Source organism: Streptomyces sp. PH9007, from assembly GCF_059813725.1.
Map to the genome: position 1 here is coordinate 568,055 of NZ_CM187440.1, position 56,345 is coordinate 624,399.

Here is a 56,345-nt window from a genome sequence, read left to right on the forward strand (position 1 = left end):
GGATGGACGGGGTGGAGGCCACCCGGCGAATCACCGGGCCGCAGCGGAACGGCCCGGCCAGGGTGCTGGTGCTGACCACCTTCGATCTGGACGAGTACGTGATCGAGGCGCTGCGGGCGGGGGCCGCCGGTTTTCTCCTCAAGGACGCGCCGGCCGCCGAGCTGGTGCAGGCGATCCGGGTGGTGGCGGCGGGCGAGGCGATGCTGGCGCCGAGCGTGACGCGGCGGCTGCTGGACAAGTACGCGGGCAAGCTGCCCTCGGGGGAGGACGCGGTGCCGCACGCGCTGGGCACGCTGACCGAGCGCGAGGTGGAGGTGCTGAAGCTGGTGGCGCGCGGGCTCTCCAACGCGGAGATCGCGGCGGATCTGTTCGTGAGCGAGACCACCGTGAAGACGCATGTGGGCCACGTGCTGACCAAGCTCCAGCTGCGCGACCGGGTACAGGCCGCGGTGTACGCGTACGAGAGCGGCCTGGTGCGGCCCGGCAGCTGACGCCCGCTCCGGGGAGACGACCAGCGCGGGACGGGGGTCGCCGCCGGGGCCGTTACACCGGGTCGGCCGTGCGGGCGGGGCCCCGGGCCGGGGCGCGGTGGTGCAGGGCGCGCAGGAAGGGGACGCTGATCTCCTCCAGTGAGGTGACCACGGTGCGCCCCGGGGCGGGCGGCACGGGGGCGACCGAGGGCACCGCGATGACCTGGCACCCGGCGGCCTCGGCGGAGGCGACGCCGGTGAGGGTGTCCTCCACGGCCACGCAGCGCACCGGGTCGGCGCCGAGCCCGGCGGCGGCGGTGAGGTACGGGTCCGGGTGCGGCTTGGTGCGGGTCAGCTCGTCGCCGGCGACGGTCAGCGCGAAGTGGTGGGCGCCGATGGAGCTCAGCATCCGGTCGATGACGGTGCGGTGCGAGGCGGAGACCAGGGCGGTGGGCACCCGGTGCGCGGCCAGCTGGGTCAGCAGCCGGTGGGCGCCGGGCATGAGCGCGACTCCCTGGTCCAGGCGGCGCAGAAAGGCGGCGTTCAGGGCGTCCCGTGCCTCGTCGAGGGTGATGTCGGCGCCGGTGGCCTCGATGAGGAAGCCGGCGCTGCGGGTCATCGGCCCGCCCACCACGACCGCCCGGTACTCCTCGGACAGGGTGTGACCCAGGCCGGCGAAGACCTCGACCTCGGCGTCCCACCAGAATCCCTCGGTGTCCACCAGGGTGCCGTCCATGTCCAGCAGCACGGCCTGCGGCAGCGGGCCCGCGACGGCGGCGGTGTCGATGACGGACGGGGAACTGGTCATCCGTGGTCCCTTCGGGGAGCAGGACGGCCGGTCGTCACCCCTCCGGATCGGGAGAGGAACGACCGGCCGCTTACCGGACAGATCATTCTACGGTGCTGTGGGGTGGTTCGCCCGGGCAGACACCTGTTCGGCCGGTTCCCGGGGATCAGCGGGCGTTGAAGTAGTTGGCCTCGGGGTGGTGCAGGATGATCGCGTCGGTGGACTGCTCGGGGTGCAGCTGGAACTCCTCGGACAGGGTGACCCCGATCCGCTCGGGCTGGAGCAGCTCGGCGATCTTGGCGCGGTCCTCCAGGTCGGGGCAGGCCGGGTAGCCCAGGGAGTACCGGCAGCCCTGGTACTCGGTGCGGAACATGCCGGACAGGGCGGCCGGGTCGGAGCCGCCGATGCCCAGTTCGGCGCGGACCCGGGCGTGCCAGAACTCGGCGAGCGCCTCGGCGAGCTGGACGGACAGGCCGTGCAGCTCCAGATAGTCGCGGTAGGCGTCGGCGGCGAACAGTTCGGCGGTGGCGCCGGAGACCCGGGAGCCGACGGTGACGGCCTGCAGGGCGACCACGTCCGTCTCGCCGCTCTCCGCCGGGCGGAAGAAGTCGGCCAGGCACAGCCGCCGGCCGCGGCGCTGGCGGGGGAAGGTGAAGCGGGTGCGTTCCTTGCCGTCCTCGTCGAGGATCACCAGGTCCTGGCCCTCGGCGTGGCAGGGGAAATAGCCGTAGACGACGGCCGCCTCCAAGAGGTTGTCGGTGTGCAGCCGGTCCAGCCAGCCGCGCAGCCGGGGGCGCCCCTCGGTCTCCAGCAGTTCCTCGTAGTCGGGGCCCTCGCCGCTGCGGCTGCCCTTGAGCCCCCACTGGCCCTTGAAGAGGGCGTCCTCGTCCAGCCAGGCGGCGTAGTCCTTGAGCGGGATGCCCTTGATGACGCGGGTGCCGAGGAAGGGAGCGGTGGGCAGGGGTACGTCGGTGGCGGTGGCCGAGCGGCCCACCGGCTCCTCGGTGTCCTCCTGCGGCAGGGCGGTGGCGGGGCGGGCGGCCACCCGGCGCTTCTTCAGCTCGGGGAGGGTGGCGCCGGGCACGCCGCGCTTGACGGCGATCAGGGCGTCCATCAGCCGCAGGCCCTCGAAGGCGTCGCGGGCGTAGCGGACCTCGCCCTGGTAGACCTCGTGCAGGTCCTGCTCGACGTAGGCGCGGGTGAGGGCGGCGCCGCCGAGGATGACCGGGTAGTCGGCGGCCATGCCGCGCTGGTTGAGCTCCTCCAGGTTCTCCTTCATGATCACCGTGGACTTCACCAGCAGCCCGGACATCCCGATGACATCGGCGCGGTGTTCCTCGGCGGCGTCCAGGATGGCGGTCACCGGCTGCTTGATGCCGAGGTTGACGACGTTGTAGCCGTTGTTGGACAGGATGATGTCGACGAGGTTCTTGCCGATGTCGTGGACGTCGCCGCGCACGGTGGCGAGCACGATGGTGCCCTTGCCCTCGTCGTCGGACTTCTCCATGTGCGGTTCGAGGTGGGCGACGGCGGTCTTCATGACCTCGGCGGACTGGAGCACGAAGGGCAGCTGCATCTGTCCCGAACCGAACAGCTCGCCGACCGTCTTCATGCCCTCCAGCAGGGTGTCGTTGACGATCTCCAGGGCGGGGCGGGTGGTGAGCGCCTCGTCCAGGTCGGCCTCCAGGCCCTTGCGTTCGCCGTCGACGATGCGCCGGCGCAGCCGCTCCTCCAGGGGCAGGGCGAGCAGTTCCTCGGTCTTGCCGGCCCGCATGGACTTGGCGTCCACGCCCTCGAAGAGTTCGAGGAAGCGCTGGAGCGGGTCGTAGCCCTCACGGCGCCGGTCGTGGATGAGGTCGAGGGCGACCTGGACCTGTTCGTCCTCGATCCGGGCGATGGGCAGGATCTTGGCGGCGTGCACGATGGCGGAGTCCAGGCCGGCCTTGACGCATTCGTCGAGGAAGACCGAGTTGAGGACGAGCCGGGCCGCCGGGTTGAGGCCGAAGGAGATGTTGGACAGGCCCAGGGTGGTCTGCACCTGGGGGTGGCGCCGCTTCAGCTCCCTGATGGCCTCGATCGTGTGCACCCCGTCGCGGCGGGACTCCTCCTGGCCGGTGCAGATGGTGAAGGTGAGGCAGTCGATGATGATGTCGCTCTCGGCCACGCCCCAGTTGCCGGTGAGGTCGGCGATGATGCGCTCGGCGATGGCGACCTTGTGCTCGGGGGTGCGGGCCTGGCCGCGTTCGTCGATGGTGAGCGCCATCAGGGCCGCGCCGTGCTCCACCGCCATCCGGGTGACCTTGGCGAACCGCGAGTCGGGGCCGTCGCCGTCCTCGTAGTTCACGGAGTTGATGACGGCCCGGCCGCCGAGCCGCTCCAGACCGGCCTCCAGGACGGCGGGCTCGGTGGAGTCCAGCACGATGGGCAGGGTGGAGGCGGTGGCGAGCCGGCCGGCCAGTTCCGACATGTCGGCAGCGCCGTCGCGGCCGACGTAGTCCACGCACAGGTCGAGCAGGTGGGCGCCCTCGCGGATCTGTTCGCGGGCCAGCTCGACGCAGTCCTCCCAGCGGCCCTCCAGCATGGCCTCGCGGAACTTCTTGGAGCCGTTCGCGTTGGTGCGCTCGCCGATGGCGAGGTAGGAGGCGTCCTGCCGGAAAGGCACGGTCTGGTAGAGGGAGGCGGCGCCGGGCTCGGGGCGCGGGTCGCGGGCGCCGGGGGTCAGCCCGCGCACCCGCTCCACGACCTGCCGCAGGTGTTCGGGGGTGGTGCCGCAGCAGCCGCCGATCAGGGAGAGGCCGAATTCGCCGATGAAGGTCTGGTGGGCGTCGGCCAGCTCGGCGGGGCCCAGCGGGTAGTGGGCGCCGTCCTTGCCGAGGACGGGCAGCCCGGCGTTGGGCATGCAGGAGATGGGGATGGTGGCGTGCTGGGAGAGATAGCGCAGGTGTTCGCTCATCTCGGCCGGCCCGGTGGCGCAGTTCAGGCCGATCATGTCGATGCCCAGCGGTTCCAGGGCGGTGAGGGCGGCGCCGATCTCGGAGCCGAGCAGCATGGTGCCCGTGGTCTCGACGGTGACCTGGACGACGAGCGGCAGGTCGACGCCGGTGGCGGCCACGGCGCGGCGGGCGCCGAGCACGGCGGCCTTGGTCTGGAGCAGGTCCTGGGCGGTCTCCACGAGCAGGGCGTCGGCGCCGCCGGCGATCAGGCCCTCGGCGTTCCGCTGGTACGCGTCGCGCAGGTCGGCGTAGCGGATGTGGCCGAGGGTGGGCAGCTTGGTGCCGGGGCCGATGGAGCCGAGCACCCAGCGCTGCCGTCCGTCGCGCGCGGCACAGTCGTCGGCGGTCTCGCGGGCGATGCGGGCACCGGCCTCGGAGAGCTCGGCGATGCGTTCGGGGATGTCGTACTCGCCGAGGGCGGCGAGGTTGGCGCCGAAGGTGTTGGTCTCCACACAGTCCACGCCGGCGTCGAAGTACTCCTGGTGCACGGAGCGCACGATGTCCGGGCGGGTGACGTTCAGGACCTCGTTGCACCCCTCCAGCTGCTGGAAGTCGTCCAGGGAGGGCTCGGCGGCCTGGAGCATGGTGCCCATGCCGCCGTCGGCGACGACGACGCGGGAGGCGAAGGCCCGGCGCAGTGCGGCGGCGCGGTCGGCCTGGGTGTGCGGGGACAGGATGGGCGAGGCCATGAAGGTGCTCCTGGTGTGCGACGGCTGTCGGCTATGCGCTCCCGCGGGGGAGGCACTCGCTCAGCGTATCCGCAGTGGTGGCGGATTCCCTGAGGCCTTCCGGGGAGTGGGACGGTCGTAGACTCATGACATCCCCGGTGCTATCGACATCACCGGATGATGTTCGGCATTGTCGAATGGTGCGAGCGGGTGGCAGGGCCCGCTGAGGGCGTGAACGGCAGGAGGCGTCTCATGGCGCGGACCATTCAGTCACTGGAACGGGCCGCCGCGGTACTGCGGCTGCTGGCCGGCGGCGAGCGGCGGCTGGGTCTGTCCGACATCGCCTCGTCCATCGGCCTGGCCAAGGCCACCGCGCACGGGCTGCTGCGCACCCTCCAGCAGGAGGGCTTCGTGGAGCAGGACGCCTCCTCGGGCAAGTACCAGCTGGGCGCCGAGCTGCTGCGGCTGGGCAACAGCTACCTGGATGTGCACGAGCTGCGGGCCAGGGCGCTGGTGTGGACGGACGACCTGGCGCGCTCCAGCGGGGAGAGCGCCTATGTGGGGGTGCTGCACCAGCGCGGGGTGCTGATCGTCCACCACGTCTTCCGGCCCGACGACTCCCGGCAGGTGCTGGAGGTCGGGGCGATGCAGCCGCTGCACAGCACCGCGCTGGGCAAGGTGCTGGCGGCCTACGACCCGGTGGCGCACAACGAGGCCCTGGATGCCGGCTTCGCGGCGATCACGGATCGCACCGTGGTGGATCCGGCGGCCTTCGACCGTGATCTCGACACCATCAGGGCCCGTGGCTGGGCCGGCGACGTCGGCGAGACGTGGGACGGGGTGGCCTCGGTGGCGGCCCCGATCCTGGACCGGCGGCGAATGCCGGTGGGCGCGGTGGGCATCACCGGCGCCGTGGAGCGGATGCAGGAGGACGGCGCGCTGCGCCCGCGGCTGATCGCGGCGGTGCGGGACTGCGCCCGGTCCGTGTCGCGCGACCTCGGATCCGGTCGGTTCTAGAACAATACGGACATTCGTCAGCTCCCTGCCGTTCCTTGCATCACATCCCTTGACGGCAGCCTCACTGAAGAGAAAACTCGCGTTCAGTGGTCGACAATGTCGAACGCTGGACGGAGCTCTACCTGGTCCACCGGACATAGGACAAAGGAGTCACGGGTGTCCAACTCCGAAATCTTCTACGGCGAGGTGCTCGGCACCGCCGTTCTGATCCTGCTCGGCGCCGGTGTCGTCGCCGGTGTCGTGCTGAAGAAATCCAAGGCGTTCGGCGCCGGCTGGGTCGCGATCACCTTCGGGTGGGGCATCGCCGTGCTCGCCGGCGTGTACGTCTCCACCGAGATCTCCGGGGCGCACCTCAACCCGGCGGTCACCCTCGGCATCATGATCGTGCACGGCGGCTGGAGCCAGTTCTGGGTCTACATCCTGGGGCAGTTCACCGGCGCGATGCTGGGCGCCATCGGCGTATGGATCGGCTACTACGGCCACTTCCACGCCCATCTGACCGACCGCGAGGAGGAGGGCGGCTCCCGCACCCCCGGCGTACGGGCGTACGACGAACCGCGTCCGACGCGTGAGCGACGCGCCGCGACGCGCGGCGAGCCCGGCCCGGTGCTCGGCATCTTCTCCACCGCCCCCGAGATCCGCGTCTACTGGCAGAACGTGGCCACCGAGATCCTGGGCACCTTCGTCCTGGTCTCCGTCGTGCTGGCCACCGGCGTCAACGACGCCCTCCAGGTCACCGCCATCGGCGGCCTGCTGGTGGCCCTCACCGTGCTCGGCATCGGCCTGTCCCTGGGCGGTCCGACCGGATACGCCATCAACCCGGCCCGTGACCTGGGCCCGCGCATCATCCACGCGCTGCTGCCGCTGCCCAACAAGGGCGGCTCCGACTGGTCCTACGCCTGGGTCCCGGTGGTCGGTCCGTTGCTCGGCGGAGCCGCCGCGGCCGGTATCCACCAGCTGGTGTTCTGACCCGCTGGCCGCCCCCGTCCGCCCCCGTACCGAAAGATCAGGAGCCGACCGCATGAGCGAGACGCACGACCCCGACTTCTCCTCCGAGCAGCGCCAGTACATCGCCGCCATCGACCAGGGCACCACCTCCTCCCGGTGCATCGTCTTCGACCACGACGGACGCATCGTCTCGGTCGACCAGAAAGAACACGAACAGATCTTCCCCAAGCCCGGCTGGGTGGAGCACAACGCCACGGAGATCTGGGCCAACGTCCAGGAAGTGGTCGCCGGGGCCCTGGACAAGGCCCAGATCACCAAGGACCACGTCAAGGCCATCGGCATCACCAACCAGCGCGAGACCACCCTGCTGTGGGACCGCCGCACCGGGGAGCCGGTGCACAACGCCATCGTCTGGCAGGACACCCGCACCGACGCGCTCTGCCGCGAGCTGGGCCGCAACGTGGGCCAGGACCGCTTCCGCCGCGAGACCGGGCTGCCGCTGTCCGCCTACTTCGCCGGGACCAAGATCCGCTGGCTGCTGGACAACGTCGAGGGGCTGCGCGAGCGTGCCGAACGCGGCGACCTGCTGTTCGGCACCATGGACTCCTGGGTGATCTGGAACCTCACCGGCGGCGTCGACGGCGGGCGGCACGTCACCGACGTCACTAACGCCTCACGCACCATGCTGATGAACCTGCGCACCATGGACTGGGACGAGCGCATCCTGTCCTCGATGCAGGTGCCCGCCGCCGTGCTGCCCGAGATCCGCTCCTCGGCCGAGGTCTACGGCCACGCCAAGGGCGGCCCGCTGGACGGGGTGCCGGTGGCCTCCGCGCTCGGCGACCAGCAGGCGGCGCTGTTCGGGCAGACCTGCTACGACGTCGGCGAGGCCAAGTCCACGTACGGCACCGGCACGTTCCTGCTGATGAACACCGGCACCGAGGCCGTCAACTCGTACGCCGGGCTGCTGACCACCGTCGGCTACCGCATCGGTGACCAGCCCACGGTGTACGCGCTGGAGGGCTCCATCGCGATCACCGGCGCCCTGGTGCAGTGGATGCGCGACCAGATGGGCATCATCCACTCGGCGGCCGAGATCGAGACCCTGGCCAGGACGGTGGAGGACAACGGTGGCGCGTACTTCGTACCAGCGTTCTCCGGTCTGTTCGCCCCCTACTGGCGTTCGGACGCGCGCGGCGTCATCGCCGGGCTGACCCGCTATGTCACCAAGGCGCACATCGCCCGCGCGGTGCTGGAGGCCACCGCCTGGCAGACCCGCGAGATCGTCGACGCCATGAAGAAGGACTCCGGCGTCGAGCTCACCTCGCTGCGGGTCGACGGAGGCATGACCTCCAACAACCTGCTGATGCAGAACATCTCGGACTTCCTGGACGCGCCGGTGGTGCGGCCCATGGTCTCCGAGACCACCTGTCTGGGGGCCGCCTACGCGGCCGGGCTCGCCGTCGGCTTCTGGTCGGACGTCAGCGAGCTGCGCGCCAACTGGCGCCGGGCGGCCGAGTGGACCCCCGAGATGGACGCGGCCGACCGCGACCGCGAGTACAAGCTCTGGCTCAAGGCCGTGCAGCGGACCATGGGCTGGCTCGAAGAGGAGGACTGAGAACTGATGAACACCCCGCAGCACACCACGGACGCCTCCGGGGCCGCGATATCCGCGACCCCGGCCGCCGGCCGCACCGAGACCCGGGAGCGGCTGGCCGGCTCCGCCTACGATCTGCTGGTGATCGGCGGCGGCATCCTGGGCACCTCGGTGGCCTGGCACGCCGCGCAGTCGGGGCTGCGGGTGGCGATGGTGGACGCCGGCGACTTCGCCGGCGCCACCTCCTCCGCCTCCTCCAAGCTGGTGCACGGCGGACTGCGCTACCTCCAGACCGGCGCGGTCAAGCTGGTGGCCGAGAACCACCACGAGCGCCGGGTGCTCGCCAAGGACGTGGCCCCGCACCTGGTCAACCCGCTCACCTTCCACCTCCCCGTCTACAAGGACGGCCCGCACGGCGCCGCCAAGCTCGGCGCCGGGGTGTTCGCCTACTCGGCGCTGTCCGCCTTCGGCGACGGGGTCGGCCGGATCATCTCCCCCGCCAAGGCCGCCGCCGCCAACCCGGCGCTGCGCACCGACAACCTCAAGGCCGTGGCGGTCTACGGCGACCACCAGATGAACGACGCCCGCGTCGCCGTCCTCACGGTGCGCGCCGCCGTCGCCGCCGGCGCCGCCGTCCTCAACCACGCCGAGGTCGCCGGGCTGCGCTTCACCCACGGCCGGGTCACCGGCGCCGAGGTCCGCGACCGCGTCGACGGCACCGGGTTCGGCATCAATGCCCGCCTGGTGCTCAACGCCACCGGCCCCTGGGTAGACCACCTGCGCCGCCTGGAACACCCCGGCGCCGCACCCAGCGTCCGGCTCTCCAAGGGCGCCCACATCGTGCTGCGCCGCACCGCCCCCTGGCGCGCCGCGCTCGCCACCCCGGTCGACAAGTACCGCATCACCTTCGCCCTGCCCTGGGAGGACCAGCTGCTGCTGGGCACCACCGACGAGCCGTACGAGGGCGACCCGGGCGAGGTGCGCGCCACCGAGGCCGACATCCAGCAGATCCTGGCCGAGGCGGCGCTGTCGGTGCGCGACACCCAGCTCGACCGGGACCTGCTCACGTACGCCTTCGCCGGACTGCGCGTGCTGCCCGGCGGTCCGGGCGGGGTGGAGTCCGCCAAGCGCGAGACCGTCGTCACCGAGGGGCGCGGCGGGATGCTGTCGGTGGCCGGCGGCAAGTGGACCACCTACCGGCACATCGGCCGTACGGTACTGGCCAAACTCGCCAAGCTGCCGGGGCTCGGCATCGCCGAGGACATGGAGCCGGTACGGGAGCTGGTGCGCCGCGCCCCGCTGCCCGGGGTCGCCAACCCCAACGCGGTCGCCCACCGGCTGCTGGTGGACAGCGAGCCGGGCGGCCGGATGGATCCGCTGACCGCGCGCCATCTGGCCACCCACTACGGCTCGCTCGCCCTGGAGATCGCGGACCTGGTGCGCCGGGACCCGGCGCTCGGCGAGCGCATCCACCCGGCGGGCCCGGAGATCTGGGCCCAGGTCGTCTACGCCCGCGACCAGGAGTGGGCCCAGACGGTGGACGACGTGCTGCGCCGCCGCACCACCGTCACGATCCGTGGCCTGGACACCGAGGAGGTGCGGGAGAAGGTGGCCGCCGTACTGGCCCGCCGGGAGGGCTGAGAGCGCGCCGCCGCGCTCCCGTGCCGTGTCCCGGCCCGCCGATCCGATGCGTACAAAGGCCGTGGCCTGGGAACGGTGACGCCGTAGGCTGGGCCGCACGGAAGACAAACGGCAGCCGGGCCGGGCATACCACCCCGACCCGGCCGGAAGGAGGCGCTGGGTGATCGAGCTCGAGGGAGTTCCCGAGCTGGTCGACCCGGTCATGGTGGCCGCGTTCGAAGGCTGGAATGATGCCGGCGACGCCGCCTCCGCCGCGGTCGCGCATCTGGAGCGGGAGTGGAAGGGCGAGGTGTTCGCGGCGCTGGACGCCGAGGACTACTACGACTTCCAGGTCAACCGCCCGCTCATCTGGCTGGACGACGGCGTGCGCCGGATCACCTGGCCGACCACGCGGCTTTCCGTGATCCGCGGCGGCGCGACCGGGGGTTCCGGCAGACGGCGTGACCTGGTGCTGGTGCGCGGCATCGAGCCGAGCATGCGCTGGCGGTCGTTCTGCAACGAGCTGCTGGGCTTCGCCCACGAGCTGGGCGTGGAGATGGTGGTGGTACTCGGCGCGCTGCTGGGCGACACCCCGCACACCCGGCCGGTACCGGTCACCAGTGTCACCTCGGACGAGGAGCTGGCCCGCTCGCTTGACCTGGAGGAGTCCCGGTACGAGGGGCCGACCGGCATCGTGGGGATCTTCCAGGAGGCGTGCGCCCACGCCGGGTTCCCCGCGGTCAGCCTGTGGGCCTCGGTACCGCACTACGTCTCGCAGCCGCCGAACCCGAAGGCCTCTCTCGCCCTGCTGAACGCGCTGGAGGATCTGCTGGGGGTGGGCATCCCGCTGGGCGATCTGCCCGATGACGCCCGCGCCTGGCAGCTGGGAGTGGACCAACTGGCCGCCGAGGACAGCGAGGTGGCGGAGTACGTCCAGTCGCTGGAGCAGGCGCGCGACACGGCGGAGCTGCCGGAGGCCTCGGGCGAGGCGATCGCCAAGGAGTTCGAGCGCTATCTGCGGCGCCGGGGCGGGCCGCAGGAGCCGGGCCCCGGGGAGCCGGGCGGCGCCGGTTCCGGGCCGTTCCTGAAGGATCCGAGCAGCGGGCGGGCCCGGCCGCGCCGGCGCCGCAAGCCGGAGAGCGACGCGGGGCCGCCCCCGACGGCGGAGGGCGGCGGGGGTCCGGCCGAGCCGGGCGAGTAACGTCCGTCCGGTTTACGCGCATCGATCCGGGCCCGTACGCATCACGTACGGGCCCGGATCGCCGTCAGCGCCGGCTGCGCGGGGTGTGCCGGCGGGTCACAGTGCGACGCCGAGCAGGGCGTCCACGGCCCGCGAGACGATGCCGGGGGCGCCGGTGTCCTCGCCGCCGTCCGCCAGCTGGGCCGCGGCCCAGCGGTCCACGGCGGCGAGCGCGGCCGGTGCGTCCAGATCGTCGGCCAGCGCCTCCCTGATCTCCTCGACCACATCGAGCGCGGGCGGCCCGTCGGGGCGGGAGACCGCCGCCCGCCAGCGGGCGAGCCGCTGCTCGGCCTCCTCCAGCACCGCGGGCGTCCACTCCCAGTCGGCGCGGTAGTGCCGGGAGAGCAGCGCCAGCCGGACGGCGGCCGGGTCGACGCCGTCACGCCGCAGCTGCGAGACGAAGACGAGGTTGCCCCGCGACTTGGACATCTTCTCGCCCTGGTACCCGACCATGCCGGCGTGCACATAGCTGGCGGCGAACGGGTACGCACCGGTGAGCGTCTGGGCGTGTGAGGCGCCCATCTCGTGGTGCGGGAAGGCCAGGTCGGAGCCGCCGCCCTGCACGTCGAAGCCCATGCCCAGGTGCTCCAGGGCGATCGCCACGCACTCGATGTGCCAGCCGGGGCGCCCGGGGCCCAGGCTGCCGCCGTCCCAGGAGGGCTCGCCGGGGCGGGCGGCCAGCCACAGCAGCGGATCCAGCGGGTTCTTCTTGCCGGGGCGGTCCGGGTCACCGCCGCGTTCGGCGGACAGCGCGCGCATGGTCGCCGCGTCGAGCCCCGAGACCTTCCCGAAGTGCTCGTCTGCGGCCACCGAGTAGTAGATGTCGCCGTCGAGTTCGTAGGCGGCGCCCTGCTCGCGCAGCCGTTCCACCAGCGGCACGATGCCCGGTATGGCCTCCACCGCCCCGATGTAGTGGGCGGGCGGCAGCATCCGCAGCGCGGTCATGTCCTCGCGGAACAGCTCGGTCTCGCGCAGCGCGAGCGCCGTCCAGTCCTCGCCGGTGGCCACCGCCCGCTCCAGCAGCGGGTCGTCGATGTCGGTGACGTTCTGTACGTAGTGCACCTGCCGCCCCGTGTCCAGCCAGACCCGCTGCACGAGGTCGAACGCGGTGTAAGTGGCCGCGTGGCCCAGGTGAGTGGCGTCGTAGGGGGTGATTCCGCAGACGTAGAGCCGGGCCACGGGCCCGGGGGTGAGGGTCACCCGGCTCCCGGTGGCGGTGTCATGAATCCTGAGGTCGCGGCCCTGACCAGGCAGCGCGGGGACCTCGGAGGCGGGCCAGGCATACATGCAACGAGCCTATCCGGCCACGCCCCGGCTTACACGGCGGGCCCGGTCGGGGCGCGCGCCGGGGAGCGCGGCACGGTTCCCCGGCCGGTGATCAGATCAGCGGCCAGGGGATGGCGGGCCACTCGCCGCCGGGGAGCGGATGACGGCCGGTGCGCAGCAGCTCGGCGACGCGTTCGCGCAGCGCGGTGTACTCGGCGGGGCTGATCAACTCGGCGATCCGGGTGGCCGGCTCGCTGTCGGGGTCGGCGAGCGCGTCCGACAGCCTCCGCAGCGCCTGGGGCACGCCGTCCGGCAGCGGCTCGCCCGCCCAGCCCCACAGCAGGGTGCGCAGCTTGTCCTCGGTGTGGAAGGTCACCCCGTGATCGATGCCGTACAGCCGGCCGTCGGGCTGGGGCAGCAGATGGCCGCCCTTGCGGTCCCCGTTGTTGATCACCGCGTCCAGGACGGCGACGCGGCGCAGCCGTTCGTCGTCCGCGTGCACCAGCAGGGCCAGGGTGCCGTCGCCGGTCTCCACCTGGCCGATCGCCCGCCAGCCGGGCCCGGGCTCGGTGCCTTCGGTCAGGGCCAGCAGTTCGGAGGGCGGACCGGGCTCGGCGCCGTCCGTGTCCTGTGCCTCGGGCTCCTCCGGTTCCGGGGCGTCGCGCGGGTCGGGGCCCACCCACAGCTGGCACATGGTCTCGCCCTGCGGCCCTTCACGCAGCACGGTCGGCGGCACCAGGTCCCAGCCCAGCGCGCGGCACACCTCGTACGCGGCGACCTCACGGCGGGCCAGATTGCCCTCGGGGAAGTCCCACAGCGGGCGCTCGCCGGCCACCGGCTTGCACACGCAGGCCAGTTGCCGGCCGCCGAGTTCGGCGGTGGCGTACAGGACCGCGTTGGAGGCGTCCGGGATCCGGCCGAGTACGGTGAGCGCGCCGTGCGCGAGGATCTTGGCGGCGTCCTCGTGAGGGTCGGGTGTCATGTCCGGCTGCGCCGGTACCCGTTCTGACGCGGGCATACATGTCCCTCCGGGTCGAGCGGCAGGCTGCACAGGGGGCACGGCGGGCGCCCCGCCCCCACCACCTCCAGGGCGCGCTTGGCGAAGGCACGGGCCATGGTGCCGGACAGCCGCACCCGCAGCATGGGCGGGCCGTTCTCGTCGTCCCGCAGCAGCCGCTCCTCGGCCTCGGCGAACTCCTCCTCGGAGTCGGCCTCCAGCTCGACCAGGGCCTGGGCCTCCACGATCATCCGCTCGTTCTCGCCGTCCCAGGCCAGGGCCATGGTGCCGACCCGGAACTCCTCCTCGACAGGCACCTGGAGCGGCCCGGTGTCGGCGATCTCCGTGGGGGCGACGGCCGGGACGGAGGTGGACCCGCCGGCGCGACGCACCACTTCGTCCAGCAGTTCGTCGATGCGCTGGGCGAGCGCCTCGACCTGGGCCTTCTCCAGGGCGACGCTGGTGGTGCGAGGGCCGGCCGTGGCCTGGAGGAAGAAGCTGCGCCGGCCAGGCAGTCCGACCGTCCCGGCGACGAATCGTTCCGGAGGGTCATAGAGGAACACCTGACGGGACACGTACTGCTCCGTTGGGTCGATGGCGGACTGTTGTCTGACGACACTGGCACCCTACTGCGCGACACGATCACGGTGCCTAGGCACCGCCCCCGACCGGCGCCTCGGTCTCGGCGGCGCGGTCGCGTTCACCCGCCGGGGTGTGCGGCACGAACTCGCGCAGATCGCCCGTGTCGCCGAACCGCAGCAGCAGGGGGTGGTCGCCGTAGCGGATGGCGGTGACGGAGGCCGGGTGCGGGACGATGCGCTGGAAGTGGTCGAGGTGGAGCCCGAGGGCGTCGGCGACCAGTGCCTTGATGTTGTCGCCGTGGGTGCACAGCAGCCACACCGCGTTCTCGCCGTGCTCGCGGGCGATGCGGGCGTCCCACTCCTGCGCGGCGGCGACCACCCGCTCGGCCATGCCGCGCAGGGCCTCACCGCCGGGGAAGCGTACGGCGGAGGGCCGGGTGCGGACGGTGGCCATGAGGGGCTGCTCGGCGAGTTCGCGCAGCGCGCGGCCGGTCCACTCGCCGTAGTCGCACTCAATGACCCGCTCCTCCTCGTACACCCGCAGGTCGGGGCGGGCGGCGCGCAGCGGGGCCAGAGTCTCCACGCAGCGCTGGAGCGGGCTGTGCACGGCGGCGGCCAGCGGCACCCCCGCCAGCCGTCCGGGCAGCGCGGCGGCCTGCTCGTGGCCGAAGTCGTCGAGGGCGGTGCCGGGGGCTCGCCCGGCGAGCAGTCCGGCGGAGTTGGCGGTGGTCCTGCCGTGGCGCAGCAGCAGCATGGTGGGCATGGGGCCAGGGTAGGACGGCGGGCCCCGGATCGGGGAGTGATCCCGTACGGGTCACCGCTGTGGGGACCCGGGCCGGGGCCCGGGCCCCGCCGCTCACGCGGTTCTCAGCCCAGGCCGGCCCGTTCCAGTGCCTCGGCGCCGGTCCGCAGGGCGCCCAGGCGCTCCTGGAGGGTGAGCCCGGCCGGGGCGAGGGACAGCGTGGTGACACCGGCCTCGGCGTAGGCGCGCATCCGGTCGGCGATGCGCTCCACCGGCCCGATGAGGGTGGTGGAGTCGATGAGCGAGCGGGGTACGGCGGCAGCCGCGGCGGCCTTGTCGCCCGCCAGGTAGTGGTCCTGGATCTCGGCGGCCTCCTTCTCGTACCCCATGCGCCGGGCCAGGCGGTTGTAGAAGTTCTGTTCACGGCTGCCCATGCCGCCGACGTACAGGGCGGTGTACGGGCGGAAGTGGTCGGCGAGGGTGTCCAAGTCCTCGCCCACGGCGATCGGGACGGTGGGGGCGATGTCGAAACCGGTCAGATCGGCGCCCACGGCCGCCCGGCCCTCGCGCAGGGCGCCCAGCGTGGTGGCCTCGGCGTGTTCCGGCGAGAAGAAGATCAGCAGCGCGCCGTCGGCGATCTCGCCCGTCTGGCGGAGGTTCTTGGGCCCGATGGCGGCGATGTAGAGCGGGATGCGCTCGCGCACCGGGTGCACGGTGAGCTTGAGGGGCTTGCCGGGGCCGCCGGGCAGCGGGAGGGTCCAGTGATCGCCCTCGTGGGTCAGCCGCTGCCGGGACATCGCGGTGCGGACGATCTGCACGTACTCGCGGGTGCGGGCCAGCGGTTTGTCGAACGTGACGCCGTACCAGCCCTCGGAGACCTGCGGCCCGGAGACGCCGAGGCCCAGGCGGAAGCGCCCGCCGGACAGGGAGTCGAGGGTGGCGGCGGTCATGGCGGTCATGGCCGGGGCGCGGGCGGGGATCTGGAGGATGGCGGAGCCGACGTCGATCCGCTCGGTGTGGGCGGCGACCCAGGACAGCACCGTGGGCGCGTCGGAGCCATACGCCTCCGCGGCCCAGCAGACGGCGTAGCCGAGCCGGTCGGCCTCCTTGGCCACCTCGAGGTTGTCGGCGTCCATTCCGGCGCCCCAGTAACCGAGGTTGATTCCGAGCCGCATACAACCGCCTCTACTCGTCGGTAACCTGCCCTTGCGACGGACTCTACCCCCCGGCGCCAGTACGCTCAACGGCCATGGATCTTCGGCATCTGGGCCACACCGGCCTGCGCGTATCCCGGCTCGGGCTCGGCACGTTGAGGTGGGCGAGGGACACGGAGGAGCAGGACGCGGCGGAGCTGCTGAAGATGTTCTGGGAGGCGGGCGGCACGCTGCTCGACACGGCGGACGTGTACGCGGACGGCGGGGCCGAGTACCTGCTGGGCCGGCTGCTGGACTCCCTGGTCCCCCGGTCCGAGCTGGTGATCGCCACCAAGGCGGGCAGCGTGCCCGATCCCGACCGGCGCTTCGACGCCTCGCGCGGCCATCTGCTGGCGGCGCTGGACGCCTCGCTGGAGCGGCTGGGCACCGATTACGTCGATCTGTGGCAGGTGCATGCCTTCGATCCGATGACCCCGCTGGAGGAGACGCTCCAGGCCCTGGACATCGCGGTGAGCAGCGGGCGGGCGCGGTACGCCGGGGTCTCCAACTTCTGCGGCTGGCAACTGGCGAAGGCGGCGACCTGGCAGCTGGGGGTGCCGGGGGCCCGCACCCGGCTGGCGAGCACCCAGATGGAGTACTCCCTGCTCCAGCGCGGCGTGGAGCGCGAGGTGCTGCCGGCCGCCCTGGACCTGGGGGTCGGACTGCTGCCGTCCTCCCCGCTGGGACGCGGGGTGCTGACGGGCAAGTACCGGCACGGCACCCCGCCGGGGTCCCGCGGGGCCTCCACGACACTGGCGGGGTTCGTCGCCCCGTACCTGGACGGGGCGGGGCGACGCGTGGTGGACGCGGTGGCCACCGCGGCGGACGGCCTCGCCGTCACCCCCGCGCAGGTCGCGCTCGCCTGGATACGGGACCGGCCCGGGGTGGCCGCGCCCATCGTCGGCGCCCGCACGGCACACCAACTGCACGAGGCGTTGTCAGTGGAGGACCTTAGGCTTCCTGACGAGATCTGCCGCGCGCTGGATGACATCTCGGCGCCGGTGCACCAGTACCCGGACCACGAGTGGAGTTCGCTGTGACCGCCGAGAACCAGTCGCCGCAGCCGGCCGAGGGCACCCCCGCGGGGGGTCTGGCGGACGAACTGCGGGCCGCGGTACGGGCGGTGGAGAGTGGGGAGCGGCCTGCCGCGTCCTTCTTCGCCCGGCCGGAACCGGCGCCGCGGCCGGCCGCCGCACGGACCGCGCCCCGTGCCGGGGCGGAGCCGGCCGGCGGCGGGGCGCCGGTGGCCGTGCCGGCGGAGCTGGTGGAACTGCTGGAGCGCGGCGGGGCGCCCGGGGAGCTGGGCGGCCGGGTGGCCGCGGCGCTGGGCGAGAGCGCGGCGGCCGAGCTGGCCGGCGACCCCTGGCGGCTGCTGGCGGTGCCCGGCATGCTGCCCGGGCAGGTGGACGGCTTCGCGCGGGCGCTGCTGGGCACCGAGTGCGATCCGCAGGACCCGCGCCGGGGCGTGGCGCTGACGGTGTGGCTGCTGGAACGGGCGGCGCTGGCCGGGCACACGGCGCTGGAGGCGGCGGCACTGACCGAGAAGCTGGCGGGGCAGCAGGTGGCGGACGCCGAGGAGACCCTGCGCGCGGCCGTCGAGGAGGGCGCGGTGCTGGTCTTCCAGGACACCGTGGTGGCGGCGGGCGCCGGCGAGGAAACACCCGTCCGGGTGCTGTTCGGACTCGACCGCTACGCGCTCGCGGAGGAAAGCCTGGCCGACGGCCTGGCCCGGCTGCGCGGCTCGGCCCCCGCCGGGGACGCGGACAGCGCCCGGGGCTGGGAGGAGGCCGCCGCCGGGGCTCCCACCCCGTCGGCCGCCGAGCTGATCAAGGCCGTGGCCGCACACCCGGTGGTGGCGCACAGCGGCGGCGAGGCGGCGCGGGCGGAGCCGGCCGCGCTGGTGGCGGCGGCCCGCCGGCTCGGGCTGCGGGCCTTCGCGGCGGCTCACGGCCCGGACGGACGGCAGCGGCTGGCGCGGTCGCTGCCGCCGCAGGACGCGGACGCGGCCGTCACGGTGAGCGGGCTGCTCGACGGCACCGAGGGCCCCGGGCGGGACGCGGACGGGGCGCTGGCCCTGGACGTACTGGCCGTGCTGGACGCGCCCCAGCTCACGGTGGAGACCGCGGCCACCTTGGTGGAGTCGCTGCCGGACGGCGCCCGGCTCGTGCTCAGCGGCGATCCGGCGGTGCTGGGGGCCGCGGGCCCCGGTCAGGTCCTGGCGGACGTGGCGGCCGGCGGGGGCGTACCGCACCTCACCTCGCGGACACCGGACGAGGGCCCGGTGGGCGAACTGGTCTCCGGGATCGCCATCGGTGAGCTGTACCAGGTCGAGGCGCCCGGCAAGGAAGTGGTGATCGTGCCGGCGGGCGACGCCGGTGAGGCGGTGCACCGTACGGTCCAGCTGGTCACCGACTCCATCCCGCGCGCCGTGGGGATCCCGGCCGCCGAGGTGCGGGTGATCACGGTGGGGCACGGCGGGGCGGCGGGCACCCGGGTGCTGAACGCGGCGCTGAAGGAGCGGCTGAACCCGGGCCCCGGCCGGTTCGGCGGCTTCGACCCGGGCGACCAGGTCACCTACTCCCCCGCACCCGGCCGGAGCCGGCCCGCCACCGTCACCGGGGCGGACGCGGACGGGCTGCACCTCACCGCCCAGGACGGGCCCCTCACCGTTCCCCGGGATCGGGTGGCGGGGACCGTACGGCACGGCTGGGCGATCACCGCGCACCAGGCCGCGGGGGCCCGCTGGCCGGCCGTGGTCGTGGTACTGCCGGGCGACGCGGTGCCGGCCCTCGACCGGTCCTGGATCTACACCGCCTTCAGCCGGGCCGAGCGCCATCTCTCGGTGGTCCAGGGGATCGGGCCCGCACTGGCCCAGGCGGTCGCCGCGCCCCCGGCGGCCGGCCGCGGCACCCGGCTGGCCGCGCTGCTGCGCCCCCAGCCGGTGGCGGCCGTCTGAGGGCGGGCGGCACGGGGCCGGGCTGCGTCTACCGCAGGGAGCCCAGGTCCTCCTCGTCGAAGGCGTCACTGATGTCGAAGCGGCAGATCACCCGCTCGGGGTCGACCGCCTCGAAGGGGGCGGCCAGCCACTCCCCCGGCTCCACCGGCTCGTCCCCGGCGGCCACCCACAGGGTCGCGTCGCCCTCCTCCAGGCCGAACTCCTTGTGCCGGGTGGCGATCTCGTCCGGGTCGAACTCCCCGAAGATCACCCCGAGCGCCGCGTGCAGGCTGCCGCCGGCGGCCTCGCGAACATCGGCGGCCTCCGCCCCGGTGGTCTCCGGGTCGAGTTCGGTGACGCGCTGCGCCTGACCGCGCAGCCGCCGGGGGTCGACGACGACGTAGTCGCGCCGCATGAAGACACTCAGATACTCCGGCCGTTCCGGACCCGCGTAGCCGGTGGGGCCCTCGGTCGCGGGGACCTCGAAGGGCGTCACCTCGTCGTAGACGTCGTACAGCAGCTCGTCGTACACCTCACCGGCGGCCGCCATCTCGTTGAACGCGGTGTAGACATCGGCCTCCGCGTCGGCTTCGGCGGCCTGTCCGGTGGCGCGCCGTTCAATGGCTTCCAGGTGCCGGTCGATCGCGTTCTTGAGCGCGTCGGCGGCGGCGCGGACTTCGGCAGCCGTCGGCTGCACAGCATCAGACATGGTGCAGACGGTATCGGCATCGGGGCCCTGGACGCACAATGGATTCGATGCCGGAATATGAGTTTCGTGATGTGTATGTCCCCCGCACGGTCTCGCGTGCCGCCACCACGCGGCTGCTGACCGACCAGGCCGAGTACGGGCAGTGGGAGCTGGCCCGGCTGCGGCTGTACCCGGACGGCAGCCGAAGGGTACGGCTGAGACGACGGATCATCCGCCAGCTGCGCCCGACCTGGTAACCCTCCGACACGACACGTGGGCCCCGCGCGAACGCGGGGCCCACCTGGATGCGGCTCGTCAGGACTGACGCGCCGCCCGGCCACGCCGGTACAGCACCACGCCACCGACCATCAGGCCGGCGCCGAGGGGAAGCATCACGCCCAGGCCCGGGCCGCTGCTACCGGTCTCGGCCAGCTCGCCGCCGCCCAGCTGCTCGCTCGGCTCGTTGCCGGGCTGCTCCTCGTCGGGGGCCTCGGAGCCGCCGCCACCGGAACCGCCGGCGTCGCCGCCGCCCGACCCACCGGAACCGCCGGGCTCCTCGGAGTCACCGCCGCCCGATCCACCGGAACCGCCGGGGCCGCCCGGACCACCGGAGCCACCGGAACCGCCCGGCTCCTCCGGCTGCTCGGGCTCGCCGGGCTCACCCGGGTGCTCGGGGTGCTCGACCGGGGGCGCCTCGGTGTAGCACTCGTTGCCGAAGACCGGGTTCAGCACACCCACCACGTCGATGCCGTTGCCGCAGGCATTGACGGGGACATCGATGGGCACCTGGACGTTGTTGCCGGAGCCGACGCCGGGCGAGTCGACGGCGCCGCCCTCCGCCTGGGCCCCGCCCTGACCGGCCTCGTGGCCGGGTTCGTGCTTGCCGCCGCCGGGAGTGCCGCTCTGGCAGGTGTTCCCGAAAGCGGGGTTCAGTACGCCGATCACATTGATCGTGTTGCCGCAGACGTTGATCGGCACATTGATCGGCACCTGAACGGTGTTGCCCGAAGCCACGCCCGGTGAATTGGCGGCACCGCCATGGGCGTCGGCGTCGGCGTGCGCCGTACCGCCCGCCATGGCCAGCATCCCGCCCGCGGCGGCTACGGAGAGCAGGCCCTTCCTGGTGACCTGTCGCATGGTGTTTCCCCTGCCTTGTTCCTTCATGGAGGCGCGGGGTGGGGGCTGAGGGCATCCCGCGCCATGCGTAACGACCCCCAGCGGTCCCGGAGCGCGGCGTACGCGCTCCGGGACCGCCTGGTGTCAGGCCCTCATGGAGTGGGGCCGAATGTCACTTGGCGATGCAGGTGTTGCCGAAGGTGGGGTTCAGCAGCCCGATGATGTCCACGGTGTTGCCACAGACGTTGACCGGGATGTGGATCGGCACCTGAACAACGTTGCCGGAGATGACACCGGGGGAGCCCACGGCCGCACCCTGGGCGCCGGAGCTGGCGACGGCCATGCCCGCACCCGCGAGCACCAGGCTGCCGGTGGCAGCCGCGGTGGCGACGACCTTCTTGATCATGCTTCCTCCTCGTAGACAATGCGGACCCAGCAGGGCCGCACCCCGAGTAACGAGGAGGAGAGAACAAGGCTACGAGGGTTAAGGGATATTCACCCATCCCGACTAACATCGCACACCGGAGCGATCAGCATTCGTCCAGGAAACGGTCGAGCACACGGACCCCGAACTGCAGTCCCTCCACCGGCACCCGCTCGTCCACGCCGTGGAACATCCCGGCGAAGTCCAGCTCCGGCGGCAGCTTCAGCGGTGCGAACCCGAAGCAGCGGATGCCCAGATCGTCGAAGGACTTGGCGTCGGTACCGCCCGAGAGCATGTACGGCACGGCCCGCGCGATCGGGTCGTGGGCCTGCAACGCGCTCTGCATGGCGTCCACCAGCGCGCCGTCGAAGGAGGTTTCCACCGCCTTGTCGGCGTGCACGTCCTCGCGCCTGACCCGCGGCCCCAGGATGCGGTCCAGGTCGGCGAGGAACTCCTCCTCGTAGCCCGGCAGAAAGCGCCCGTCGACGTGCGCGGTCGCCTGCCCGGGGATCACGTTGACCTTGTAGCCGGCGCCCAACTGGGTCGGGGCGGCGGTGTTCTGGAGGGTCGCCCCGATGATCTTGGCGATGCCGCCCAGCTTGGCCAGCGTCTCGTCCATGTTCTCCGGGTCGAGCTCGGTACCCAGCGCGTCCGACAGTTCGTCCAGGAAGGAACGCACCGTCTTGGTGACCCGCACCGGGAACTTGTGCCGGCCCAGACGCCCCACGGCCTCGCACAGTTCGGTGATGGCGTTGTCGCTATTGGTCATCGACCCGTGCCCGGCGGTGCCGTCCACCGTGAGCCGCATCCAGTGGATGCCTTTCTGGGCGGTCTCGACCAGATACAGCCGCAGCTTCTCGTTCACGGTGAAGGAGAACCCGCCGACCTCACCGATCGCCTCGGTCACCCCGTCGAAGAGGTCGCGGTGGTTGTCGACCAGATGCCGGGCCCCGTACACACCACCGGCCTCCTCGTCGGCGAGGAAGGCCAGCACGATGTCCCGGGGCGGCTTGCGCCCGCTGCGCATCCGCTCCCTGACCACCGCGAGGGTCATGGCGTCCATGTCCTTCATGTCGACCGCGCCGCGCCCCCACACGCAGCCGTCGGCGATCTCCCCGGAGAACGGATGGTGCGTCCAGTCCTCGGCGTTGGCCGGCACCACATCGGTGTGCCCGTGGATGAGCAGCGCGGGCCGGGAGGTGTCCTCCCCCTCGATCCGCGCCACCACGGAGGCCCGCCCCGGGTGCGACTCGATGATCTGCGGGTCGAGCCCTACCTCGGCCAGCTGACCGGCCACGAATTCGGCGGCGACCCGTTCACCGGGCCCGGAGTGATCCCCGTAGTTGCTGGTGTCGATGCGGATCAGGTCCCGGCACAGGTCCACGACCTCCTGCTCCGCCCGCTGCCCTCCGGCGTCCGATGCGCTCACGCTGTGCTCCTCACACGATGGGATGCCCATCCTCCCCCCGCCCCCCGGAGATCACCAAGGCCGGGACTTTGCTATGGTTTCCCTCAGTCACAGCGACACACCCGGTCCGGGTGGCGGAATGGCAGACGCGCTAGCTTGAGGTGCTAGTGCCCTCTTATGGGCGTGGGGGTTCAAGTCCCCCCTCGGACACCAACGGTCAAGGCCCCACGGTTCCCTGCGAACCGTGGGGCCTTGTCGTGTGTGGCGACGGAAGGCAACGCCCCGCAGCTGCAAGTTCGACCGACTCCTACGCGAGTTGCCCGCCACCACGCAGCAGAGGAGGACTGAGCAGCCACGCGTTCCCCCGGCGGTAGAGAGCAGCGGGCCGCCCGGTCGCAGGAACCTGCTGCTCCCCCGTCGGCTCGACGAGCCCCGCAGTATTGATCACCTTCCGGCGGAAGTTACTTGGGTCCAGGCGCTGCCCCCAGATAACTTCATAAACCCTGCGAAGTTCACTCAGACTAAAGGTTTCTCCACAGAACGCCGTGGCAATGGCCGTGTACTCCAACTTTCTGCGAATCTCCTCCAGAGCATCCACGAGGATGCACATGTGATCGAATGCCAGTTCGCCACCACTGCTGGTGAGTCGAGACACCGAAGACCAGTAAGCACGTTGGGCGTCGGTGCCGCCCACAGGGACAGGGAGATCAGGCCCGAGGGCGAGGAAGGCGATGGTGACGACCCTTCCCCTGGGGTCACGCCCGGGGTCGCCGTAGGCGCCCAGTTGCTCCAGATGCAGTCGGCCGCCGTCGATGCCCGCCTCCTCCCACAGTTCGCGTAGCGCCCCTTCCCTCAAGGTCTCATTCTTCTGGACATAACCACCGGGGAGCGCAGGCCGACCGAGAAACGGTTCCACCCCGCGTTCGACCAGCAGGACCATCAGTTGATCGTCCCGGAGCGTGAAGATCGCCAGGTCCACCGTCACCCACGATGCTTCCACCTCCGTGGAGTCTTTCAGCCAGTCATCCACCAGTACCCCTAAAGGTCACATTGACTTAAACCAGAGCGACACTTATGGTCGGATCCACCATAACCCTACGAGGCGGGGAAGATCATGATCACTCCCCATGGGCCACCGGCCCAGGAAGTGGCTGGCGAACCGACCGCCGCCACACGGCACTTATGCTCCGGCGTGTACGCGGACGAACGATTCCGTGATCTGGTCGTCCGCGAGGTGTGCACGGCTCCGCATCGAAGAGTCGCTCCGTCATACGGGTTCGACATCGTTCCCGTCATGCGCCACGCGTGGCGGGCCGCAGCGCTGAGCTCGCTGCTGCGTATCACCGTGCTGGCCGCCGCTATTGTTCCGGCCCTCACAGGATCCCTGCCGGCCACCGTGCTGGTCACGTGCGGCCTCGCGCTGCTGGGACTGATCCACCTGGCGACGTTGCTCAGGGGCACCGACCGGAAGGCCGGATCCGGGCGCCGCTCGAAACGCCGCGGCCTGGGCCGGATAGGGGAGTACCGGGGTCTGAGCAGTCTGATCTTCACCTGGAGGCGCTCGGAGAAGTTGCGCGAAGTGCGACTTCTCTCCGCGGCCGCTCTCTCCCTGGTAACGACGGGCACCGTCGTCACGGTGTTCTGGCCGGCCGATGCCATGCTGGCCGTGCGCCTGTCCGGGACGGTTGTTGTCGCCTACCTCGTGGTCGGGGCGGTGCGTCAGGTGATCCTGATCCAAATCCTCCACGCCACAAATCTCCGGCCGAAGCAGTTGTCCCGCCGGCAACAGGCGGCAGACGCACAGCAATATCACGCCTGTGCCGTGTACCGCCGCCCCCGGCACAGCGAAGACGAAGACGACCTGACCATGTTTACTCTTTTCGGGGAGGAGTCACCATTCATCGGAGCCGGGGAAATTGTCTATCAGTGGAACCCGCCGATGAGCATTCAATTGTTGCGCCCCAGCGAGGACGACAACGCACCTCTTCATGAACTCGAGCACCCAGTACCCCCCTTTCAAGCGCACGAACTTGTCGATTATTTACGAAAGGCCGTTCAGCAACTGGAGACCGACAGTCAGGACGTTCGGCTTCCCGTACACGTCCAGGACCGGGTCTACGTCGCGGAAACCGACGTAGCGGCAGACCGCTCTCTACTGCCGCTCCAAGTCGACGATTCCACGATGCGCGCCATTATCAACACGCCCGGGTCCAAGCAGCATCATTTTCTTGAAGTCACGACACCCGCAGAGGGAGCAGAGTTCGTGGCGACCGTTCTGCTGCATGTCAGCCTACAGGGACGCACACTGAGCATTTCCACAGCAGCGTGCGTACTCGCCCACACCCCAAGATCATTCCAGCGCACGGAGGAGTTCGGGCAGAATGGAGCCATATCTGTCGCATGGGCCGCATTGCGTGAACTATCCACACTACCTGCCGAGGTCCCACGAATCTGGCGGATCACGAGATACTTTTACGCACTGGGCAAGGCAGCGCTCCTTCCCAGCGATCTCACCATGGCACCCATTCGCAACGTACTGATCGGAACTCGCGTCAGCATCCGAGAGAAGTCGGCCCAGTCATGGCCGAAGATTCAGCTCGAGAAGAGCGACATCCTCGGCCGGATGAAGACGATTGAGCAGCGGCTACTTCGAGCATCCAGCGACTTTCTGCATTCTCGAAATGTCGATACATCCGAGTTCAATGACCGAGCACTCAAGATCATCAATAGCGGGATTTTCAGCTTCGGCGACAACAACACGTTCAGCAACAACGCCGTGGGAGACGGATCTCAGGCCACCGTCTCCGGAGGCCAGCAGGGAAGCCCGAATCCGAGTAACGGAGGGAACAAATGAGCATCAATCGAGGAATCGTTAATCACGGAAACAGCAACGATTTCAGCAATAACGCCATCGGCGAGCTGGCCAATGTCTCCGTGAGCGGCCCGGTTCACCAACTCGATACTCCGCGCGACAGTGAGACGGTGCACTGGGACATCGGAGTGGTCACGATCCTGAGCGAGGAACTCCGGGCCGTGGCCAACGAACTGAAGTTGGAACGCCACAAGGAACCCGGCGGCCTGTACTTCTACCGAGGTGGCCACCAGACGCCGGAGGGCGCCGTCCGCGTAGTGGCCACTCAGAGCCAAAGTCAGGGCCAGAGGTCAACGATGGCCGCCCTTGAGAACCTGCGCCGTCGCTACAACCCGCGACTGTGGGCGCTGGTCGGCGTTGGAGGTGGAATCCACGACGAGTATGCCCGCATTGGCAACGTCATTGTCTCGACCGACGTCGTCTACTACGAGAACCGCAAGATCAATCCTCTAGGAGACGTCCGACGCCGTGGCGAGCACCGGCAGGCACCCGCACCGATCGTGCACGCAGTGAATGCCTACTTCACCGACCACGGAACTCCGGCCAAAATCCACGGCCAAACGCTTGCTTCTTCGTCCGAGGAGTACGAAGTCTATCCAGGAGTCATCGGATCAGGGGAGGCGGTCATCGCAGACCGCGAGAACGAGATCCGGAGCTACCTTACGGACTATCACGAAAAAGTTCTAGCCGTAGACATGGAGGCCGGAGGATTGAGCCAGTACTGGCAGGAGAACTCCATCCATGGTGAATTCAATCCTGGCTGGATCGTCATCCGTGGCGTGTCCGACAATGCGGACGAGAAGAAGGGACACGGGCATCATGAACTCGCAGCATGCAACGCCGCCCATGTCCTGCGCAGGCTTCTCCCCTATCTCTGCTAACCAGCATCGAAAAGGGTCCCATCGGGAACACAAGCTACCCGGGAGGAAATTCACATGGCCGCGTTCCTTTTCGGAGTCCTCAGTTCACTGGCAGCCAGCGCCATCATTCTGGCCCTCGGCTTTCTACGTAGTTCTCGCCTGCGATGGTGGATGGTCGCCACCTGCTCATGGTGCACAGGGATCGGGCTGTTCCGCGTGTATCGATCTCAGTCCTCTGCCGAGCAGGACATCGCAAGAGATCTGGCTCAGGCTCGTTGGATCAAGATACTGGCGGGGCGCGGCAACGTCCTCACCCGGGAAGCATTCTCCCCACTTTGGTCTGGCGACCTTCCCATGGAGTCGGTACAGATTTTACTGCCCGATACAAGCAGCCGGGCCGACTCTTGGCTAGATCAGCGGTCACGCGATGTCTCCCGATTTGATCCCGGCTTCTCCCCAGGACTACTCAGGAGTCAAGTGCAAACAAATCTCACCTATCTCGCGCACGTGTCCCGCTCGCAACGCAACGTCGAAGTACGCGGCTTCAATCTGCCGAACACATGCCGAGTGATCGCCACGGACAAGGCCGCGTTTCTCACCTTCTACAGTCGGTCTGCTCACGGAAGAAATTCTCCGTGTCTGTATGCACGGGCGCCCGGCCTTCTGTACAACATCGCCCTGCAGCAATTCGAATCGGCGTGGATGAACAGTTCGACCGTGCACCCGGCCTCGTAGAAGCTGGCCTCGTCCCTTCCGCTCGGGTGGGAGGGACGAGGCCAGATTCGTCAGCCGTCGGTGCCCTCCGGGTACAGGTCGCGGAGGTAGGTGCCGAAGCCCTCGGCTCCGTCGATGATGCGGGGGCCGCTGATGGCCTCGTTGTAGTCGAGGATGTAGAAGTTGTCGGCCAGCACGGCCGGGAGGTTGCGGGTCACCGGGGAGGAGCGCAGGAAGTCGATCTTCTCCTCGGCCGGGCGGTCCTGGTAGTCGAGGATGACGATGACCTCGGGGTCGGCGTCGACGACCGCTTCCCAGCCCACCGTGGTCCACCGGTCGGTCAGGTCGGCGAAGACGTTCTCACCGCCGGCTGTCTCGATGATCTCGTGGGGCGGGGCCTGGTTGCCGGAGGTGAACGGCTGGTCGGTGCCGGAGTCGTAGACGAAGACGCGGGGCGCGCGACCGGGCGGGGCCGCTTCCTCGACGGCGGCGACGCGTTCGCGCATCCCGGCGACGACCTCCTCGGCCCGGTCCTCGGCGCCGAAGATCCTGCCGAGCAGTTCCAGGTCCCGGTACAGCCCCTCGATCGGGGTGAAGTCCACCGGGTATTCGGGGTAGTTGTAGCAGGTCTCGCTGTGCATGAAGCTCTGGATGCCGAGGGTGTCCAGGAGTTCGGGTGTGATGCCGCGCTCGTCGCTGAAGCCCGAGCGCCAGCCGGCGACGACGAAGTCCGCCCCGGCGTCCACGACCAGCTCCCGGTTGAGCAGGTCATCGCTCAGCATCTCCACCTTCGCGTACTCGGAGGCCCACGGGGACTCCTCCACGGGCGGGTTGGCGGGTGGCATGACGTAGCCGCGCACGTGGTCGGTCAGGCCCAGGACGAACATCTTGTCCGCGCTGCCGGCCTCGTAGACGACGGCGCGCTCGGGGCGCTGGTACGTCACGTCCTCGCCGCAGCGCGGGACGGTCACCGTCGTGGCGCCCGATGCGTCGTCGTCCGTCGCGACGTCGGCGCCGCAGGCGGCCAGGGGCAGGGCGGCGGCGACGAGGGCGGCGGCGCGCAGGCGTCGGGTCATGCGGGGGCTCCCAGGGAGTAGAGGAGTTGCGGGTGGCCGGTCAGGGGGTGGGGGACGACGGTGGCCTCGACGCCGAAAACGGTGCGCACCAGCGCGGGGGTGAGCACCTCGCCCGGTGTGCCGGCCGCGACCAGGGCGCCGTCGGCCAGTACGCCGACGCGGTCGCACACGGCGGCGGCGAGGTTGAGGTCGTGGAGCACGATCACGACCGTGAGGCCGGAACGGCGCAGCAGCGTGAGCAGCTCGATCTGGTGCCGGATGTCGAGGTGGTTGGTGGGTTCGTCGAGCACCAGGACGTCGGGTTCCTGGACCAGGGCGCGGGCGGCGAGCACGCGTTGGCGTTCGCCGCCGGAGAGGGTGAGGACGCCCCGGTCGGCGAGGTGGAGGACATCAAGCTGTGCCATGGCGCGGTGACACAGCTCCCTCTCGTGGGGGCCGAGTGCCTGGTTGCCGCGCAGGTGGGGGGAACGGCCCAGGGCGACGATCTCCGCGACGGTGAAGTCGAGTTCGGAGCCGCTCTCCTGGGTGAGGGCGGCGATGTGCCGGGCGCTCTCGCGGCGGCTGTAGGTGGTCAGCTCGCGGTCGTGGAGCCATACGGTGCCGGTGGTGGGGGCGAGCGCCCGGTAGACGCAGCGCAGGGCGGTGGACTTGCCGCTGCCGTTGGGTCCGACGAGGCCCGTGATCTGGCCGCTGCTCACGTCCAGGGACAGGTCGCGGACCAGGGCGCGGCCGTTTCTCTCGACCCCCAGCGCGTCGAGTCGCAGGGTCATCAGCGGCCTCCGAAGACGTAGCCCTTGCGGCGCATCAGGGTGATGAACACCGGGACGCCGACCAGGGCCGTGATGACGCCGAGGGGAAGTTCGCGCGGAGCGGCGAGGGTGCGGGCGACGAGGTCGGCCCAGACCATGAAGACGGCGCCGACGAGCGGGGCGAGGACGAGCACCCGGGCGTGGCGGGCGCCGACGAGGATGCGGACCAGGTGCGGCATGACGAGGCCCACGAAGCCGATGGCTCCGCTGACGGCGACCATCGCGCCGGTCATCAGGGAGGTGATGACGAACAGGCCGCGCCGCAGGGCGGTGGTGTCCACGCCCAGGCTGCCGGCCGTCTCGTCGCCCAGTGCCATGGCGTCCAGGGCCCGGGCGTGGCGGTGCAGGACGAAGGCCCCGGCGAGGACGATCACGGCAACGGTGGGCAGCGAGCCCCAGGTGGCGGCGCCGAGCCCGCCCAGTGTCCAGAACAGGACGGTGTGGGTGGCCTCGCCGTCGGGGGCGAGATAGACCATGACGCTCATGACGGCCTGGAAGCCGTAGGCGAGGGCGATCCCCGTCAGGACGAGGCGCAGCGGGGTGAGTCCGGTGCGGCTGTAGGAGGCCAGGTACACGAGGGCGGAGGCGGCCAGCGCCCCCGCGAAGGCGCCGGCCGACAGGGCGTGGACGCCGAGGGCGCCGAAGCCGCCGAGGACGATGACGGCGACGGCGCCGACCGAGGCGCCGGAGGAGACGCCCAGGACGAACGGGTCGGCCAGCGCGTTGCGTACCAGGGCCTGTACGGCGACGCCGACCACGCTGAGGCCGGCGCCGACGACGACGGCCAGCAGCACGCGGGGGGTGCGGACCTCCCAGATGATCTGGTAGCCGGTCAGGTTCTCGGCGGGGATGGTGCCGCCGGTGAGCGCGGCCCACAGGTAACGGGTGGTGTCCGCGGGTGAGATGGCGGCCGGGCCGAGACCGATGGCCACGACCACCGAGACGATCAGCACGGCGAGCAGGGCGAGGACGGGGAGGACGAGGCCCCGGCCGGTGGGCCCGGGGTCCGGGCGGACGGCGAGATCCCCCTGGGGCTCACGCAATCTGTCGATAATGGAAATCATTGTCGTATCAGTGTTGTGCGCCGCGCCCGTTTCGTCAAACGGTCGCGCCCGAGGGGACCTTCGCGGCAGCCGTGGAGCGGGGCCCACACCGTGCGGCCACTCCCCCGCACCCCCGCCTCCTAGGTCCTGTCCGGGCGATCTTCGAGGATCAGCCCGCGACGTCAGACGCGGTGCATCGCAAGGCACCGGATCGCAGCTCATACTTGGCCGTATTCGCGCGATGCGGTAACGCAGCGAGGTGCCGTGTATGGCGTCGCGGGCCCGAAGAAGATCGCCCGGACAGGGCCTAGCCGGCCGCCTCCGGGGCGGACCGTGCCCCGCCGCGCGAGAAGTGGCGTGCGGTGGGCACCAGTGCCGCGCCCGCCGGGACGAGGAAGCACACCAGGGTGCACAGGCCCAGCACCGGTCCTGGCCCGAAGGCGTCGACGGCGGGGGCGATCAGGGCCAGGCCCACGGGGGCCAGGCCGTAGGAGACCATGAAGTCGAGCGAGGAGACCCTGGCCAGCCGTCGCGGTTCCACCTCGCGCTGGATGGCGGTGAACCAGGGGACGTTGAACAGTTCGATGCCGACGCCCGCCACCACGTAGGCGACCACCACCAGGGCCACAGGACCCGGGATCCACAGGCTCAGCGGGGCGAATCCGTAGCAGGCCAGGGCCGCCAGCGCGGCCCAGCCCTGGGAGCGGGGGCGCCAGCGGGAGATGAGCAGCGCGCCGAGCAGGGCCCCCGCGGTGTAGGCGGTGACGGCGGTGGCGAGGACGGCCTCGGTGCCGTAGCGGTCCCGGCTGACCATCGGCAGAACGACTCCGGTGGCCGAGTATCCGGTGGCGATGACGGCGGCGAGCGCCACGAGGCCGCCCAGGAACCAGGGGTGGCGGCGCGCTTCCCGCACGCCGTCGGCGAACTCCGCGGTGAATCCGGGCCGTCCGGCCCCGGCGGGTGCGGGGGCGGGGGCAGGGGCGGGTTTCCCCCGGGGCGGCAGGAGGGCGGCGGCCAGCCACAGCACGCCGCTGCCCAGCAGCAGCGTGGGTACGTCCAGCACGGTGGCGAGCAGCGCGGCCAGCGCGGGCCCCGCCAGCGTGGTGACGCGGACGGCCAGCGTCATCGCGGCGTTGGCCTGCTGGCGCCGTACGGGCCGGACGACCTCGGCGGTCAGCGCCTGGAAGGCCGGCCGGCAGGCGCCCTGCCCGGCGCCGATCACCGCGCCGGCCACGGCCATCAGGGCGACCGAACGCCCCAGGGCCATCGCCAGTACGGGGGTGGCGACGGCGGCGGCGAGCGAGGACCACAGTACGACTGCCCGGCGCGACCAGCGGTCGGCGAGGACACCGCCGACGGGCACCGCGATCAGGAACCCGACGGTGCGTACGGCCAGTACGAGGCCGAGCGCGGTGGGCGTGATGGCGCTGTGCAGCACCGCGAGCCCGAGGATGAAGGGCATCGCCCAGGTGGCCAGGCCGGAGGCGGTCGAGCCCGCCCACAGCCGCAGGAAGGAGACCTCGCGCAGCACGGACCGCGGGCGGTCGGCGGTGACGGGTTCCAGGGTGGACGCGGGGGGACCGGCCACGGTGGTGCCTCCTTGAGGGTCGGATCGGCCTGACGTGCGGTCAGTCGTGCGGGGCGGAGGGTGTACGGCCCCACGGTGCGTCCGCGACCACCGGTCGGCGGGCAGCGACACAGGTGCCCGTCCGGCGTCTACTCCCGTGCCACGGGGGGCGGTTGGGGCCAGGGGTAACTCTAGACAGAAATGAAAATCGTTTGTAATACTCGCACGGTCATCGGAGTGCGACCACTCCGCTACCAAGGGAGACCTCGTGGATCACCCGGCGCCAGGACCGGCGTTCGCCGATCAGCTTCCCCCGCCCCTGCCGGCCGACCGGATCATCGCTCTCAACCAGCCCAGGGCCGACCTCCACACCACCCGCCGGCACACCTGGAACGGCTGGACGTTCGACCTGCCGCCCGGCGTCTTCCAGCCGGGGGAAACCAGCCGCATGATCCACGAGCGGATCCTGGACGGCCGCATCGAGGTGGCCGGCCGCCGCTACGCCGCCATGGGCGTGGGCCTCGGAATCGAGGCGGTCGCGGCCGGGCAGCGCGGCGCCCGCGAGATCTACGCGCTCGACATCCACCCCGAGTCGGTCGCCACCACACGGCGGCACTACGAGCGGCTCATTGGCGACCGTCCGGGGACCGCCTTCCACCCGCTCGTCTCCGACTTGTTCGACGCGCTGCCCCCCGGGACGCGGCTGGACGTCATCACCTTCAACCCGCCCGCCGTCAGCAGGCGGGTGAGCGAGGACCCCGACGTGGTGCGCAATGTGTGCGTCGGCGCCCCGCTGCTGGCCGCCTTCTTCGGCCGGCTCGCCGAGGGCGACCTGCTCGCGGCCGGGGGCGAGGTCCACCTCATCGCCTCCAACACCGCCGACCTGCGCGCCATCATCGGTCAGGCCCAGTCCCTCGGCTTCCACCCGGAGGTGACCCTGCGCCACGACTGGCAGGACGGCGTGCTGACCTATCTCTTCCGGCTCACCCTCCCGGCGGCCCGCCACCAGGAGCCCACCGCATGACCCGGCCCACCGCGCCGCCCGCCACCGTCGAGGAGCTGCGCCGCGCCGTACTGGCGGACCCGACCGGCGCCGGCCCGGGCTCCCCCACCGCGACCGCCGTCTTCTGGCTGCACCACGGCACCCGGTTGTCCGGCGGGAACACCACCTACCTCAATCAGTATCTGCTCGTGCGCAGCGGCGGGTCGTTCGGCGCCTGCGCCGTCGAGGACGGCGAGACCGACCCGGCGCTGTGCCGTCAGTACACCGGCGCCCCGCTCAGCGCCCTGCTCGGCGAGGAGGTCCCGCGCCCGTTGCGGCTGGCGGCGCTCGACGCCCTCCTCGCCGAGGCGTCGCCGCACCGGGAGGACCCGGCCGCCGAGCCGGTCGCCCTCCCCCGGGGGACGCCGGAGGAACGCGCCCGCGCCCGGGACTCGGCCATCGCCGGACTGCTGGACATCCCCGAGGGCGCCAAGGTCGCCCTGATCGGCGTCGTCAACCCGCTGGTCGCCGCCATCCGCGACCGGGGCGGGGTCTGCCTGCCCTGTGACTTCAACCTCCGCACCACCCAGTGGCAGGAGCCCGTCACCGACTCCATGGACGAGGTCCTGGGCTGTGCCGACGCGGTGGTCGCCACCGGGATGACCCTGGGCAACGGCTCCTTCGACACCATCCTCGGCCGTTGCCGGGAGCGCGGCGTCCCGCTGGTGGTCTACGCGCAGAGCGGCAGCGCCGTCGCCCGCGCCTTCCTCGGCAACGGGGTGACCGCGCTGTCCGCGGAGCCCTTCCCCTTCTCCCAGTTCAGCGCCGAGCCGACGGTGCTGTACCGGTACCGGGCCACCGCGTGATCCCGTCCGCCGGCACCGGGGAGGCCCCCTGTCACCACGGCGAGATCCTGCAGGGCGCCTTCCGCGACCGGGCCGGCCGGACCTCGCTGGGCCTGGTCACCCTCTCCCTGCCGGCTACCGCCTCGCTGGGCAGCCGCGCGGAGTTCATTCCGTGCCCGGAGGACCCCGCCGGCCGGCTCACCGTGCATCCCCCGGACCGGGTCAAGGCGCTGCGCGCGGCGGCCTCGGCCATCGCGGAGTGCGCCGCCCGGACCGGACGGGCGCCGTGCGGCGGACGGCTGCTGCTGCGCGGCGCCGTCCCGGTGGGCCTGGGGATGGGCTCGTCCACCAGCGACATCATCGCCACCATCCGGGCGGTGGCCGCCGGTTACCGCGTCGCGCTGACCGCGCACGAGGTGGCCCGGCTGGCGGTGGGCGCCGAGCACGCCTGCGACCCGCTCATGCTCGACGACGGGCAGGCCCCCGTCCTGTTCGCCCAGCGCGAGGGACGCGTCCTCGAAGTGCTCGGCACGGCGCTGCCGCCGGCCGTGGTCGTCGGCTGCGCCACCGGCGGCGGCGCACCGGTCGACACCCTGGCCCTGCCCACCGACGCCTACCGCGACGAGGACGTGACCACGTACGAGAGGCTGCGCGGCCTGCTGCGGCGCGCCGTCACCACCGCCGACACCGCGCTGCTCGGCCGGGTCTGCACCGCGAGCGCCCGTCTCCACCAGCGACTGCTCACGAAGGAGGAACTCCCGCTGCTGGAGGCCATCGCGGCCGAGACCGGCGCGGCGGGCGTCCAGATCGCGCACAGCGGCAATGTCGCCGGAGTGCTCTTCGACCCCGCCCTCCCCTGCCTGCGACCACGGATACGCCGCTGCCTCCACCGGCTGGAGCGCACGGGCATCCCCACCACCCGGATCTTCACGACGTCCGCGAGCACGCCGGACACAGAGAACGAGAAGGTGAGCACGCATGCACGACCACGTCGCCGACGCGATCGGCGCCCCCGACCTGATACGCCTCGAACCCGGACTGATCTGCCTGCGCTTTGAGACCATGAAGGTCGTCTCCGCCCTCGCCGCCGTGCGGCACCTGCTGGAGCGCGGCACCGTACGGCCCGGCGACACCCTGCTGGACAGCTCCAGCGGCATCTACGCCTACGCGCTCGCCCTCGCCTGCCACCGGCACGGCCTGCGCTGTCACATCGTGGGCTCCACCACCATCGACGCGGCGCTGCGCACCCAACTCGCCGTGCTCGGCGCCCGGCTGGAGCAGATGCCGCCCAGCGACGACCTCAAACTCGACCAGAGGCGGCGGGTGCGGCGCGTCCACGAGATCCTCGCCGAACACCCGAGCTACCACTGGATGCGCCAGTACCACGACGACATCCACTACCTCGGCTACCGGGCCGTCGCCGCGTCCGTCGCCGGGGAGACAGCGGGACAGGCGCTCACCCTGGTCGGCGGCGTCGGGTCCGGCGCGTCCACCGGGGCGCTGGCCAGGTACCTCAGGGAACGCGGCACCGACCTCTCCCTGGTCGGCGTGCAGCCGTTCGGCAGTGTCACCTTCGGCAGCGAGCGGGTGACCGACCCGGAGATCATCATCGCCGGGATCGGCTCCTCCATCCCGATGGGCAATGTCTCCCACACCGGTTACGACACCGTGCACTGGACCGCCTTCGACGCCGCGCTGGCCGGAAGCGTCGATCTGCTGCGCCGGCACGCGGTCTTCGCCGGCCTGTCCACCGGCGCCGCGTATCTCGCCGCCCGCTGGGAGCACCGCCGCGACCCGGAACGCACGGTGGTCTTCATCGCCGCGGACACCGGCCACCGGTATGTCGACACGGTCTTCGGCCGGCACCGCGAGGCCGTCCCGCTGGAGCGTCTCTCCCCCCGTACGGTCACCTCCCCGGCCGAACTCGCCCTCCCCTGGTGCCGGATGGAGTGGTCCGGCGCGCAGGGGCCCGCGGCGCAGCGGCGGACCGCGGTCCAGGTCACCGGCGCACCGCGCGGCTGACGGGGCCCGTGCGGGCGGGCGGCGCGGGCGGTCACCAGCGCGGTACGGCGGGGGGATGCCAACCGGGGTCGGCGACCCGCATCGCGGCGGCGTCGTCCCGGTCCCGGTAGTGGCCGTACGCGCTCTCGTCCAGCCAGCGCCGGTGCAGTGCGGCCAGCCGCTCGCGGTCGAGTTCGACGCCCAGGCCCGGGGTGTCGGAGACGGTGACGCGGCCGTTCCGGAAGCGCGTCCGGGCGGTGATCACGTCCTCGCGCTGCCAGGGGTAGTGGCTGTCGCAGGCGTAGTCGAGGTGGGGGACGGTGGCGGCGACCTGGGTCATCGCGGCGAGGCTGATGCCCAGGTGGGTGTTGGAGTGCATGGACAGGCCGATGCCGAAGGCGCGGCAGACGGCGGCCAGTTCCCTGGTGCGGTGGAGTCCGCCCCAGTAGTGGTGGTCGGAGAGCACGATCTGGACGGCGTCCCGGGTGAACGCCTCCCGGATCTCCGGGACGGTGGTGACGCACATGTTGGTGGCGAGCGGGATGTCGGTGCGGGCGGAGACGCGGGCCATCGCGTCGGTGCCGGTGACCGGGTCCTCCAGGTACTGCAGGACGCCGCGCAGCCGGCCGGCGACGTACAGGGAGGTCTCCACGGACCAGGCGCCGTTGGGGTCCAGGCGCAGCGGCATGCCGGGGAACGCCTCGGCGAGGGCGAGCACGGCGGCGATCTCCCGGTCCGGTTCGAAGACCCCGCCCTTGAGCTTGAAGGAGGTGAAGCCGTACTCGCGGGCGAAGCGGCGGGCCTGGGTGACGATGCCGGCGGGGTCGAGCGCGGCGCCCCAGTCGTCGGGTTCGCCGGGGACGCCGTCGGGGTGGCGGGCCCAGCGGTGGAAGAGGTAGGCGCTGTAGTCGACGCTGTCGCGGACCTTGCCGCCCAGCAGGGCGTGCACGGGGAGCCCGAGGGTGCGTCCGAGGGCGTCCAGGCAGGCCACTTCGAAGGCGGAGACGACGGAGAGCCGCAGTTTGTCGGCGGTGAGCACGCCGCGCTGGCCGCCGACGTCCAGGGTGGCGGCGCCGGTGGCGGGCGGCGCGTCGCCGCAGACGCGGTCGGCGAGGGCGAAGAGGGCGTTGAGGTCGCTGACGCGGTGTCCGGGCAGGGCGTCGGCGAGGGGGCGGGCGTGCCGGAGGTAGGTGGTGTCCCCGTAGGTCTCTCCGAGGCCAGTGACCCCGTCGGCGGTCTCCACCTCGACGACCAGGCGGGGGGTGTACGGCTGGTGGACGCCCTGGGTGTTGAGCAGCGGGGGGTCGGACACGAGGATCGGGGTCAGCCGTACGGCGGTGATGGTGAGCCGGCTCATCAGACGGTTGTCTCCATATGTGGACGCTGTTCACCCATGAAGGCGGAGAGTAGGGAGGGCGGCGGCCCGGGTCAAGGGTCGGCGCGCGGCGCGCCCGGGGCGGCCCGGCTGCCGCAACGTCCCTGAGCGGGGCGGGACATCGTGCCCGTGCGGGGCCTGGTGGCAATTCCAACCACCTGGTAGAAATCTCTCCGTGGAGAGCATCACCAAGAACCGCCAGCGGCCCGCCGTCCTGCGGGCCATGATCGAGCGCGCCTACGGTGCCGAGCGGGTCCCGCTCGGCGAGGGATGGGCCCGGGAGCTGGGGCACGGCTGGTTCAACGTCGCCTACCGGATCCGCCTGCGGGACGGCGCCGAGGTCGTCCTGAAGATCGCCCCACCGCCCGGGGTGGAGGTACTGACCTACGAGCGCGGCGCGATGGGCATCGAACTCGCCGCGCTGGAACTCATCCGCAAGCACACCGATGTCCCGGTCCCCGCCGTGGACTTCGCCGACCGCGGCCACGAACTGTGCGACGCGGACTACTTCTTCATGCCGTTCATCGACGCCGACAACCTCGGCATCATCGAGGACGGCCTCCCCGCCGCCGAACGCGACGCCTATCACGAGCAGTTGGGCGCCGCCAACCGCGAGCTGAACTCCGTACGGGGCACCGCCTTCGGCCCGCTGGCCGGCCCCGGCGACTCCAGCTGGCGACGGGTGTTCACCGACATGTTCGAGGACGTCCTCGCCGACGGGGAACGGCGGGCGGTGGACCTCGGACGGCCGTACGCGACCGTACGCGCGGTGCTCACCGAGTACGCCGCGACCCTGGACGCGGTGACCGAGCCGCGCCTGGTCGAGTGGGACCTGTGGGGCAGCAACGTCATGGTGCGCGAGGGCCGGATCGTGTGCGTCATCGACCACGAACGGGCCTTCTGGGGCGACCCGCTGATCGAGGCCGGCTTCACCGGTACCCAACTGGCCGCCTTCGGCGACTCCACGGCCTTCCTGCGCGGCTACGGACACGGCCCGCTCACCGAGAACGAGACCTGGCGGCGCCGGCTGTACTGCCTGTACCTGGTGCTCGTCATGATCATCGAGACCGACTACCGAGGCCACACCGACACCCGCCAGTACGACTGGGCGCGCGAGCGACTGACCGAGGTCATGGCCCTGTTCGGCCGCCCCAGGCGGTGAGGGCCCAGACCGACGCGGCGGCCCGGCTGGCCGAGCGGCCGGTGGGCCGGCTGCTGTGGCACACCTGCTCCCAGACCACCGCCTCGGTCGGCGTCTACGGCGTCTACGCCCTGACCAACGCCTGGTTCGTCGGCCGCGGGGTGGGCGACCAGGCGATGGCCGCCGTCAACCTGGTCGCGCCGCTGCTGCTCCTGCTCGGCGCCGTGTCCACCACCGTCGGCGCCGGCGGCGCCTCTCTCATCTCCCGCGCGCTGGGAGCGGGCGACCCCCGGGCCGCCGCCCGGGCGGCCGGCAACGCCTTCACCCTCTTCTGGACCGTGGCACTGGCCACCACCGTGCTCGGGCTGGTCTTCCTTGACCCGCTGCTGACCCTGCTCGGGGCGCAGGGGCCGCTGCGCGAGGACGCCCGCGCCTACGCGGTGATCCTGCTGTGCGGGGCGGTGGTCTCCACCGGCTTCTCCGGACTGGTGCGCGCCGAGGGCCGGATCGGCTTCTCGACGCTGCTGTGGGTGGTGCCGGTGGCCGTCCAGATCACCCTCGACCCGCTGCTGATCTTCGGCCTGGGCATGGGGGCACGGGGCGCGGCGCTGGGCACCGTCGGCGGCCAGGCGGTGTCCGCCGCGATGAGCCTGTGGTTCTTCTTCGGCCGCCGCAACCGCCCCTACCGGGTGGGGGCTTCGGCGCTGCGCCCGCACGCCGGAACCCTGCGCGGGCTGCTGGGTCTTGGACTGCCGTCCTTCCTCGCGGGTGCCGGGGTGACGCTGCTGGCCGTACTGGTCAACACCACCCTGGCCGCGGCGGGGGCGGTCACCGCGCTGGCCGCGTACGCCGTGTGCGCCCGCCTCCAGACGTTCGCGATGATGCCGCACACCGGCATCAGCCAGGGTCTGCAGCCCATCGTCGGCTACAACGCGGGGCGCGGACTGGCAGAACGGGTGGCCCGGGCCCGTACCCTGGCGCTGCGCGGCTCGCTGCTGTACGGCGTGGTCACCGCGACGGTGCTGGTGGTCGCGGCGGAACCGCTGGTGGGGCTGTTCCTGAACGATCCGGCGACCGCGGCGGTCGCGCGCGACGGGCTGCGCGTCATCGGCATCGGCCAGGCCGTGGCCGGGGTCGCCCCGCTGGCCGCCGGGTACTTCCAGGCGCTGGGCCGGCCACGACCCGCCTATCTGCTGTCCGTCGGCGCCCTGGTGCTCGTCAAAGTGCCGCTGGTGGTGGTCCTCGGGGGCACCGGAACCCTGGGGGTGTGGATCGCGCTGGCGGCCGGTGAGGTGATCACCGCGGCGGCGGCGCTGACGGTGCTGCTCCGCTCGCGTCCGGCGGCCCGGGCGGGCCGTCGGGTGCCCGCAGCAGCCGCTCGATGAAGAACCGCAGGGTGCCGGCCATGTCGACCTCGCCGGGGCTGGTCAGCCACTGCACCTGGAGGCCGTCCATCAGGGCCACCAGAGCGACCGCCGCGGTGGCGGGGTCGACGCCTTCCCGCAACTGTCCGGCGGCGCCCAGTTCCTCCAGCGCGCTCCTGGCGAACGCGCGCACCTGGGCGTAGTGCCGGGTGAAGTAGTCGTGCGCCGGGTGATCGGGGGCGAACGCCTCGGCCGCCAGGCGGACATAGAGCTCGACGATCGGCGGGTGGCGTCCGTTGTGCCGGGCCAGGTTCAGCAGATGGCGCACCATGTCCATCGGGGAGGGCACGGGCGTGCCGGCCCGCCGGGCGTCCTGTGCGTCGCGCCGCTCCAGTACCGCCGCCAGCAGGGCTTCGCGGCTGGGGAAGTGGTACAGCAGCCCGGCGTGGCTGATGCCGGCCCGTTTGGCGATCTCCCGCAGCGAGGCGCCGTGGTAGCCGGTCTCGGTGTACGCCTCCACGGCGGCCGCCACGATCTGCTCGCGGCGGGCCCGGCCCCTGGCATAGCCCCCTGGGGAGGCCGCCGTTCGCGGCACCGTTCCTGACACAGCCGTCCTCCGGGGTCGGCGGGCATCCCGTCGGGCCTACGTTCTCACACGGCGGGAGTGTACGGCCGTACGCTCAGGAGCGTACGATCGTACGCATGGCCACGGACCACTTCGCCCAGGACCCCCGCAGCAACCTCGAACGCATGGAGGCGGGTGACCTCTACATCGCCGACGACCCGGAGATCGCCCGCCGGCACCAGCGGGCCGTACGGCTGGCCGCCCGCTACCAGGCCGCCTACGTCGAGGACGTGTCCGCCGCCCGGCCGATCCTGGAGGAACTGCTGGGTTCCCTGGGCGAGGAGGCCCACCTGACACCGCCGCTGTACGTCGACTACGGCAGCAACATCACCATCGGCCCGCGCACCTTCGCCAACTTCAACCTCACCGCCCTGGACGTCGCGGCGATCACCATCGGGGCGGACTGCCAGATCGGGCCGAACGTCCAACTGCTCACCCCCACCCACCCGCTGGAGCCACAGCCCCGGCGCGACAAGCTGGAGGCCGCCCGCCCGATCACCATCGGCGACAACGTGTGGCTGGGCGGCGGCGCGATCGTCCTGCCCGGGGTCACCATCGGGGACAACTCGGTCATCGGCGCCGGCGCGGTCGTCACGAAGGACGTGCCGGCGAACGTCGTCGCGGTCGGCAACCCGGCCCGCCCGGTCCGGAACCTCTGAGCCGGCCGACCACCACCATGGCCACCGGAAACCCGGACCCACTGCGGCGCGAGCGGATCATCGCGGCGACGCTCGACCTCATCGCCGAGGACGGCGTCGCGGGCGTCTCGCACCGCAGGATCGCCGCCCGCGCCGGGGTCCCGCTGGGGTCGATGACGTACCACTTCACCGGCATCGACCAGCTGCTGCGAGAAGCGTTCGGACGGTTCACCGACCGGATGGTCGCGCTCTTCGACGCCCATCTCGGCGGCTGCGCCGACCGGGACCGGGCGCGGTCGGCGATCGCCGACCTGGTGCACAGCATGTCGGAGGACGGGCCCCGCGATCTCGTCCTCACCCAGGAGCTGTACACCCTCGCCACCCGCCGGCCCGCCTACCGGGAACTCACCCATGAGTGGATGCGGCGCAGCCGGGTCCATCTGGAGAAGCACTTCGACCCGGCGACGGCCCGGCAGCTCGACGCGCTGATCGAGGGGCTGACCCTGCACCGCGCGCTGGCCCGGGAGCCGCACGACCGGGCCCTGACGGTCGAGGCGATCGCCCGCATCACGGCGGCGGCCGGCTAGGGCCTGTCTGACAAATAGCGCCGGTCAGGCCCGCGGCGTCTGGTGCGGTGCATCGCAAGGCGCAGGGGCGCCCTCGTAGTGGGCTACTCGGGCGTCTCTGCAACGCAGCGAGGTGCCGTGCCAGGCGTCGCGGGCCAGGCGGGATTTGTCAGACAGGCCCTAGGTGTGCTGTTCCGGCTCGCCGGCCGCCGCCGGGGCTCTCACCAGGTCACGGGCAGCTCGTACACGCCGTACACGGCACCGTCGTGCTTGAAGGCGAGATCGCCAGGGCCGCCGTCCCCGGCGAGCCGGAGGGTGGGGATCCTGCGGTACAGAGTGCCGCAGACGACCTGGAGTTCCAGGCGGGCCAGCGGCTGGCCCAGGCACTGGTGCACCCCGAAGCCGAAGGCGACGTGCCGGCGGGCGTCGCCGCGGGCCAGGTCCAGGTGGTCGGGGTCGGTGAAGGCGTCCGGGTCGCGGTTGGCGATGTCGTTGGAGCAGATGATGCCCTCACCGGCGCGCAGGGTCACGCCGGCGATCTCGATGTCCTCCAGCACCGCCCGGCGCCGCCCGTTGTGGGTGATGGTGAGATAGCGCAGCAGCTCCTCCACCGCGGAGGTGATCAGCGCCGGATCGTCGCTCTCGCGCAACAGGGCGAGCTGCGCCGGGTGTTCGAGCAGCGCGGCGGTGCCCAGCGCGATCATGTTGGCGGTCGTCTCGTGGCCGGCCACCAGCAGCAGCACGCCCATCTGGGCGGCCTCCTGGCGGGTCAGCTCACCCGATTCCACCCGGGAGACCAGGCCGGACAGCAGGTCGTCGGCCGGGGCCGCCATCTTGCGGCCCATCAGATCGTCCAGGTAGCCGGTCAGTTCCTCAAGGGCGGCCGAGCGCAGCGCCGGGTCCACGTCCCCCCTGAGGAGGACGGCGCTGTGCTGCTGGAAGAAGTCATGGTCCGCGTACGGCACGCCGAGCAGTTCGCAGATCACCAGGGAGGGCACCGGCAGCGCGAAGGCCCGGACCAGATCGGCGGGGCGGGGGCCGGCGAGCAGCTCGTCGATCCGGTCGTCGACGATCCGCTGGACGGCGGGCCGCATCGCCTCGACGCGTTTGATGGTGAAGGGGGCCTGCACCATCCGGCGCAGCCGGGCGTGTTCGGGGTCATCGCGCAGGATGAAGCTGAAGGAGGAGCGGCCGGTCAGTGGTGTCGGGAGCGGATAGCCGGGGGTGAACGGGTTGGCGCTGACCCGCCGGTCGAGCAGCAGCGCGCGCTGGTCCGCGTAGCGGGTGACGAGCCACGGGGTGCTGCCGTCCCACAGCCTGACCCGTTCGAACCGGGCGCGCCGCTGCATGGCGGCCAGGGCCGGGGGCGGGTCGAAGGGGCAGCGGGCCGCCCTGGCCATCGGAAAGTCCTCGGGGCTGGGGTCGTCCTCGATGAGCGGTGGCTGGGTCGCGTGGCCTGCTGAGGTCATATCGCTCTCCTGTGAGCCTGTGAGCCGGTGAGTCGCTGTCCCCGCTCACTCAGCGAAGCACCCGTCCGGATCACTCATCAAGCGTTCGCTTTAATTTCATCCATCCGGGTGACGGGCGCCTGCCACAGCGCGACGATCACGTCGATCAGGCCCGTTGCCATGTCCGGCCAGGAGGCGTGTGCCGTGGGGGCGTTCGCGGCGAGGGCGCGTTCTCGCTCGACGGCCATCTGAACGATCAGATGGCGGGTCATGGCGGCGCGTTCGGCGCGCACACCGGCGGACAGATCGGGCAGAGCGCCGTTCATGCCCGCGTGCAGCCGGGTCAGCGAGGGCGAGACGGCCACGGTCTCCTCCGCCACCAGCGCGTACAGCGCGGGATCCGCGGTGACCTGGGCGATGAAGCGGGCGTACCAGGTGGGGCCGCCGCCCATCGACTCCAGGTGGTCGGTGAGCGTGCGCACGAAGCAGGTGACCCAGTCCCGCAGCCCGGCGGAATCGTCCAGGCCCGCCATCAGCCGGACCCGGATGCGTTCCATCCGCTCCGCGTGCCGGCGCGCGAGGGCGCGGATCAGCTCGTCCTTGGTACCGAAGTGGTAGCTGACGGCGGCGTTGTTGCCCTGCCCGGCGGCCTCGCTGATCTGCCGGTGCGCGACCGCGTGCACCCCGCGCTCGGCGAACAGCCGCTCCGCCGCGGTCAGCAGCGCGTCCCGGGTCGCGCTGACCTGTTCGGCCCGTCTCGTTCCGCCCGCCATCCTCATCACCGCCCGGGACCGCGCGCCCGCCGTGCCGCGAAGGCCGGTCCCCGTACGCCGTCGCGCCGTCCGGGCCCGGTCGGCCGGGCCGGAGGAGGGCAGCTTACGCAAGCGGGCCGGGCGGCGGCACCCGCCGGCCGGGGGACCCGGCGGGCGGGCGGGGGGCGGACGGGGTCAGCCGGTGAGAAGGGTCGCGAAGAAGGCGAGGGAACGGTCGACCTCGGCCAGCGACGGGGTGCGGTTGAGATGGCCGTGCAGCATGCCGGCCGCCAGATAGGTGCGGGTGGGAACACCGGACTCGGTCAGCTGACGGGCGAGCAGATCGCCCGAGGGCCGCAGGTCGTCCAGTTCGGACAGGACGATGCCGGTGGGCGGCAGCCCGGTGAGGCCGGCCGCGCCCGGCATGGCGGCCGGGGGCAGTTCGGTGATCCGGCCCACGTAGTTGCGCACCATGTCCTCGATCGACGCGGTGTCGAACCGCAGGATCGAGGGCAGTCCGCGCATCAGCGCCGCCGTGTCGTCGTCCAGCACGGGGACCGGGAAGTGCGCGAAGGGGTACGCGAGCAGCAGCGCGGCGGGCGGTGACACCGACCCGGCGTCGCGCAGCCGGATCGCGGCCGACAGCGCGAGGGCGGCGCCCGCGCTGGCGCCGCCGAGGGCCGGCGGCCCCGCGTACGGGGGCGCTTCGGGCCCGGTCAGCCACTGCCAGGCGGCGCGGACGTCGTCGACCGGGACCGGGTAGCGGACGCCGTCCACGGCGAGCCGGTAGCCCACCGAGACCACCAGCGCGGCCGCGCGGGCGGCGAGTTCGGCGGAGACCAGGTGGGCCTCGGGCATGTCCAGATCGCCGGCCCGGAACCCGCCGCCGTGCAGCCACAGCAGCGCGGGGCCCGGCCGCCGGCCGCGCGGCCGGTAGACGCGTATCGGGACCGGGCCGTGCGGCCCCGGCACCGTGTGCTCCTCGGTGTCGGCCTCGGGTTCCGGCCAGGGCGCCGGATCGCGGAAGAACGCGTCGAACCGCCGTCCGGCCTCGGGGTCCGCCGGGTCGTCCCAGTGCAGACCGTCGATGAGGTGCAGCTTCGCGGCGAGGAAGGGGTCGAGTGGCACATCGCTCCTTGGGTTCCGCGCGGCGTCCGCCCATGGACGGCCGCGACCGGGCGAAACGATGTCAGCAAGGCGCGGCGGGAGGCTACGGGAGGCCGCGTACGGCGGGGCGGACCGGCGCGCGCACCGGTGGACCGGGAGCGCCGGGGATGCCGCGGATCCCGTGCGGACTCCTCCCGTCACCGGCCTCGCCCCCACCGCCGTACGGGCCCGGCCCCACCGGACCTCAGCCCGGGTCCGCGCCCGCCGTCGCGCGGCGCCCGGCGCGGTGGCGCCGGGCGGCACCGAGCGCGATGTCAATGACCAGGAACGCCAGCAACGAGATGCCCAGCAGCGGGACGAACCAGCCCACCAGGACGGTCACCGCGATCAGCGGAACGCCGATCGCGGGCGGCACCTGACGCCAGGCGCCGCGCGGCAGCGGACGGCCGAACGCGGTGCCCCGGCCGCGCAGCCACCACATCCGGTAGCCCCACACGATCAGGACGATGACCGAGAGCGCGAGCGCGGCCAGCAGGATCTGGTTGGGCAGTCCGAACAACACGCCGGTGTGCAGATCGATGCCCCAGCGCGACAGCTTGGCCAGCACCGGGAAGTCGGCGAACCGCACCACGTCGGTGACGGCGCCGGTGGACGGGTCGACGGCGACCGCGTCCTGCTTCTCCGGCCAGCTGCGCTGGATCTGCCGGACCACATAGGCGGATGCGGCGTCGGCCGGCGGCAGGATCTCCACCGGGTTCGTCAGCCCCTGGGACCGGGCGGCGGCGAGCACGATGTCCAGGTTCACGCCGCCGGGGGTCGCCCCGTCGGTGCCGTGGTCGTGCTGGTGTCCGCCAGCCCCCGGTCCCTGCCCGTGCTGGCCGTGCTCGCCGTTCTGCCCGTGCTCCGCGTGCTCGTCACCGCCGCCGGCCGCCCCGGCGTCGACCACCGGCGTCTCCTGCCCCAGCGAGGTGCGCAGTTCGGTGATGTTCTGTCCGGCGTAGGTGGACCAGGTCAGCCCGGTCGCGGACAGGAAGATCAGGCCGACCGCGCACCACGCGCCGACCGTGCCGTGCAGCCCCAGCACCCGGCGCCGGCCGGCGGTGCCGCGTACCGTGCGCGCGGAGCGGCGGCGGGTGAACCACAGCGCGAGGCCGGCGACCGCGATCACCCCCAGCCAGCTGGCGGCGAGTTCGCCGTACAGCCGGCCGGTCTCCCCCAGGTGGAGATCGCGGTGGAACTTGTCGATCCAGGTACGCAGCGGCAACGCCCCGGTGGAGCCGTACTGTTCGAGCGCGCCGCGCACCTCGCCGGTGTACGGGTCGACGAAAACGGCCAGGGTGTGGTCGGCGGCGATGCCCTCCACCCCGGACAGCAGCACCCGGGTGGTGGCGCCGGACTCCGGGGAGGGGCGCACCGCGTTCAGTTCGCCCTCCGGGTGGGCGGCGCGAGCGGCGGCTATCTGCTCGGTGAGGGGGAGTTCGGCCTCGCCGGCCGGAACGCGCAACTGCTCGGCGTAGACGATCCGCTCCGCCTGGAACGAACCGGCGTACAGCAGCCCGGAGAACGCGGCCACCAGGAGGAAGGGGGCGACGAACACCCCGGCGTAGAAGTGCAGTCGCAGCAGCAGCGGGCGCAGGGCCGGCCAGCCGCGGCGGGGGCCCGCGGGTGGCGGGGGCGCGGCCACGGTCTCGGGTTCGGCGGACATCCAGGACTCCTCGGTACGGGGCGGACGATCAACGAGTCGGGTGCCCGTGGCGCGGAGTTCCGGGTCCCGCGTGTGACGCGTGGCACATCAGGGGCGAACGGGGCCTGCCGTCGGCCCGTCGCGGCACGTGGCCCTCAGCGCGCGTGCGTACGGACGGGATTGACCGCGCGGGCGGGGGCGTCATACTGCTCAGCGGCTGACGTTTACGTAAACATCTCAACGGAGAGGTGGGCGCATGCGGCGGATGGCGGGCGTACTGATCGGAGTGATGGCGTTGCTGGCAGGGGTGTTCACGGGACCGGCCGGAAGCACGGAACGGGCGCGGGACGGCGAGCGGGAGCGCGCACAGCTGGAGTACGCGGGCTATCTGTTCGTCTACTTCACGGGCGAGGACAGCGCCGACGGCGAACAGGTGCGGATGGCGCTCAGTCAGGGCAACGACCCGCTGCACTGGCGGGAGCTGAACGGCGGGCGCCCCGTTCTCACGTCGTCGCTCGGCGAGCGCGGGGTCCGCGATCCGTTCATCATCCGGGCGCCGGAGGGCGACCGTTTCTATCTGATCGCCACCGACCTGCGGATCCACGGCAACGGTGACTGGGACCGCGCGCAGCGGCACGGCAGCCTGGACATCATGGTGTGGGAGTCCACCGACCTGGTGACCTGGTCGGCGCAGCGCGCGGTGCGGGTGGCCCCGGACACGGCGGGCAACACCTGGGCGCCCGAGGCGTACTGGGACGAGCAGCGCGGTGAGTTCGTGGTGTTCTGGGCGTCCAAGCTGTACGCGCAGGACGACCCGGACCACACCGGGAACACCCACCACCGCATGATGTACGCCACGACCCAGGACTTCGTCACCTTCGGCGAGCCGCGGGTGTGGAGCGACCCGGGGCACTCGGTGATCGACTCCACCGTCATCGCGCACGACGGCCACTACTACCGCTTCACGAAGGACGAGCGGGACACCAGCGCCGCCCACCCGTGCGGCAAGTTCATCGTGGCCGAGCGCACCCGCGAACTGCGCTCCACCTCGTGGGAGTTCATCGCCGACTGCATCGGCAGCCGGTCGATCGCCCGGGGCGAGGGGCCTACGGTGTTCAAGTCCAACACCGAGGAGAAGTGGTACCTGTTCATCGACGAGTTCGGTGGCCGCGGCTATGTGCCGTTCGAGACCACCGATCTCGCCTCGGGGCAGTGGGTCCCGTCCACCGGCTACCAGTTGCCCGCCTCGCCGCGGCACGGAACCGTACTGCCGCTCACCCGGGCCGAGTACGACCGGCTCGCGTCCCGCTGACGCTCAGACCGCCTTGCCGGGGTTGAGGATGCCCGCCGGGTCGAGGGCGTCCTTGATCCGGCGCTGCACGGCGAGCGCGGCGGCGCCGTGTTCGGCCGCCAGCCAGGGGCGCTTGAGCAGCCCGACGCCGTGCTCGCCGGAGACGGTGCCGCCCAGGTCCAGGGCCAGCCGGAAGATCTCGGCCACCACGTCCCCGGCTCCCGGCCCGTCGACCACCAGCGGGTGCAGATTGCCGTCCCCGGCGTGCGCGAGGGTGAAGACGGGCACCCCCGTCCTGGCGGAGAGCGCGGCGATGGCGCCCGCCGCCTCCGCCAGCCGGGAGCGCGGGACGGCGATGTCCTCGATGAGCACCGGCCCCAGCCGTTCGACGGCGGGCAGCGCCAGGCGGCGGGCGGCGACCAGCCGTTCGGCCTCGGCGGGGTCCCCGGTGACCTCGGTGTGCGTGGCGGTACGGGCCAGCACCCGTTCGACCTCGGTGATCTCGGCGCCGGCCGCGAAGCCGTCGGTCCTGGCGAGGACGAACGCCTCGCCCCTGGCCCGGTGGCCGGTACCGTGCGCGGCGTCGACAGCGGCGAGCGTGGCCCCGTCGAGGAGTTCGAGGGTGCTGGGGCGCAGTCCGGCGTCGAGGACGGCGGCGCAGGCCGCCGCCGCGTCCCGGACCGAGCTGAAGAACGCGGCGGCGGTCCCGGTGGCGGCCGGGGCCGGCAGCAGCCGTACGGTGGCGGCGACGATGACGGCCAGGGTGCCCTCGGACCCGGTGATCAGTGAGGTCAGGTCATAGCCGCTGACGCCCTTGACGGTCTCGCGGCCGGTGCGCAGGCGGGTGCCGTCCGCGAGCACGATGTCCAGGCCGAGCACGGCGTCGCGGGTCACCCCGTACTTCACGCAGCGCAGGCCGCCCGCGTTGGTGGCGATGTTGCCGCCGATGGTGGAGATCTCGACGCTGGCCGGGTCGGGGGCGTAGCACAGGCCGTGGGCGCGGGCGGCGCGGTCGAGGTCGGCGGTGATCACGCCGGGCTGGACGACGGCGAGGCCGTCACCGGGGCGCAGCTCGAGGATGGCGTCGAGTCCCGACAGGTCCAGGACGACGCTCCCCTCCCCCGCCGTCGCCCCGCCGGCCAGTCCGGTGCCGGCGCCGCGCGGGACCACCGGGACGTGGTGGACGGTGGCCCAGGTCAGCGTGGCGGCGACGTCGTCGGCCGACCCGGCCCGTACCACCGCGCGCGGCAGGCCGCGGGGTACGGCGCCGGAGCGGTCGGTGGAGGCGGCCCGCCGCGCCGCGCCGTCGACCGACAGCGCGCCGGGGGTCAGGGCGCGGGCGAGCGCGTCGAGCGGGACGGTGAGCGGGACGCCGGGCGGGGCGGCGGGTCGGGGCACGCGGGTCCTCTCCTGCGGACGGCCGGACCGGGGCGCTGGTCCGGGGTGGTGGTCCGGGTGGCGGGGGTGCGGGGTCAGGCCGCGGCGGTGGCGTACGGGGAGCCGGGCGGCGGCACGGCGGGGCCGTGGTCGGTGCGGGGGCGGCCGGCCTCGCGGTGGGCCAGTTCCTGGCGGACCAGCGGCAGCAGGTGACGGCCGTAGTCGACGGCGTCGTTGAGGTTGTCGTAGCCGCGGATGGAGATGAGTTCGGCGCCCAGGTCGATGTAGTCGAGGATGGCGGCCGCCACGGTCTCGGGGGTGCCGACGAGGGCGGTGGAGGCGCCGCGCCCATTGGTGGCGGCGGCGACCGGGGTCCACAGGGCGCGGTCGTGGAGTTCGCCGCGGTCGGCGAGGTCGAGCAGCCGCCGGGAGCCGGTGTTCTCGGGGCGGCCGGCGGGCCAGCGCAGGGCCTTGGCCTCGGTGGCCGGGCCGCGCAGCGCGCCGAGCACCCGGTGGGCCTTCTCCCAGGCCAGTTCCTCCGTGGGGGCGATGATCGGACGGAACGTCACCCAGATCCGGGGCCGGTCGGCGCGGCCGGCGAGCGCGGCCTGCTCGTGGACGGCGTCGATCTGCTGCCGGGTCTCGGCCAGCGGCTCCCCCCACAGCCCGAAGATGTCGCCCAGCGCGCCGCCGACCCGGTAGGCGTCGGCGGAGGAACCGCCGACCGAGACCGGGATGCTGCCGGCGGCCGGACGGAAGTCGGCGCGGAAGTCCTCGAAGGAGTAGTAGGCGCCTGCGTGGTCGAACGGCTCCTCGGACGCCCACACCTTGCGCAGGATCTCGATGTACTCGGCGGAGCGCGCGTACCGTTCGCTCTTGCCGAGCCGGTCGCCCTCGCGGGCCTGCTCGTGCGCGCTGCCGCCGGAGATGATGTGGACGGTGGCGCGCCCGCCGCTCAGCTGGTCGAGGGTGGCCAGCGCCTTGGCGGCGACGGTCGGGTAGAGGGTGTTGGGGCGCAGCGCGATCAGCGGGCGCAGCCGCTCGGTGTGCTGGGAGATGGCGGCGCCGACGGTGAACGGGTCGAAGCCGCCCGAACCGTAGGGCAGCAGCGTGTAGTCGAAGCCGTAGTCGTCCAGGGTGCGGGCGTAGCGGGTCACGAAGGCGGGGTCGATGCCCTGGCCGGGGCGCGGGTGGAGTTCGGTGGAGTCGTTGACGTAGCTGGCGCTGATGAACTGCACGGGCATGGGTGGGCTCCCTCGGAGGACGCGGAACGGACGCGGGCAGGCGGGGGGAGGCGCCGGGAAGGCGCGGGCACGGCGTGGCAGGGGCGCGGGGCGGAACGGCACGCCGGGCCGGGGTACGGCGGCGGGGCGCGACGGCCGGTGGGCGACGGGGCCGGCCCCGTCAGCGGCGTCGGATCAGCGGGCCCGGCACGCCGTGGGACAACATCGCGCGCCGGCGGTGAAGGGCGCGGCGGGCACCGGAAGCGGCACGGCGCACGGCAGCGGGTGCCCGGGGTGCCGTTCGCTTCCTGTCATGCCGAGAACGCTAGAACAGACCCGCGCGCGGCGTCCAATGACAGTGTGCGATGGATAACGATCACCGGTGACGATGGGTCAGGCCTACCGCCGGGTCGCGCGGTGCGAGGGAGTCGAAGAACGCCTCGATGGCGGCGAGCGCTGCCGCCTCCAGGTCGAGGTCCAGGCCGCGCCGGGCGGCCAGGTGCACACCGATGGGGCCCAGCGGCGGCAGGTCCGTGCGCTCCACCAGGCCCTGGGGCTGCCGCCCGGCGCAGGGCAGCACGGCGACCCCGAGCCCGGCCCTGGCGGCGGCCATCACCCCTTCGAGGCTGGTGGATTCGGCGGTGACCTCCACCCGGTGTCCCGCCTCGGCCAGTTCGTGCAGGGCGCGCTGCCGCATGCCGCACGGCTCCACGTAGGCAACCAGCGGCCAGCCCGCGCCGCGCGCCGGCGGCTGCCAGCCGGGCGCCGCGTACCAGGCCAGCGGCAGCGAACCGATGCGCCGCCCGGGGGTGTCGGCGTCCAGCCCGAGCATCACGGCCAGGTCGATGGTGCCCTTGGTGATGTCCTCGGTCATGCGGGTGGAGCGGTCGATGTGGAAGCGGACCCCGTGCCGGGGGTAGGCGTCGCGCAGCGCGGCCAGCAGGCCGGGCAGGATCTGTTCGGCGGCGGTCTCGGTGGAGCCGATGACCAGCCGGGACTGCTGTGCGCCGCCGGACAGCCGCTCCAGGGCCTCGTCGTGCACGGACAGGATGCGCCGCGCCTCCACCAGCAGCCGCTCGCCGGCGTCGGTGAACTGGGTGCGCCGGCCCTCCTTGCGGACCAGTTCGCTGCCCAGCCGCCGCTCCAGCAGCCGCACGTGCTGGCTGACGGTCGACTGCCCCAGGTGCAGTGCGGCGGCGGCCCGGCTGAACCCGCCGCAGTCCGCGATCGCGACGAAGCTGCGCAGTTGGACGAGGTCGAGGGAGTCCGCCATCCCACGGAGCTTAGGCGGCCCGGCCCGATCGCAGAAGACGGCGCCCGCGATGTGGATACCCGCTCAGGCCCCGGCGTGGGCGTCGCGCAGCGCCTGGATGTCGAGCTTCTTCATGGTGAACATCGCCCGCATCACCCGGTCGGCCTTGACGGGGTCGGGGTCGGCGATCAGTTCGGGCAGGTCCCGGGGCACGATCTGCCAGGACACCCCGTACCGGTCCTTGACCCAGCCGCAGTCCCGCTCCTCCCCGCCCTCGGACAGCGCGGCCCACAGCCGGTCGACCTCGGCCTGGTCGGCGCAGTCCACGGACAGCGAGATCGCGTCGTTGAACGTGTCGTGCGGGCCGCCGTTGAGCGCCATGAACCGCTGCCCGGCGAGCTCGAACGTCTGGGTGAGCATGGACCCCGGCTCGCCGGGCCCGGCCTCGGTGTACCGCTGCTCCGCCACCACGCGCGCGCCGCCGCCGAAGACGGCGAGGTAGTGCTGTACGGCCTCCTCCGCGTCGCGCTCGAACCACAGACACGCGGTGATCTTCTGCTCCGCCATGACTCACGCCTTCCTTGCCGGTGCGGTGGTGAACCCTCCACAGGTTTGACCACCCCCGGCCCCGGAACTCATCGCGACGCGCGGAATCCGTCGTGGTTCAGAGCAGATAGACCAGCGCCGACCAGGCGGCGATGAGGACGGCGATCACCGGGCCGAGGGGGAAGCCCTGTTCCCCGGCGGAGGCCTCCCGGTCCGGGCGCAGGGCGGGATGGGTGTCCAGGGCCCTGATCTCGTTCCTGGCGGTCTCGGCGCGGGAGGTGCCGTGCAGCCGGTGTTCCAGGGGACGCAGGCCGGTGACGGGCAGGGAGATCTCGCGGCGTCCGCCGACCCGGAAGCGCAGGCCGTCCCCCTCGGAGCGCACCGACGCCAACTGCTCCCAGGGGATGCGGTGCACGCGCCAGGGGCCGGTGACCCACAGGCCGTCGCGGTCGGCGGTGATCCGCCAGTTGAGGGCGCACACCGTCATGTTGACCGAGCTGGGCAGGCCGAACAGCAGCAGCCAGTTCCAGCCGATGCCGTCGTGCAGCACCAGCCACAGGCAGCCACCGTTGAACAGCAGCAGGAACAGTCCGACCGCGCGGGAGACGGCGCCGGCCCGCCAGGCGAGCGGTTCGCCCCCGGGGGTCATGCCGGCGGCGGTCTCGGCCGCCGAGGGGGTGCGGCGCACCCGGCGGCGCGGGGCGGGTCGGCGCGCGGTGGAGCGCGGGCCGGCCGTGGCCGGGGCTGTCTCGGGGCGGGCGCCGGTGATGGAGCGTTCGACGGTGACGCTGTGCTCGCCCGCCATGACCACGGCCACCCCGGCGCCCGCGTGCGGCGTCCCGTACAGCACGGCCTCGCGCAGCACACCGGCCTCGCTGCCGCGCAGGGCGCCCATCACTTCCTCGGCGACGGCCTGCGGGTCGGCGTCCTCGGGGGCCGGCTCGGGCCAGCCGTAGAAGCTGAACAGCGGCTGGGAACCGGTGTGGTCGTCGGCCGCGTGGACGTAGGTGCGGCTGTCGTCCTTGCCCTCGGCGGCGAGTACCCGGAGCACCGGCTGCGGGCCGCTCATCAGGGCGGCGGTACGGCGGCGGGCGGCGGCGCGGTGCAGCAGCGCGACGCTGCCGGGCAGGGCGGCGCCGAGCAGCAGCAGTTGCCAGCCGAAGGGGTCGTACGGTTCGGCGACGGTGCGCGCCCAGTCGCCGTCGATGAGCACGCCGATGGTGGCGCCCTCGGCGTAGTCCTCGGGATAGGCGACGGCCAGGGTGCGGCTGTCGCCGCCGGGCAGGGTGACGGTGATGGTGTCCGCGCCCCGGTCGGTGACCTCGGCCGACACGGCGGTGGCGGCGGCGGCCCGGCTCGCGTCCCGGTCGATGCCGCGCAGTGCCTGCCACAGCGCGCCCGCGGCGAGCGTGAGCAGCAGGACGCCCATGACCAGGGCGATCCGGCCGCCGCCCAGCGGTACGGGGCCCAGCGGCGCGCGGTGCCGTATCCCGGCGGACGCCTCGGCGGCCACCGCGCCCTGCCGCCGCCGTACGTCGCGGCGGTGGTGCAGCCCGGCGTACCCGAACAGGCCGGCGGCGGCCACCGCCAGGCGCGGCAGGTCACCCGCGTCGCCGAGCGCCGCCGGCTCCAGCAGGACCAGGGCGAGCACGGGGCCCAGCGTGACGAGGGCGAGGGCGGGATGCAGGCACAGGGCGTAGAGCGCCAGCAGTCCCGCCCCGAAGAGCCCGAAGCCCCACCACTCGGGCCCGCAGGGCGCCGCGTCGGTGCAGGCCGGTTCCGACACGGAGGCGGTGGCCCACACCGCGGTGACCACCAGCGCCACCACCGCCCACACCGGCGACGCCCACCGCGCGGCCCGGACGGCGAGCCAGCGTTCCGCGTCCCGCGCACGCCAGTCCCGCGTTCCCTCGGGTATGTCCCCCGCCGACAGCGGTATCGGACCGTCATTCCTCACCGCTGCATTATGTGCCCTGTTCCGGGGTCATCAGCTCGGCGCGGGTGAGCTCCAGCGCGTCCACCACGACACAGCGTCCACCACGACACAGGTCACCTCACCCGCGGCATCGCGCCCGATCCACACCGTCCAGGTGTCGTTGGTCATCTTGGCGGCAGGGTCTGACAAGGATGGGGGGCGACGGCGACAGGGCTTCTTTGCCGGTTTATGGGCATATGACCGGGCACTGCCGCTTGACAGTGCTGTCCGGCTGTCTGACAGGATCTTCCACGTGAACCTGTCAGACAGCCCGGCGGGCGCCGCCGTGCCGCGCCGGGTCGGGGCTTCCCTGGCTTCCCCCGTGCGCCCCGGACCCCCCGAAGGCGAGCGCCGGCGGTGAGCGAGAACCCCGAGGTGGGCGTCCGTACGGAGACGGCCGCCGGTCGGGTCGCCGACGCGGGCGACGAGGGGTACAGCAAGGCGCTGGCGCCCCGGCACGTGAACATGATCGCCATCGGTGGCGCGATCGGCACCGGCCTGTTCCTGGGCGCCGGGGGCCGGCTCGCCGATGCCGGGCCCTCGCTGGCCCTCGTCTACGCGGTGTGCGGCATGTTCGCGTTCATGGTGGTGCGGGCGCTGGGCGAACTGGTGCTGTACCGGCCCTCCTCCGGGGCCTTCGTGTCCTACGCGCGGGAGTTCCTGGGCGAGAAGGGCGCCTTCGTCGCGGGCTGGATGTACTTCCTGAACTGGGCCACCACCGGCGTCGTCGACATCACGGCGGTCGCCCTGTACACGCACTACTGGGGCATGTTCACCGATGTCCCGCAGTGGGCGCTGGCGCTGGTCGCGCTGCTGGTGGTGCTGTCCGTCAATCTCATCTCGGTGCGGATCTTCGGCGAGCTGGAGTTCTGGTTCGCGATCGTCAAGGTCGGGGCCCTGGCCGTCTTCATGGTGATCGGCGTCTTCCTGCTGACGACCCGGCACGCGGTGGACGGCCACACCGGCGGGCCCGGGCTCATCACGGACAACGGCGGGGTCCTCCCGGCCGGCCTGCTGCCGATGCTGCTGATCGTCCAGGGCGTGGTCTTCGCCTACGCCTCGGTGGAGATGGTCGGCATCACCGCCGGGGAGACCAAGGACCCGCACAAGGTCATGCCGCGCGCGATCAACTCCATCATGTGGCGGATCGCGCTGTTCTACGTCGGCTCGGTGCTGCTGCTGGCCATGCTGCTGCCCTGGAACGCGTACACGGCCGGGGAGAGCCCCTTCGTCACGGTGCTGGCCAACATCGGCGTCCCGGCGGCGGGCGGCGTGATGAATCTCGTGGTGCTCACCGCCGCCCTGTCCTCCCTGAACTCCGGTCTCTACTCCACCGGCCGCATTCTGCGCTCGATGGCGAAGTCCGGCTCGGCGCCCCGCTTCACCGGGGTGATGAACCGCAACCAGGTGCCCTACGGCGGCATCCTGCTGACGTCGGGCGTGTGCGTGCTCGGGGTGGGGCTGAACGCGGTCGTGCCCGAGGACGCCTTCGAGATCGTGCTGAACTTCGCCGCCATCGGCATCCTGGCCACCTGGGGGCTGATCATGGTCTGTCATCTGCTGTTCTGGCGGAGGACGCGGCGCGGCGAGCTGACCCGGCCCGGCTACCGGCTGCCCGGCGCCCCGTTCACCCAGCTGATCACCCTCGCCTTCCTGGCCTCGGTGCTGGTGCTGATGGCCGCCGACGGCGAGGGGCCCGGGCGGACCACCGTGCTGTGCCTGCCGCTGATCGCCGCGGCGCTGGTGGCCGGCTGGTACGGGGTACGGGGCCGGGTCACCACCGTACGGATCGGCGCGGTGCCGGACACCGCGGGACAGGAAGGTCAGGCATGAGGACAGGGCACACCACCACTCCCCCGGTCCGGCTCCCGGCGCATGTGCCGCTGGTGCTGCTGGAGCGGGCCGGGATCACCGAGGGCGTCCACCACGGCTCGGTGGTGGTGCTCGATCCGGCCGGCGATGTCGTGCACGCCGCCGGGGACATCGACGCGGCGATATATCCGCGCTCCGCGCTCAAGCCGGTGCAGGCGGCGGGCATGGTGCGGGCCGGGCTGCCGCTGGAGGGCGAACTGCTGGCGCTCGCCGCCTCCAGCCACTCCGGTGAGCCGCGGCATCTGGCCGGGGCGCGCCGGATTCTGGAGCTGGGCGGGTTCGGCGAGGACGCGCTGCGCAACGTGCCCGACCTGCCGTACGGGCCGGACGCGCGGGAGCGGTGGCTGCGGGAGGGCCACGGGCCGTCCCGGATCGCCCAGAACTGCTCGGGCAAGCACGCCGCCATGCTGTTGACCGCCCGGGGGCGCGGCTGGTCCACCGCTGACTATCCGGATCCGGAGCATCCCCTCCAGCGCGCGCTGGCGGCGGAGGTGGAGCGGCTCACCGGGGCGCCGGTGGCGGCGGTGACGGCGGACGGCTGCGGCGCGCCGCTGTTCGCCACCTCGCTGCGCGGTCTGGCCCGGGCCGCCGCCGCGCTGGTCACGGGGGCGCCCGGCACGCCCGAGCGGCGGGTGGCGGACGCGATGCGC

Annotated in this window: 49 protein-coding genes, 1 tRNA gene and 1 pseudogene (2 of these 51 running past the window's edge); 24 read left to right on the forward strand and 27 right to left on the reverse strand. The window is 72.3% G+C overall.

The features are described from left to right. Positions 1 to 491 carry the 3' portion of a response regulator gene (locus ACTFAP_RS02405; protein ID WP_390119746.1) on the forward strand. Its footprint begins 178 nt before the window's first position, so 491 of the gene's 669 nt are visible here — the last part of the coding sequence; the start codon falls outside the window, past its left edge; it ends in the stop codon at positions 489 to 491. 52 nt (positions 492 to 543) lie between these two features. Here ACTFAP_RS02405 and ACTFAP_RS02410 read toward each other — a convergent pair whose 3' ends face one another. Beyond that, entirely contained in the window at positions 544 to 1,278 is a 735-nt protein-coding gene (locus tag ACTFAP_RS02410; protein ID WP_390119749.1) for an HAD family hydrolase, read from the reverse strand. A gap of 145 nt (positions 1,279 to 1,423) precedes the next feature. After that, on the reverse strand, positions 1,424 to 4,939 hold the full coding sequence (gene metH, locus ACTFAP_RS02415) for a methionine synthase (protein ID WP_500468083.1): 3,516 nt from the start codon (positions 4,937 to 4,939) through the stop codon (positions 1,424 to 1,426). Positions 4,940 to 5,170: 231 nt separating this feature from the next. Here metH and ACTFAP_RS02420 point away from each other — a divergent pair, with 231 nt between their 5' ends. The 5 genes from ACTFAP_RS02420 to ACTFAP_RS02440 all read left to right on the forward strand — a co-directional run bounded on the left by ACTFAP_RS02420 (position 5,171) and on the right by ACTFAP_RS02440 (position 11,301). Further along, positions 5,171 to 5,935 (forward strand): IclR family transcriptional regulator domain-containing protein, encoded by a 765-nt coding sequence (locus tag ACTFAP_RS02420; RefSeq protein ID WP_495683287.1) that lies wholly within the window; start codon positions 5,171 to 5,173, stop codon positions 5,933 to 5,935. Positions 5,936 to 6,091: 156 nt separating this feature from the next. Beyond that, positions 6,092 to 6,904, forward strand: coding sequence for an MIP/aquaporin family protein (locus tag ACTFAP_RS02425; protein ID WP_500468085.1), 813 nt, complete (start codon positions 6,092 to 6,094; stop codon positions 6,902 to 6,904). A gap of 52 nt (positions 6,905 to 6,956) precedes the next feature. Beyond that, positions 6,957 to 8,501: a glycerol kinase GlpK gene (gene glpK, locus ACTFAP_RS02430; RefSeq protein WP_500468086.1), complete on the forward strand. Its 1,545-nt coding sequence runs from the start codon at positions 6,957 to 6,959 to the stop codon at positions 8,499 to 8,501. 6 nt (positions 8,502 to 8,507) lie between these two features. Further along, positions 8,508 to 10,121 (forward strand): glycerol-3-phosphate dehydrogenase/oxidase, encoded by a 1,614-nt coding sequence (locus ACTFAP_RS02435; RefSeq protein WP_500468087.1) that lies wholly within the window; start codon positions 8,508 to 8,510, stop codon positions 10,119 to 10,121. A 160-nt stretch (positions 10,122 to 10,281) separates the two neighbouring features. After that, positions 10,282 to 11,301, forward strand: a complete 1,020-nt coding sequence (locus tag ACTFAP_RS02440) for a PAC2 family protein (RefSeq protein WP_400013483.1) — start codon at positions 10,282 to 10,284, stop codon at positions 11,299 to 11,301. A gap of 96 nt (positions 11,302 to 11,397) precedes the next feature. Here ACTFAP_RS02440 and mshC read toward each other — a convergent pair whose 3' ends face one another. The 5 genes from mshC to ACTFAP_RS02465 form a co-directional block, all read right to left on the reverse strand. Continuing rightward, entirely contained in the window at positions 11,398 to 12,627 is a 1,230-nt protein-coding gene (gene mshC / locus ACTFAP_RS02445; RefSeq protein WP_500468088.1) for a cysteine--1-D-myo-inosityl 2-amino-2-deoxy-alpha-D-glucopyranoside ligase, read from the reverse strand. 91 nt (positions 12,628 to 12,718) lie between these two features. Beyond that, complete coding sequence (locus ACTFAP_RS02450) at positions 12,719 to 13,624, reverse strand: SCO1664 family protein (RefSeq protein WP_500468089.1); 906 nt, start codon at positions 13,622 to 13,624, stop codon at positions 12,719 to 12,721. After that, on the reverse strand, positions 13,585 to 14,178 hold the full coding sequence (locus tag ACTFAP_RS02455; protein ID WP_390119773.1) for a DUF3090 domain-containing protein: 594 nt from the start codon (positions 14,176 to 14,178) through the stop codon (positions 13,585 to 13,587). The genes ACTFAP_RS02450 and ACTFAP_RS02455 overlap by 40 nt, the downstream gene beginning before the upstream one ends. Before the next feature lie 76 nt (positions 14,179 to 14,254). Then, complete coding sequence (locus ACTFAP_RS02460) at positions 14,255 to 14,947, reverse strand: MSMEG_4193 family putative phosphomutase (protein WP_500468090.1); 693 nt, start codon at positions 14,945 to 14,947, stop codon at positions 14,255 to 14,257. A gap of 104 nt (positions 14,948 to 15,051) precedes the next feature. Continuing rightward, positions 15,052 to 16,101 (reverse strand): LLM class F420-dependent oxidoreductase, encoded by a 1,050-nt coding sequence (locus ACTFAP_RS02465; protein WP_495683294.1) that lies wholly within the window; start codon positions 16,099 to 16,101, stop codon positions 15,052 to 15,054. A gap of 74 nt (positions 16,102 to 16,175) precedes the next feature. Here ACTFAP_RS02465 and ACTFAP_RS02470 point away from each other — a divergent pair, with 74 nt between their 5' ends. Further along, entirely contained in the window at positions 16,176 to 17,159 is a 984-nt protein-coding gene (locus ACTFAP_RS02470; protein WP_390119780.1) for an aldo/keto reductase, read from the forward strand. After that, the gene (locus tag ACTFAP_RS02475) at positions 17,156 to 19,075 is read left to right on the forward strand and encodes an ATP-binding domain-containing protein (protein WP_500468091.1); all 1,920 of its coding nucleotides are present in this window, start codon (positions 17,156 to 17,158) and stop codon (positions 19,073 to 19,075) included. Before ACTFAP_RS02470 ends, ACTFAP_RS02475 begins: the two co-directional genes overlap by 4 nt. Before the next feature lie 28 nt (positions 19,076 to 19,103). Here the strand turns inward: ACTFAP_RS02475 and ACTFAP_RS02480 are convergent, their stop codons facing one another. Continuing rightward, positions 19,104 to 19,763: a hypothetical protein gene (locus tag ACTFAP_RS02480; protein WP_046722808.1), complete on the reverse strand. Its 660-nt coding sequence runs from the start codon at positions 19,761 to 19,763 to the stop codon at positions 19,104 to 19,106. A 47-nt stretch (positions 19,764 to 19,810) separates the two neighbouring features. Between ACTFAP_RS02480 and ACTFAP_RS02485 the strand changes: the two genes are divergently transcribed. After that, on the forward strand, positions 19,811 to 19,999 hold the full coding sequence (locus ACTFAP_RS02485; protein WP_030727501.1) for a DUF5703 family protein: 189 nt from the start codon (positions 19,811 to 19,813) through the stop codon (positions 19,997 to 19,999). Between the two features lie 58 nt (positions 20,000 to 20,057). Here the strand turns inward: ACTFAP_RS02485 and ACTFAP_RS02490 are convergent, their stop codons facing one another. The 3 genes from ACTFAP_RS02490 to ACTFAP_RS02500 form a co-directional block, all read right to left on the reverse strand. Further along, positions 20,058 to 20,879, reverse strand: coding sequence for a chaplin (locus ACTFAP_RS02490; RefSeq protein ID WP_500468092.1), 822 nt, complete (start codon positions 20,877 to 20,879; stop codon positions 20,058 to 20,060). A 151-nt stretch (positions 20,880 to 21,030) separates the two neighbouring features. Further along, positions 21,031 to 21,264 (reverse strand): chaplin, encoded by a 234-nt coding sequence (locus ACTFAP_RS02495; protein ID WP_030727506.1) that lies wholly within the window; start codon positions 21,262 to 21,264, stop codon positions 21,031 to 21,033. Between the two features lie 124 nt (positions 21,265 to 21,388). After that, complete coding sequence (locus tag ACTFAP_RS02500) at positions 21,389 to 22,741, reverse strand: M20/M25/M40 family metallo-hydrolase (protein ID WP_400012545.1); 1,353 nt, start codon at positions 22,739 to 22,741, stop codon at positions 21,389 to 21,391. Between the two features lie 74 nt (positions 22,742 to 22,815). Between ACTFAP_RS02500 and ACTFAP_RS02505 the strand changes: the two genes are divergently transcribed. Beyond that, positions 22,816 to 22,903: transfer RNA gene (locus tag ACTFAP_RS02505), tRNA-Leu, on the forward strand. Between the two features lie 94 nt (positions 22,904 to 22,997). Here ACTFAP_RS02505 and ACTFAP_RS02510 read toward each other — a convergent pair. Next, positions 22,998 to 23,720, reverse strand: coding sequence for an NUDIX hydrolase (locus tag ACTFAP_RS02510; protein WP_500468094.1), 723 nt, complete (start codon positions 23,718 to 23,720; stop codon positions 22,998 to 23,000). Between the two features lie 162 nt (positions 23,721 to 23,882). On the opposite strand from ACTFAP_RS02510, the gene ACTFAP_RS02515 reads away from it, so the two are divergent. Genes ACTFAP_RS02515 through ACTFAP_RS02525 form a run of 3 tightly spaced genes read left to right on the forward strand, consistent with a single transcriptional unit; the run spans position 23,883 to position 27,157 of the window. Continuing rightward, the gene (locus ACTFAP_RS02515; RefSeq protein ID WP_500468095.1) at positions 23,883 to 25,544 is read left to right on the forward strand and encodes an AbeC-like domain-containing protein; all 1,662 of its coding nucleotides are present in this window, start codon (positions 23,883 to 23,885) and stop codon (positions 25,542 to 25,544) included. Then, entirely contained in the window at positions 25,541 to 26,443 is a 903-nt protein-coding gene (locus tag ACTFAP_RS02520; protein WP_500468096.1) for a 5'-methylthioadenosine/S-adenosylhomocysteine nucleosidase family protein, read from the forward strand. Before ACTFAP_RS02515 ends, ACTFAP_RS02520 begins: the two co-directional genes overlap by 4 nt. A 54-nt stretch (positions 26,444 to 26,497) precedes the next feature. Beyond that, positions 26,498 to 27,157 carry a hypothetical protein gene (locus ACTFAP_RS02525; RefSeq protein WP_500468097.1) on the forward strand — a complete coding sequence of 220 codons (660 nt, stop codon included), beginning with the start codon at positions 26,498 to 26,500 and terminating at the stop codon, positions 27,155 to 27,157. A 50-nt stretch (positions 27,158 to 27,207) separates the two neighbouring features. On the opposite strand, the gene ACTFAP_RS02530 is transcribed toward ACTFAP_RS02525, so the two are convergent. From ACTFAP_RS02530 to ACTFAP_RS02545, 4 genes are all read right to left on the reverse strand, one after another. Next, positions 27,208 to 28,212, reverse strand: coding sequence for an ABC transporter substrate-binding protein (locus tag ACTFAP_RS02530; protein WP_500468098.1), 1,005 nt, complete (start codon positions 28,210 to 28,212; stop codon positions 27,208 to 27,210). Further along, positions 28,209 to 28,982: an ABC transporter ATP-binding protein gene (locus ACTFAP_RS02535; protein WP_500468099.1), complete on the reverse strand. Its 774-nt coding sequence runs from the start codon at positions 28,980 to 28,982 to the stop codon at positions 28,209 to 28,211. The genes ACTFAP_RS02530 and ACTFAP_RS02535 overlap by 4 nt, the downstream gene beginning before the upstream one ends. Then, the gene (locus tag ACTFAP_RS02540) at positions 28,982 to 30,085 is read right to left on the reverse strand and encodes a FecCD family ABC transporter permease (RefSeq protein WP_500468100.1); all 1,104 of its coding nucleotides are present in this window, start codon (positions 30,083 to 30,085) and stop codon (positions 28,982 to 28,984) included. The genes ACTFAP_RS02535 and ACTFAP_RS02540 overlap by 1 nt, the downstream gene beginning before the upstream one ends. Before the next feature lie 286 nt (positions 30,086 to 30,371). Next, positions 30,372 to 31,652 (reverse strand): MFS transporter, encoded by a 1,281-nt coding sequence (locus ACTFAP_RS02545; protein ID WP_500468101.1) that lies wholly within the window; start codon positions 31,650 to 31,652, stop codon positions 30,372 to 30,374. 247 nt (positions 31,653 to 31,899) lie between these two features. On the opposite strand from ACTFAP_RS02545, the gene ACTFAP_RS02550 reads away from it, so the two are divergent. From ACTFAP_RS02550 to ACTFAP_RS02565, 4 genes are read left to right on the forward strand one after another with little or no spacing between them, the layout of a single operon-like run. Further along, positions 31,900 to 32,655 carry a class I SAM-dependent methyltransferase gene (locus tag ACTFAP_RS02550; protein ID WP_500468102.1) on the forward strand — a complete coding sequence of 252 codons (756 nt, stop codon included), beginning with the start codon at positions 31,900 to 31,902 and terminating at the stop codon, positions 32,653 to 32,655. Then, positions 32,652 to 33,479, forward strand: coding sequence for a Rossmann-like domain-containing protein (locus ACTFAP_RS02555; protein WP_500468103.1), 828 nt, complete (start codon positions 32,652 to 32,654; stop codon positions 33,477 to 33,479). The genes ACTFAP_RS02550 and ACTFAP_RS02555 overlap by 4 nt, the downstream gene beginning before the upstream one ends. Beyond that, complete coding sequence (locus ACTFAP_RS02560; protein WP_500468104.1) at positions 33,476 to 34,516, forward strand: GHMP family kinase ATP-binding protein; 1,041 nt, start codon at positions 33,476 to 33,478, stop codon at positions 34,514 to 34,516. The genes ACTFAP_RS02555 and ACTFAP_RS02560 overlap by 4 nt, the downstream gene beginning before the upstream one ends. Beyond that, a complete protein-coding gene (locus ACTFAP_RS02565; protein WP_500468105.1) occupies positions 34,437 to 35,480 on the forward strand; it encodes a pyridoxal-phosphate dependent enzyme in 1,044 nt (347 codons plus the stop codon). Before ACTFAP_RS02560 ends, ACTFAP_RS02565 begins: the two co-directional genes overlap by 80 nt. A gap of 31 nt (positions 35,481 to 35,511) precedes the next feature. Here ACTFAP_RS02565 and ACTFAP_RS02570 read toward each other — a convergent pair whose 3' ends face one another. Next, positions 35,512 to 36,816 carry a glucarate dehydratase family protein gene (locus ACTFAP_RS02570; protein ID WP_500468106.1) on the reverse strand — a complete coding sequence of 435 codons (1,305 nt, stop codon included), beginning with the start codon at positions 36,814 to 36,816 and terminating at the stop codon, positions 35,512 to 35,514. A 193-nt stretch (positions 36,817 to 37,009) separates the two neighbouring features. Between ACTFAP_RS02570 and ACTFAP_RS02575 the strand changes: the two genes are divergently transcribed. Together ACTFAP_RS02575 and ACTFAP_RS02580 are read left to right on the forward strand one after the other, a co-directional pair. After that, positions 37,010 to 37,996 (forward strand): phosphotransferase family protein, encoded by a 987-nt coding sequence (locus tag ACTFAP_RS02575; protein WP_500468107.1) that lies wholly within the window; start codon positions 37,010 to 37,012, stop codon positions 37,994 to 37,996. Continuing rightward, positions 37,993 to 39,360: an MATE family efflux transporter gene (locus ACTFAP_RS02580; RefSeq protein ID WP_500468108.1), complete on the forward strand. Its 1,368-nt coding sequence runs from the start codon at positions 37,993 to 37,995 to the stop codon at positions 39,358 to 39,360. The genes ACTFAP_RS02575 and ACTFAP_RS02580 overlap by 4 nt, the downstream gene beginning before the upstream one ends. On the opposite strand, the gene ACTFAP_RS02585 is transcribed toward ACTFAP_RS02580, so the two are convergent. Further along, complete coding sequence (locus ACTFAP_RS02585; protein ID WP_500468109.1) at positions 39,272 to 39,934, reverse strand: TetR/AcrR family transcriptional regulator; 663 nt, start codon at positions 39,932 to 39,934, stop codon at positions 39,272 to 39,274. The two genes, ACTFAP_RS02580 and ACTFAP_RS02585, sit on opposite strands and share 89 nt — an antisense overlap. Before the next feature lie 107 nt (positions 39,935 to 40,041). On the opposite strand from ACTFAP_RS02585, the gene ACTFAP_RS02590 reads away from it, so the two are divergent. After that, the gene (locus ACTFAP_RS02590; RefSeq protein WP_495683310.1) at positions 40,042 to 40,623 is read left to right on the forward strand and encodes a DapH/DapD/GlmU-related protein; all 582 of its coding nucleotides are present in this window, start codon (positions 40,042 to 40,044) and stop codon (positions 40,621 to 40,623) included. 17 nt (positions 40,624 to 40,640) lie between these two features. Then, positions 40,641 to 41,189 carry a TetR/AcrR family transcriptional regulator gene (locus ACTFAP_RS02595; RefSeq protein WP_500468110.1) on the forward strand — a complete coding sequence of 183 codons (549 nt, stop codon included), beginning with the start codon at positions 40,641 to 40,643 and terminating at the stop codon, positions 41,187 to 41,189. A 200-nt stretch (positions 41,190 to 41,389) separates the two neighbouring features. Here ACTFAP_RS02595 and ACTFAP_RS02600 read toward each other — a convergent pair whose 3' ends face one another. From ACTFAP_RS02600 to ACTFAP_RS02615, 4 genes are all read right to left on the reverse strand, one after another. Further along, positions 41,390 to 42,637 (reverse strand): cytochrome P450, encoded by a 1,248-nt coding sequence (locus ACTFAP_RS02600; protein WP_495683312.1) that lies wholly within the window; start codon positions 42,635 to 42,637, stop codon positions 41,390 to 41,392. Positions 42,638 to 42,714: 77 nt separating this feature from the next. Continuing rightward, entirely contained in the window at positions 42,715 to 43,389 is a 675-nt protein-coding gene (locus ACTFAP_RS02605; RefSeq protein ID WP_495683313.1) for a TetR family transcriptional regulator, read from the reverse strand. A gap of 174 nt (positions 43,390 to 43,563) precedes the next feature. Beyond that, positions 43,564 to 44,496 (reverse strand): alpha/beta hydrolase, encoded by a 933-nt coding sequence (locus tag ACTFAP_RS02610; protein WP_500468112.1) that lies wholly within the window; start codon positions 44,494 to 44,496, stop codon positions 43,564 to 43,566. Positions 44,497 to 44,719: 223 nt separating this feature from the next. Next, positions 44,720 to 46,180, reverse strand: coding sequence for a PepSY-associated TM helix domain-containing protein (locus tag ACTFAP_RS02615; protein WP_500468113.1), 1,461 nt, complete (start codon positions 46,178 to 46,180; stop codon positions 44,720 to 44,722). Positions 46,181 to 46,415: 235 nt separating this feature from the next. Here ACTFAP_RS02615 and ACTFAP_RS02620 point away from each other — a divergent pair. Then, positions 46,416 to 47,459 (forward strand): annotated as a pseudogene (locus ACTFAP_RS02620) (glycoside hydrolase family 43 protein); the annotation flags it as partial. Between the two features lie 15 nt (positions 47,460 to 47,474). On the opposite strand, the gene ACTFAP_RS02625 reads toward ACTFAP_RS02620, so the two are convergent. The 5 genes from ACTFAP_RS02625 to ACTFAP_RS02645 all read right to left on the reverse strand — a co-directional run bounded on the left by ACTFAP_RS02625 (position 47,475) and on the right by ACTFAP_RS02645 (position 53,805). Then, complete coding sequence (locus ACTFAP_RS02625) at positions 47,475 to 48,848, reverse strand: FAD-binding oxidoreductase (RefSeq protein WP_500468114.1); 1,374 nt, start codon at positions 48,846 to 48,848, stop codon at positions 47,475 to 47,477. Between the two features lie 74 nt (positions 48,849 to 48,922). Beyond that, positions 48,923 to 50,071 (reverse strand): LLM class flavin-dependent oxidoreductase, encoded by a 1,149-nt coding sequence (locus tag ACTFAP_RS02630; protein ID WP_495683317.1) that lies wholly within the window; start codon positions 50,069 to 50,071, stop codon positions 48,923 to 48,925. Positions 50,072 to 50,426: 355 nt separating this feature from the next. Beyond that, positions 50,427 to 51,323 (reverse strand): LysR family transcriptional regulator, encoded by an 897-nt coding sequence (locus ACTFAP_RS02635; RefSeq protein ID WP_400012577.1) that lies wholly within the window; start codon positions 51,321 to 51,323, stop codon positions 50,427 to 50,429. Between the two features lie 63 nt (positions 51,324 to 51,386). Continuing rightward, positions 51,387 to 51,869 carry a VOC family protein gene (locus ACTFAP_RS02640; RefSeq protein ID WP_390119852.1) on the reverse strand — a complete coding sequence of 161 codons (483 nt, stop codon included), beginning with the start codon at positions 51,867 to 51,869 and terminating at the stop codon, positions 51,387 to 51,389. A gap of 97 nt (positions 51,870 to 51,966) precedes the next feature. Beyond that, positions 51,967 to 53,805, reverse strand: a complete 1,839-nt coding sequence (locus ACTFAP_RS02645; protein ID WP_500468115.1) for a hypothetical protein — start codon at positions 53,803 to 53,805, stop codon at positions 51,967 to 51,969. A 375-nt stretch (positions 53,806 to 54,180) separates the two neighbouring features. Here ACTFAP_RS02645 and ACTFAP_RS02650 point away from each other — a divergent pair, with 375 nt between their 5' ends. Both ACTFAP_RS02650 and ACTFAP_RS02655 read left to right on the forward strand, forming a co-directional pair. Then, positions 54,181 to 55,656 carry an amino acid permease gene (locus ACTFAP_RS02650; RefSeq protein WP_500468116.1) on the forward strand — a complete coding sequence of 492 codons (1,476 nt, stop codon included), beginning with the start codon at positions 54,181 to 54,183 and terminating at the stop codon, positions 55,654 to 55,656. Further along, on the forward strand, positions 55,653 to 56,345 hold the 5' portion of the coding sequence (locus tag ACTFAP_RS02655) for an asparaginase (protein WP_500468117.1). 330 nt of this gene lie beyond the right edge of the window; 693 of the gene's 1,023 nt are visible here — the first part of the coding sequence; its start codon is at positions 55,653 to 55,655; its stop codon lies beyond the right edge, outside the window. The genes ACTFAP_RS02650 and ACTFAP_RS02655 overlap by 4 nt, the downstream gene beginning before the upstream one ends.

What these genes read in the sequence shown, in the direction of transcription:
- mshC (WP_500468088.1), bottom strand. Translation starts at nt 12,627, where the DNA reads ATGTATGCCTGGCCCGCCTCCGAGGTCCCCGCGCTGCCTGGTCAGGGC.
- ACTFAP_RS02640 (WP_390119852.1), bottom strand. Translation starts at nt 51,869, where the DNA reads ATGGCGGAGCAGAAGATCACCGCGTGTCTGTGGTTCGAGCGCGACGCG.
- ACTFAP_RS02495 (WP_030727506.1), bottom strand. Translation starts at nt 21,264, where the DNA reads ATGATCAAGAAGGTCGTCGCCACCGCGGCTGCCACCGGCAGCCTGGTG.
- ACTFAP_RS02490 (WP_500468092.1), bottom strand. Translation starts at nt 20,879, where the DNA reads ATGCGACAGGTCACCAGGAAGGGCCTGCTCTCCGTAGCCGCCGCGGGC.
- ACTFAP_RS02570 (WP_500468106.1), bottom strand. Translation starts at nt 36,816, where the DNA reads ATGAGCCGGCTCACCATCACCGCCGTACGGCTGACCCCGATCCTCGTG.
- ACTFAP_RS02525 (WP_500468097.1), top strand. Translation starts at nt 26,498, where the DNA reads ATGGCCGCGTTCCTTTTCGGAGTCCTCAGTTCACTGGCAGCCAGCGCC.
- ACTFAP_RS02435 (WP_500468087.1), top strand. Translation starts at nt 8,508, where the DNA reads ATGAACACCCCGCAGCACACCACGGACGCCTCCGGGGCCGCGATATCC.
- ACTFAP_RS02615 (WP_500468113.1), bottom strand. Translation starts at nt 46,180, where the DNA reads ATGTCCGCCGAACCCGAGACCGTGGCCGCGCCCCCGCCACCCGCGGGC.
- ACTFAP_RS02460 (WP_500468090.1), bottom strand. Translation starts at nt 14,947, where the DNA reads ATGCCCACCATGCTGCTGCTGCGCCACGGCAGGACCACCGCCAACTCC.
- ACTFAP_RS02485 (WP_030727501.1), top strand. Translation starts at nt 19,811, where the DNA reads ATGCCGGAATATGAGTTTCGTGATGTGTATGTCCCCCGCACGGTCTCG.
- ACTFAP_RS02530 (WP_500468098.1), bottom strand. Translation starts at nt 28,212, where the DNA reads ATGACCCGACGCCTGCGCGCCGCCGCCCTCGTCGCCGCCGCCCTGCCC.
- ACTFAP_RS02595 (WP_500468110.1), top strand. Translation starts at nt 40,641, where the DNA reads ATGGCCACCGGAAACCCGGACCCACTGCGGCGCGAGCGGATCATCGCG.
- ACTFAP_RS02470 (WP_390119780.1), top strand. Translation starts at nt 16,176, where the DNA reads ATGGATCTTCGGCATCTGGGCCACACCGGCCTGCGCGTATCCCGGCTC.
- ACTFAP_RS02450 (WP_500468089.1), bottom strand. Translation starts at nt 13,624, where the DNA reads ATGCCCGCGTCAGAACGGGTACCGGCGCAGCCGGACATGACACCCGAC.
- ACTFAP_RS02635 (WP_400012577.1), bottom strand. Translation starts at nt 51,323, where the DNA reads ATGGCGGACTCCCTCGACCTCGTCCAACTGCGCAGCTTCGTCGCGATC.
- metH (WP_500468083.1), bottom strand. Translation starts at nt 4,939, where the DNA reads ATGGCCTCGCCCATCCTGTCCCCGCACACCCAGGCCGACCGCGCCGCC.
- ACTFAP_RS02605 (WP_495683313.1), bottom strand. Translation starts at nt 43,389, where the DNA reads ATGGCGGGCGGAACGAGACGGGCCGAACAGGTCAGCGCGACCCGGGAC.
- ACTFAP_RS02520 (WP_500468096.1), top strand. Translation starts at nt 25,541, where the DNA reads ATGAGCATCAATCGAGGAATCGTTAATCACGGAAACAGCAACGATTTC.
- ACTFAP_RS02630 (WP_495683317.1), bottom strand. Translation starts at nt 50,071, where the DNA reads ATGCCCGTGCAGTTCATCAGCGCCAGCTACGTCAACGACTCCACCGAA.
- ACTFAP_RS02600 (WP_495683312.1), bottom strand. Translation starts at nt 42,637, where the DNA reads ATGACCTCAGCAGGCCACGCGACCCAGCCACCGCTCATCGAGGACGAC.
- ACTFAP_RS02480 (WP_046722808.1), bottom strand. Translation starts at nt 19,763, where the DNA reads ATGTCTGATGCTGTGCAGCCGACGGCTGCCGAAGTCCGCGCCGCCGCC.
- ACTFAP_RS02465 (WP_495683294.1), bottom strand. Translation starts at nt 16,101, where the DNA reads ATGCGGCTCGGAATCAACCTCGGTTACTGGGGCGCCGGAATGGACGCC.
- ACTFAP_RS02565 (WP_500468105.1), top strand. Translation starts at nt 34,437, where the DNA reads ATGCACGACCACGTCGCCGACGCGATCGGCGCCCCCGACCTGATACGC.
- ACTFAP_RS02540 (WP_500468100.1), bottom strand. Translation starts at nt 30,085, where the DNA reads ATGATTTCCATTATCGACAGATTGCGTGAGCCCCAGGGGGATCTCGCC.
- ACTFAP_RS02590 (WP_495683310.1), top strand. Translation starts at nt 40,042, where the DNA reads ATGGCCACGGACCACTTCGCCCAGGACCCCCGCAGCAACCTCGAACGC.
- ACTFAP_RS02500 (WP_400012545.1), bottom strand. Translation starts at nt 22,741, where the DNA reads ATGGGCATCCCATCGTGTGAGGAGCACAGCGTGAGCGCATCGGACGCC.
- ACTFAP_RS02420 (WP_495683287.1), top strand. Translation starts at nt 5,171, where the DNA reads ATGGCGCGGACCATTCAGTCACTGGAACGGGCCGCCGCGGTACTGCGG.
- ACTFAP_RS02555 (WP_500468103.1), top strand. Translation starts at nt 32,652, where the DNA reads ATGACCCGGCCCACCGCGCCGCCCGCCACCGTCGAGGAGCTGCGCCGC.
- ACTFAP_RS02410 (WP_390119749.1), bottom strand. Translation starts at nt 1,278, where the DNA reads ATGACCAGTTCCCCGTCCGTCATCGACACCGCCGCCGTCGCGGGCCCG.
- glpK (WP_500468086.1), top strand. Translation starts at nt 6,957, where the DNA reads ATGAGCGAGACGCACGACCCCGACTTCTCCTCCGAGCAGCGCCAGTAC.
- ACTFAP_RS02535 (WP_500468099.1), bottom strand. Translation starts at nt 28,982, where the DNA reads ATGACCCTGCGACTCGACGCGCTGGGGGTCGAGAGAAACGGCCGCGCC.